The following is a 57,671-nucleotide window of genomic DNA, read 5'->3' as shown; positions in this document are numbered from 1 at the left end:
TTCGTTGTCTGTCATATCCACTACCGCATAGCCCTTGGCCTCGAGACCGGCCACCAGCTCGCGCCGGTCGCTGTGGTCCGGCGACACCTGTACCCCGACGAAAATGTGCGCATCCTTATCGTCGGCGTAGCGGTAATTGAATTCGGTGATACTGCGTTTGCCCATATCGCGCAGGAATTTCTTATAGGCGCCGGGCTTTTCCTCCAGGGTGACGGCCAGAATGGCCTCGCGCTTCTCGCCGATCTCGGTGCGCTCGGAGATATAGCGCAAGCGGTCAAAGTTGGTGTTGGCGCCGCTGTCGATGGCGATCAGCGTGGCGTCGCGACAGCCGCTGTCCTCGACATACTTCTTCAACCCCGCCAGCGCCAGGGCACCGGCCGGCTCGGCGATGGAGCGGGTGTCTTCGAAAATATCCTTGATCGCCGCGCACATCTCATCGGCATTGGCGGTAATCACACCGTCGACCGTATCGCGCAGCACCCGGAAGGTCTCTTTACCGATCTGCGCCACCGCCACACCATCGGCAAATATCCCCACCTCGGGCAGGATCGCGCGCCGCTGCTTCTGCAGCGCCAATTGCAGGCAGGCGGCATCCTCAGGTTCCACCGCGTAAACCTTGATGTCGGGTCTCACGTATTTGATATAGGCCGCAACACCGGCACAGAGCCCGCCACCGCCGACCGGTACAAAAACCGCGTGAATGGGCCCCGGGTGCTGCCGCAAAATTTCCATGCCCACAGTGCCCTGGCCGGCGATCACGTCCGGATCGTCGTAGGCGTGGATATAGGTATAACCTTTGGTTTGCACCAGCGCGTGGGCCTGGGCGAAGGCCTCATCGTAGGTATCGCCGTGCAGCACCACCTTGGCACCCCGGGCCCGCACCGCCTCCACCTTGATCGCCGGCGTGGTTTGCGGCATCACGATGATCGCCTTGACATTGAGCTTCTGTGCGGACAGCGCCAACCCCTGGGCATGGTTGCCGGCCGAGGCGGCGATCACACCGCGTTCGAGCTGCGCCGGCGATAACTGCAGCAGCTTGTTGTAAGCACCGCGAATCTTAAAAGAGAAAACCGGCTGTAAATCCTCACGCTTGAGCAGCACACGGTTGGCCGTGCGCTGCGACATCAGGTGCGCTTCATCGAGGGGGGTCTCCACCGCGAGATCATAGATGCGCGCATCCAGGATACGTTTGATATAAGAGTGGGGCATACCGTAAACTCTTCGCCGGTTCCAATTCCCGCCAGAGGCGGGCCGAGCGCGACATACTAGGCCAAGCAGGACACTAATGGAAGGCGCCCTAACGGCAGGCGCCGGGCAGCGCCGGCGGCTATTCGCGGGCGGTGATCTCCCCCGCCGCTACAGTTTGCCGCGCCCGGCACGTATAATGCGTGCGAACCGCCAGACCTCCCGGACCCGACCGAGGCAACACTATGCCCGCAGACGCGCTCAAGCAAGCCGTGGCCCGCGCCGCCGTTGATTATATTGCCCCCAAGCTCGACCGCCACGACATCGTCGGGGTGGGTACCGGCTCCACCGCCGGCTTCTTTATCGACTACCTGGCGCAGATCAAGGGCCACTTCGACGGCACCGTGGCCAGCTCAGAAGCCACCGCAACCCGACTGCAGTCCCACGGCATTCCCGTCTACGACCTCAACAGCGTCGACGATGTGGTCGTCTACGTCGACGGTGCCGACGAGACCAACCCCAGGCTGGAGTTAATCAAAGGCGGTGGCGCCGCGCTGACCCGGGAAAAGATTATCGCCGCGGTCGCCCGGGAATTTATCTGCATCGCCGACGCCGGCAAGTGGGTGGACTGCCTCGGCAGCTTTCCGCTGCCGGTGGAGGTGATCCCCATGGCCCGCTCCCACGTCGCCCGGGAACTGGTCAAACTGGGGGGCGACCCGGTCTATCGCCAGGGATGTGAGACAGATAACGGCAACGTCATCCTCGACGTACACAATATGCGCATTACAGACCCGCGCGCGCTGGAGACCGCGATCAACCAGATTACCGGTGTGGTCACCAACGGCCTGTTTGCCCACCGCCCGGCGGACCTGCTGCTGTTGGGCACCGAGGCGGGCGTGGAACAGATCGCCGCCGAATAGCGCCGCTGTCAGTCCGGCGCCCGGTCAGCGCCAGAGAAACCGGGTTGGCAACAGAGGAGAAAGCACCGGTCATTATATTGGCCCGGACGGCTTCTACAATGTCTGCTATATAGTACAATTGGCGCTGCGCCTTTTTGGGGTCCTGGTTTGAGAGACACAGGGGCGTAACGCGATTTGGGTTTGCAGGCCTGTGCTTGCACTCGCGCCAGTGCCGCAGTTTTCGCCGCTTGTTCCACTCAGCAGCGGCCATTCTGATGTAACCGATGCTATTCACCTAAAGGATTCGACTTTTAGCACAGCGGCCGCACGACCGTAGCGTCCCAGTAACCCAGGCCAACCAACGGTAGGAAGTATTGGCGGATATGCCTCACAAAGAAGAATCGGGAATCTTTAAAGACCCGCGACGCAATCGCAAAGAGCCGCCCGACTCGGAAGACTCTGATAAACACGAGCAGGAGCCCGTGCAATCCAGCGGGGAAAGGCGCAGCCGCTGCTTCTCCAGCGCACCCTGGTGGCTGCGACGCAACTATCTGGACCAGGAATAAAGCCCCACCCGCCGGCTCTGCTGCTCGCCGCGACAATCGCGATCTCCCGTCCCTCCCCGCATGACCCAAAAATAGCCTACAGTCAAGCCGCCGCCGTGCCGGCGCCGGCCACAGCCGGTACTTCCCAGATAACCGTCTGCTCGGCGTGCAGGTGCTGCTCGACCCAGGGCCGGTAGCGCTGCTCGATCTGCCGGCGTTTGAGTTTCAGAGTCGGGGTCAGCAGCAGATTCTCCACCGCCCACTCCTCGGCCACCACAAATATCTGCCGCACCGCTTCGTGGGTCTCAAGGCGGTCGTTGAGCGCCGCCAGCACCTGGCGCAACTGTGCCTCCAGTTCGGGGCGGGGCCGGGACCGGCCGGCCTCGGCGATACCGGCCAGCAGCACGGGTTGATCAAGACCATGACCGAAGACACAAACCTGCCCGAGCAACGCACACTCGCCGAGGAAGTTTTCCAGCCGGGTCGGTTTGACAAACTTCCCCTTGGTGGTCTTGAACACCTCGCTCAGGCGCCCGGTGACGTGCAACTGGCCGTCGGCATCGATATAACCGGTATCACCGGTGTGATAGACCCCGTCGCGCAGTACCCGCGCCGTTTCTTCCGGTTCGCGGTAATAACCCCGCATCATCACCGGGCTTTTAAACAGGATCTCGTCGTCCGCGCCGATAATGACCTGGGCATCGTCGAAGGGGACGCCGACGGCGCCGGGGACCTGCTTGTCCTCTTCGCACATACAGCCGTAGGCAAAGTTCTCCGTCATACCGTAGCCGTCACGCAGCGGCATGCCGAGCCGCGCATACCAGTGCATCACCTCCTCGGCGGTGGGCGCCGAGCCGGTGCCCAGAATGCGGGCCGCCTCCAACCCCAACTCCCGGCGCACGCGCCGTTTGATCCAGCCGGCACAGCCGGGCAGGCTCAGCAGCAGCGACAGCAGCCGCGGCGGCAGCTTGGTTTCAATAGCTTCCTTGAACTTCACCCACAGGCGCGGCACGGAAAAGAAAAAGGTCGGCCTGGCCCGCTTCAGATCGTCGATAAACGTGTCCATGCCTTCCGGGAAGGCAACGCTGGCGCCGCAGTAGAGGCTCTGCAATTCCACCACAATGCGTTCCGCCGCGTGGGACAGCGGCAGGTAGGAGACAAAACGATCCGCCGGCGTGTAGTTGAAACTCTCGACAATGTTGGGCACCGCGTGGGCTACCGTCTGATAATCGTGCATCACGCCTTTCGGATTGCCCGTCGTGCCGGAGGTATACATAATCGTGAAAATAGCATCGCCCGGCGGTTGCGGATTGTCGGCAATGGGCTGCCACTGGGCCAGGATGTCGGCGAGCTGAAAGTCGCAGTCGATAGCGGCCCCCTGAATCGCCAGGGTATGCACCCCGTCGGGCAGCGCCCGGCGCAGGTTTTCCGGACTGTCGGCGGCGCCGACAAACACCAGTTGGGTGTCGCTGTGCTCGAGCACGTAGCGCATCGAGTCCGCCGTTTGTGTGGCGTACAGCGGCACGCTGATATGCCCGCTCATCATGATGGAAAAATCGGCGATAAACCAGTCGGCGCAATTTTTGGCGTAAATGGCGACGCGACTGCCGGGCGCAAACGCCAGATGCCGCAAAAACGCTGTCACCCGGCGCACCTGATCGGCCACCTGCCCCCAGGTGTAGTCGCGCCAGTTACCCGCCGCCGCCTGGCGCAGATAAATCCGCTCGCCGGCGTGCTGCTCCCAGTGATACAACCGCTCCAGTGGCAGCTGTCGTAAACTTGTCATGGTGACACCCCCGCGTCATGGCACTCGTTTGGCTCGCCTCCCGCCCCCGCGAACACGCCGGTAAAGTGCCACACCGGCACCGCAAGCTTAGGAAAGGCGGCGAGCCATGCTCAATGACATTTCCTTTCATTCGGATTGACCAAATGGATTGGTGCGGCGGCTGTGTTATGGTTTCGCTATGAATCAACACCACTCCGTACCCGCCAGCCTGCTGCTGGATCACTTGCAGGGGGCCATTGCCCGGGGCACAGACCCGGCCGCTATCCTGGCGCTGGCCCAGGTGCCGGCAACCGTGTTGGAAAACCCGGACCGGCGCCTGCCGCTGGAGGACTTCGGCCGTATTATCAAGGCCAGCTTTCAACACCTCGACGACGAGGCGTCGGGCTTTTTGTCGCGGCCGCTGAAACCCGGCACCTTCGCCCTTATGTGCCACGCCACCATTACCTGTCCCAACCTGCGCCGCACGCTGTTGCGCAGCGGACGCTATTTCAATGTTGTCACCGATGAAATTATCTTCGACCTGCTCGAGCGCGGCGAGGAGGCGATACTGGCAGTGCGAACCGTCAACCGGCGGCAACTGGACGACCGCTTTTTCATCGTCTCACTGTTTGTCATCTGGATTCGCTGGGCCAGTTGGATGATCGACAAACCGCTGCTGCTGGAGCGGATCAATTTTGCTTTCGCCGCCCCCGCCTACGCCGCCGACTTCGACAGCATGTTCCCGTGCCGGCACTACTTCGAGCAGCGCGAAAACAGTGTGGTGTTCAGCCGGCGCTTTTTGGAAATGCCGGTGGCGCAGGACACCCAGACGCTCACCGACTTTCTGGCCCACGCCCCCGAGTGCCTGCTAACCCAGTACAAAACCGACAACAGCCTGACCGCCACCATCCGCCATATACTGCAGCGCGCCGACAGCAGTGAAAGCGTCTCCTTCGAAACCGTGGCCGCGCGCCTGCATATGACCACCCAGACCCTGCGCCGGCGTTTAAAAGAAGAAGGCAACGCCTACCAGGAAATCAAAGACAGTGTGCGCCGCGATATGGCCATCTACCACCTGTCCCGGCTCGACACGCCGATCAACGATATCGCCGAGCTGATGGGCTTCTCCGAACCCAGCGCATTTAACCGCGCTTTCAAGAAATGGACCGGCACCACCCCGGGCAGCTACCGCGAAAAACACTATCGGGGCTAGTGATAGTTTTTATCACCACCATTGGCATCTTTGGTCATTTTTCCCGCCCAGCCTTTCCCCTACCCTTTCGGATAAAGTATTTTTACTCACCGGGGCTCAGGCGCGCCCGCAGTCCCTCCTCCTCTACCCGTCGTAAGACAGTCTTAAGAGATAAAGACCCATGACCACCGACGCTTTGATATTCGATGCCATTCGCACCCCCCGCGGTCGCGGCAAAGCCAGCGGCGCCCTGCACGAGGTCAAACCGATAACCCTGCTGTCCGACCTTCTGAAGAGCCTGCAGCAGCGCAACAACCTGGCCACCGATAAAGTCGACGATATCGTTATGGGTTGTGTATCGGCGGTCGGCGACCAGGGCGCCGATATCGCCAAAACCGCCGCCATGGTGGCCGGCTGGGAGGACGATGTGGCGGGCGTCACCCTGAATCGCTTTTGCGCCTCCGGTCTCGAAGCGGTCAACCAGGCGGCGATGAAAGTGCGCTCCGGGTGGGAACAGTTGGTGGTGGCCGGCGGTGTGGAATCCATGTCCCGGGTGCCCATGGGCTCCGACGGCGGCCCCATGGCCATGGACCCGGAAACCAACCTCGACACCGGCTTTATGCCCCAGGGTATCGGCGCCGATTTGATCGCCACCCTGGACGGCTACTCGCGCGAGGATGTCGACCGCTTTGCCATGCAATCCCATCACAAGGCGGCCGCAGCCTGGGCGCGCGGCGCCTATGAAACCTCGGTGATACCAGTTTGCGACCGCAACGGTATCACCGTGCTGGAGCGCGACGAACTGGTGCGCCCCGACGCCTCCATGGAAACCCTGGGCGGCCTGAAACCCTCGTTTGCCGATATCGGCGCCATGGGCTTCGACGGCGTGGCGCGGGAAAAATACCATTGGGTCGAGCGCATCGACCACGTGCACTCCCCCGGCAACTCCTCGGGTATTGTCGATGGTGCCGCGGCGCTGCTGATCGGCAATGAGGCGGTCGCCAAAACCGAGAACCTGACACCACGGGCGCGCATTGTGGCAGCGGCAGTGGTGGGCACCGACCCTACCATCATGTTGACCGGGCCGGCCCCGGCGGCGCACAAAGCACTGGAAATCGCCGGCCTCAGCGCCGACGATATCGATCTCTACGAAGTGAACGAAGCCTTTGCCTCGGTGGTGATGCGCTTTCAGAAAGAACTGCGGGTGCCCGACGAAAAAGTCAATGTCAACGGCGGCGCCATCGCCATGGGCCATCCCCTCGGCGCCACCGGCGCGATGATTCTGGCCACGGCGCTGAACGAACTGGAGGCGCGCCGGCAACGCTACGCCATGGCCACGCTGTGCGTCGGCGGCGGCATGGGCATAGCCACTATCATCGAGCGGCTGTAATAGCTGTTAAGCAACCAAAGTTATCACGCCGCCAACTTTATCGAGCCGCTGCCTTTATCAGGCCCCCAGGAACGCCGATTTAACGTTTGCAATGATTACCGGACACCGCTATGAAATCCATTCGCTACGAAAAAGACCCAGATAATATCGTTCACCTGATTCTCGACCGCCCGCAGGGCTCCGCCAACCTGATGGACGAGCAGTTCAGCCTCGACCTGCAGCGGGCCGTGCAACAGCTTCAGGAAGACAAGCACAAGATCGGTGTGATCCTGCGCTCGGCCAAAAAGACATTCTTCGCCGGCGGCGACCTGGACACTCTGGTTGCGGTCACGCCGGAGACAGCCGGCCAGCTCTTCGCCGGCGCCCAGGCCACCAAGACCAGCATGCGACACCTCGAGACGCTGGGGGTGCCGGTGGTGGCCGCCATTGCCGGCGCCGCCCTCGGCGGCGGCTGGGAACTGGCCCTGAGCTGCCATCACCGCATCGCCGTAAACGACAACCGCATTGCGCTGGGCCTGCCCGAGGTGACCCTGGGTCTGCTGCCGGGCGGTGGCGGCGTGGTGCGCATGACCCGCCTGCTCGGCTTGCAGGCGGCCATGCCCTACCTGGCCGAGGGCCGGCAGTTCAAACCGCAACCGGGTCTGGACAGCGGCCTGCTGCACGAATTGGCCGAAGATGAAAAGGACCTGCTGGCCCGGGCCGCCGCCTGGATCAAGGCCAATCCCGAGGCCCGGCAACCCTGGGACCAACCGGGCTACAAAATCCCGGGCGGTGCGCCCAAGCAGGCGGCCTTTGCCCAAATGTTGCCGATTGTACCTGCCATTCTGAAGAGCAAGACCAAGGGTGTGATGCCGGCACCGGAAGCCATACTCAGTGCCGCGGTGGAAGGGTTGCAGGTGGATTTCGACACTGCCATCCGCATCGAATCGCGCTATTTCGCCGAACTCGCCGCCGGTCAGGTGGCAAAGAATATGATCGGCACTTTCTGGTACCAGCTCAATGAGATCAAGGCCGGCGCCAGTCGGCCAGTGGATTACGAGGCGCAAACGGTAAACAAGGTAGGCATTCTCGGCGCCGGCATGATGGGAGCCGGCATCGCCCACGCCTGCGCCACCCGCGGCATTGACGTGGTGCTCAAAGACGTCAGCGTCGAACAGGCCGAAACAGGTAAGGACTATACGGCAAAACTGCTGGACAAGCGGGTGGCCCGCGGCCGCATGACCGCAGCGCAACGGGACCAGGTGCTCGACCGCATCAAAGCCACCGGCAACGCAGCCGATCTGGCCGGCTGCGAACTGATTATCGAGGCCGTCTTCGAAGACCGGGCCCTGAAGGCAGAGGTCACCGCGCAGGCGGAAGCACACCTCGATGCCGGCGCCGTGTTTGCCTCCAATACCTCGACGCTGCCGATTACCGGGCTGGCCGAAGCCTCGGCGCGACCGGCGAATTTTATCGGCCTGCACTTTTTCTCACCGGTGGACAAAATGCCGCTGGTGGAGATTATCTGCGGCGCAAAAACCGACCCCGCCACCCTGGCCAAAGCCTATGACTTTGTGCAGCAGATCGCCAAAACCCCGATCGTAGTCAACGACAGTCGCGGCTTTTTTACCTCCCGCGTCTTCGGCACCTTCACCCAGGAGGGCATCGCCATGTTGAGCGAGGGGATCGCGGCGGCGTCCATCGAGAACGGCGCCTTCCTCGCCGGTTTTCCCGTCGGCCCCCTGGCCGTCACCGATGAAGTGACCCTGTCACTGGCCGCCAAGGTGCGCAACCAGACCATCAAAGACCTGGAAGCCGAGGGCAAGAGCTACCGCGCCCACCCCGCCGATGCGGTAATCGACCGCCTGTTGGAACAGGATCGCACAGGCAAGGCAGCCGGCAAGGGTTTCTACGAATATCCGCAGCAGGGTAAAAAATTCCTGTGGCCGGGTTTGCAGACACAATTTTACAATGCCGACGCCCAGATACCGCTGCAGGATATCAAAGACCGTCTGCTGTTTATCCAGGCCCTGGAAAGTGTGCGCTGTCTCGATGAGCAGGTACTCACCGCCGTGCGCGATGCCAATATCGGTTCCATCTTCGGCATCGGCTACCCGCCCTGGACCGGCGGCGTCATCCAGTTTATCAATCAGTACGGGCCGCGCGAGTTCGTCGCCCGCGCCCGCACCCTGGCGCAGCGCTACGGCGAGCGCTTTACACCGCCGGATTCGCTGATCGAAAAAGCCGAACAGGGCGCGACTTATCACGATCACGACCGCGATCACGACTGACCCGGCCGCCGCCGGACCGAGCGTGTCAACCACTGCCAGTAAGGACCAGTAAAGATGATTCCAAGAACTGTATTCGACACCGACCAGGAACTGTTTCGCGACACTGTGCGCAAGTTTCTGGAAACCGAGGCCGCGCCGTTCCACGCCCAGTGGGAAAAAGACGGCCAGGTCGACCGGGCGCTGTGGGAGAAAGCCGGCGCCCAGGGGTTTCTCTGCCCGACGGTACCGGAGACTTACGGCGGTGTCGGGGTGGACTTCCGCTACAACGCCATCATTGACGAGGAGGTGGCGCGGGCCGGACTCTCCGGCATCGGCTGGGGCCTGCACTCCGATATCGCCGTGCCCTATATCATGAATTACGGCACCGATCTGTTAAAAGAAAAGTATTTGCCCCGCTGTGTCAGCGGCGAGCTGATCACCGCCATCGCCATGACCGAACCGGGCACCGGCTCGGATTTGCAGAGCGTCAAAACCACCGCCGCGCTCGATGGCGACCACTATGTTATCAACGGCTCCAAAACTTTTATCACCAACGGTCAGCTGGCCGACCTGGTGATCGTGGTGGCGAAAACCGATCCCGAGGCCGGCGCCATGGGCACCAGCCTGATTTTGGTGGAGGCCGACAGCCCCGGGTTTACCAAGGGCAAGAATCTGGACAAGGTGGGGATGAAAGCACAGGACACCTCGGAACTGTTCTTCCAGGATGTGCGGGTGCCGAAAGAAAACCTGATCGGCGCCGAGGGCCAGGGCTTTATTTACCTGATGCAGGAGTTGCCCCAGGAGCGCCTGTCGGTCGCCCTCGCCGCCGTGGCCGCCGCCGAGGGCGCGCTGGCACAGACACTGGACTATGTGAAAGAGCGCAAGGCCTTCGGCAAACCCATAGCCGCGTTTCAGAATACGCAGTTCAAACTCGCGGAAATGGATACCGAGGTCACCGCCGCGCGGGTCTTCGTCGACCGTTGCCTGGAGCTTCACTGCGAGGGTAAACTCGATGTGCCCACCGCTGCGAAGGCCAAGCTGCTGACCACGGAACTGCAGTGCCGGGTGCTGGACGAATGCGTGCAGCTGCACGGCGGTTACGGCTATATGTGGGAGTATCCGATTGCCCGCGGCTGGGCCGACTCCCGGGTGCAGCGTATTTACGCCGGCACCAATGAGATTATGAAGCTGATTATCAGCCGCTCGCTAATGGAGTGATGCGGCGCCCTTACATTTGTATACTTGGGCCAGAGCAAAATGGTGCTCGCTTCAGGCGCCTACCTTTGGTGGCGATGCTCTAACAATTCAGCGCCACTCGATCGGTAACAACCGGTAATACTTATGTCTCAACCTCTGAACGGATTGAAAATACTCGACTTCACCACCCTGCTGCCGGGCCCCTATGCCACCCAGTTGCTGGCCGATATGGGAGCGGACGTGCTGCGCGTGGAAGCCCACACCCGGCCCGATATGGTGCGCTTTACGCCACCCTATATCGACGACGGCGCCGGCGGGCAGACCTCGGCCGCCCACGCCACGCTCAACCGCAATAAAAAATCTGTGGCACTGGATTTAAAACAGCCCGAGGCGATTGCCGTCGTCCACAAACTGCTGGCCAGCTACGATATCGTTATCGAGCAGTTTCGCCCCGGCGTTATGGCGCGTCTCGGCCTCGACTACGACAGCCTGGCCGCCGTCAATCCGCAGTTGATTTACTGTTCGGTGAGCGGCTACGGCCAGAGCGGCCCTTTGCGGGATCGGGCAGGACACGATATCAACTACCTGGCGCTGGCCGGCCTGGCCAGTTTCAGCGGCCGCGAGGAAACCGGGCCGGTACTGTCCGGCACGCAGATCGCCGATATCGCCGGCGGCACCCATCACGCCGTAATGGGCATACTGGCGGCGGTGATACAGCGCCAGACCAGCGGCGTGGGCCAGCATATCGATATCAGTATGAGCGACGCCGCCCTGGCGCTGACCACTCTGTTCGGCGCCGGTTACCTGGCCGACGGCCGCGTGCCCGGACTGTCGACCGAAGTGTTGAACGGCGGTATTTTTTACGGCTATCACCGGACCCGGGACGGTCGCTATTTCTCTGTCGGCAGTTTGGAACCACAGTTTACTCAACAGTTGTTCGCCGCCATCGGCAAACCCGAGTGGGCCGAGCGCAGCGCCGATCCCAGTCCCGAGGCGCAGCGACAATTGCGGGACGATGTCCGGGCCGTCTTCCTGACCCGGTCGTTCGCCGAGTGGAAAGACATATTCGCCCGTTGCGACGCCTGTATCGAACCGGTGTTGCGGCTCGATGAAGTCGAGCGGCACCCGCACTTTCAGGCCCGCGGGATGTTTGTGGACGTGCCGGGCAATGCGGGCGGCTGCAGGCAAATTGCCAGCCCGATCAAGTTTTCCGCATCTGCCCCCGATTACCGCAGTATCGGCCGGCCATTGGGGGCCGATACTGAAGCGGTGCTCAAGGACTGCGGTTATACCGATGATGAGATTGCCGCGTTGCGGGCAGCGGGGGTGGTCGGTTGATTTCAACCCCCAACCGGGTTATTTGCGCCACCGGGGTTGAACAACCCTCAGCCGGCGGCGACTGTGGGCAACACCCGAGGCACCAGTTGCAGGCGGGCCCTTCACGCCGGTAGAACCGGATTGACCGGCGCCGTTATTCCCTGCTTTTTTGCAAAGTCAGCATCTTGTCGTGGCACTCCTGAATATCGGCAAGGATATCGGATAGTGCGGCTCGACAGGCCACGGGTTGATCCTTCTCCAATGCGGTTTTTACTTCATTCAGTGTTTTGTCTTCTATTTCTTCAAGCTGACTAATATATGTTTGCTCCGTGTCGGACTTCACCGCGGCCATTATTTTGGTATACAGCTTACGGACCTCGACACTGAAAGAGCTGCCATCCTCAACCTCGCCCTCCTCGAGCACCGCATAGGGCTGCAGTCGCTGTACCGCGCGCCTGCGCGCATTGACCATAGACTCGAACACGGTTGCAAGAACCGGGTTATCGACAGCCTCCTGCGCTTCGTGATAAAAATCTATACCGCTATTCAGCACTTTCACTATCTCGGCGATGTGTTTCACTTCAGTGGTACTACCGTTAGTCATTGTTTTCCTCATTGACAAATTGATAATAAGCAGCCGGTAACCGGCCATCAGTTCTACCTCGTTTCCATGGGCAAAGGAGTGATTCCCCAAGCGGGGAATTGGCCGCGAACCGGCACTGCGTTTTCTCACCAGGGTTCGCCTTCACTGTTTTGCTGAAATTTCTTCTTCGCAGCATTCGTGCCAAAACCATTTATGATCCGGGTCAATACGGGCAGCCGCGCGATGAGACATACTGGCACCGGTACTGACGCCGACGACAGACCTTGTGCATTTGCGTTTCCCAGGGCAGGCCACCAAAACCACCTTAGGCGCCAACCGTTAATGCTGTCCGACCAATGGCACGGTAATTGCTGATCTACTGGTGCAGGTCGATAAAACTCACAGACGAGGAAAAAACCATGGCCAATTCCGGCTCTACCGTTAATTTTGAAACAGACGCAACTGATGACGCGGTCGATGCAGCGGCATCAGAATCTCCGGTAACTGAAAGGGCCCGCAAGGGCGCCCATGAAGCCGTCGATAAAGCGGCCGACCGCGCGGCGGCGGCCGAACGCAGTTTCCGCAGAACAGCGGACGTTTCAGCGGAAAAATTAGGGGAAAATCAAGAGCGTCTCAAAACCCAGTTCGACGAGTCCATATCCAAAGCCAGACAAATGGCGAGAGAGAATCCTCTGGCGACGGCGGGTCTCGCGTTTGCCGCCGGCGTCCTCTTCAGCGCCTGGCTGCGGCGCTAGCGTTCGCTGACTCATGAACGAAAATGAGCCGGCAAGAGACAATCCCGAGCATGCCCCCTCCTCAAAGACCGAGGAGGTGACGCTGATCGAGTGTTTGCAGGATATCTCCAGCCAGGCAAAAAACAGCTTGGCCAGCACCGCTCAACTGGCCCAGGCTGAGTGGCAGCTATCGATGCGGGCACTGTGGCTGGTGGCGGCATCCACGATGTTTCTAAGCGGGCTGATCCTGGTGGTTTGGGTCTCCCTCAACGCCGCGCTGGCCTACTGGGCCTACACCAGTGACGTGCCGGTTACTGCGATAGCTGCCGGGTTTGTGGTCGTTCAGCTGGCTTTAATTACCTGGCTGTGGACTCAGGTTCAGCGCCTCTTGGCCCTGATCGGCTTCCCGAGAACCTTGAATAGAGCCGGTGAAAACAACAACACATCCGTTTCTCAGCAGAGGCAGCCAACATGATAACTTTTTTCGTGCGCACTCAAGTAGAGACTGTCGAGGCCTGTGCGCAACGCTTGCAGCGAGATCGATGCAATCTGTCTTTAGCGACCTCCAGGTGTAAGGCGCATCTGATAAAAAAGATCGGCGAGGGCCCGACGATCGCCGGTTTCTTTATTGCCGGAGGGGTGTTGCAGTCACTGCAGTCTAAAAACTTACGCATGACGCCGTTGAGTTCCCTCGGTCTGGTCAAATATGTACTGGCGCTGGTGTACCCGGCAACCGGTGGTCAATAGCAGCCTATATCGTCTCTGCGGCTCTTTCACCACCCACATCTGCATCCAACCCGGAGCGACCTCATGTCCCGCCCTATTACGGAGAGCGCCGGTAGCCACATCGACAACCCGGCTCCCGCCGCCACTACACTGGCTGCCAAACCCGACGAGCTGGCCTATAACCGTCAGGCGCGCAGCAGGAAACTGGAGAAATCCAAAGTCATCTTGCTGGCCACACTGACAATACTGGCAGTGGGACTGTTTATCCACCAAGCCCAAGAAATTCTAATCCCGATCACACTGGCCTGCCTGCTCAGCTCGTTACTCTCGCCGATTGTGCGTTGGGCCAAGCGCTACCATGTTCCCCAGGCATTGACGTCGGCCATAGTAGTGATGATCCTGATGACGAGTTTCGTGCTCGCCATCAACCTCATCGCAGAACCTGCCGCGCGCTGGGTCAATCAATTACCGGATCAACTGCGACTCGTGCATAAAAAGCTCTACGCCGTGAAAGGCTCGCTCAGCGATTTGCAGGCGGTCGGCGATGAAGTCAGTCAACTGGCAGACGCACAGTTTCCGCTGCCGGAGGGCACTGCACCCATCGTCGTTGAAATCGAGGAGACATCGTGGATGGAGTCACTGATTACCGACGACCTGCCGGTGTTTTCGGGATCACTGGTGATCTGCGTGGTGCTGACATTTTTCCTGCTCGCTTCCGGCGATCACTTCCTCCGCCAGGTGACCAAACTGGGCACCAACTGGTCCAACAAACGAATGTTGGTCAGGCTTTCCAAAAGTATGCGCCAGGAACTGTCGGTCTATTTGGGCACTATCTCGATTATCAATGCCTGCCTCTCCATAGTGGTCGGGTTTGCGCTGTATCTTCTCGATATACCCAACCCTTTCTTTTGGGGGGTAATTGCAGGTTTACTGAACTTTGCACCCTATATCGGCCCGATGGTGGTCACGGTATTGCTCGCCCTGGTCGGGCTGATAACCTTCGACAACCTGGGCACCGCCATGCTGGCCCCGGCGGTGTTCGTCGTCATCACCTTGCTGGAAGGTCAGGTCATTACTCCTGCCGTCGTCGGCCATCGCCTGTCGTTGACACCCACGGCAGTCTTCATTGCGGTTGTATTCTGGACCTGGCTCTGGGGGATTGCCGGCACGCTGCTCGCCACACCGATACTGACCGTCGTCAAGATACTCTGCGAAAACGTGCCCGCCTTGCGCGGCTTTAACTATCTGATTGAGCGTTCATCGTAATGCAAGCGTTGCGCTGGACTCGTTTTGTCTGGCGTTGCGCTTGTAATCCGGTGCGCTATAGGTTGAAAAAATTTCAAATTTTGTACATATTATCCGCAATCGCCTGTCTGGAACGCGGCTCGGCGGCAACAACAGCGCTGTTTACAGATCAGATCAGGGGGTCAAATCTTGACTAATAGTATTTACAGAGCCCTAAGACGCCCTATTGTTTGCGATACCGTCGAGTAATGACCTACTCCAAAGGCCTTCCGATTTCACTAAGTGGTTGGCCACAGAAGTCCTGGCACAACTTCATGGCTATCCAGCGCGGTATATTCGCCCTAGGGCCGCGCCGGCTAACAGTAATCGATGTTTTTTCACATCCGTAGTAGGTCGAAACAGCACCTAACACCGTTGCAATCGGCACTGGCTCCACTAAACCCTTCCGCGATACTTCCCGGCCCCCATTTATCGCATTCGCACACGCTTCTTCCCTAAACACTTTCGACCCCAGTATTACAGAAAACCCGGGCTTGCCATAAAACTCGCGGATTTCTCCATCCACACCTTCTTCAACATACGCCCGATAGGCCTGCCTCGCTGATGTACCACCGATTTCCGCGTAGATTGGCTCGCGGCACAGCCACGCCGGGCAAGTTCGCTTCGTCACATAGGTGCTATAACTCGACCAGGGGTAGGACACTAGATGGTTAACCAAAGGTTTCCGGGCCTCCACCGGGTTGCGATGAATATAGCGACTTACCTGGAGCAGATATTCGCTGGCATCGACCAGTATGGATTTGTAACGGCCTCGAAATAATGGGCCATCTGTCTGTTTAAGGCGGTTGTAATGTAGTCCCCCCAAAAATCCGCAGAGGTTATAAGTAGAAAATTCCATTAAAATACCGGAGAGGAGTTTTCTATGAGAAAGTCACGTTACAGCGATAGCCAGATACTGGCCATTTTGAAGCAGAATGAGAACGGTGTATCCGTCCCCGATCTCTGCCGGGAGCACGGTATGAGCTCTGCTCAGTTCTATAAATGGCGCGCCAAGTTTGCGGGCTAGGTGCGGGCTAGGGGACACGGGCTAGGGGACACTGATAACTTAACAACTTAAACCAACTCGTCCTTTATCGACATCTTATTGGAAGGTGTGACGACGCTCTAAGCCGCGTCCGAATACATGATAATATCCACCTGCTATATGGAGCTTTCCTAACCTCGGCATATCCTTTACTTGCCGAGAGCTCCTTTATTCCTTGGTTAAGTTGTTAAGTTATCAGTGTCCCCTGTTCTCTACTTCCTCAGCTATCTCGGAAAACCATCTACCAAACTGCCCAGCATCATCCAATTTCTCCACAGATTTTTGAAAACGATGAGCCTCAAATAAATTTAGTTTGCAGGGTTTTTCCCTAAGTGTTCGAGCAAGTTCTTGAGGCCACAAATCTTCGACTGGAAAAGTTTTTACCTGAGCAACAAACATATCGAACTCATCAAGTGAGCTGGCTAAGTTTTCATTCCGGATAGAACAACACAACCTCATTTCTAACGCCTTCAAACGAAGGTAGTCTGGTAGATATTCCAGCTTTAAAGACCTAAACCACTTGGCAGCAGGCTTGTAGTCGCCTTTATCGTATGACTGATGCCCCAGATACAGTTTGGAACGTGCCTCTACCGAAGGATCTTTCGTCGCATTCAGGGCCAGCATAAGATTCTGACGAATCCCACTTTCTATCTCTGATGACACTTTTTTCTTGGGGTGCAAATAATAAATATAACCAATCAGAAAAGCAGCTTCCCCCCTCGTTCCACTCTCCTCCAAGCTACTCAGTCTCTCAACTAGCGCATCAAAAATTTTCTCTTTTTGTACGATATCGTCGATGGCCAGGGCACTATCAATGTCACGTAGAATAGATTCAGGTACTCGCTTAACCATTTGATTATCGCCAGTCATCGGCCCCCTCTATGTGCCGCACCTTCGCGCTTTTGATAGGTTTTGGAAATTTCACGGAGCCTCTGCCCATACTCAGGTAGATCTCCACGAGCATCAGCCTCATCAGCCATCCGTCTGAGTTCTTTTCGCATAGCTGCAGGATATTCGTTGTGACGGCCCGATTCAAAACCCTCATTCTCCTTACGCAGTCTATCGCGCACCTTCGCGTGATCATTGTTGGCCCAGTTTTCCGGAGTGTCCCACTTTCCTTTTTCTTTCTTTGCAGCATTACAATTATGCACCAACAAATTAAGCTGTGTAGCATAATACGTATGATAATCCGCAACCTCCAGATTGTAGGTTATGTCATGTCGACCCGAATCACCAACTGATTGAACAACAACCCAACCATGCCCCTCCGTTTCTATTTGATCACCGGGCTGCAGCTCAATTGTTTCAACCCAACTACGACCCATCACATAAAACGGGTGATCATCCGTGGTTTCTACTAATTGTACCTCTCCAAACCCATCAACAACTACTAAATCATAAACCTTGCGGTACTTCTTAAACAGTTGCGTAACGGGTTTCCAATCCTGTTCTCCCGTGTCCACATCCTTTGAATAAACCAGCTGATCTAATACAATATCCTCTATGGCCATATAGCCATCTTTAGTCAGCACTTCGGTTCCGGCAACAAAACAACATACGCCCTTTGCCGTCTTCTTCCCTTCCTTCTTCAAAAATCTCTTACTAAGATACTTCGCCGCCCCCTTCATCGAAAACACCGCCGGCAGCCCCGTCGCCCGCTCAAAACCCTCCGCCGCCACCTCCTTGGCCACGATCACCACAAACGGGACGAGAAACGGTAAGTTACCATCCGGGTCTACGTATTTATAGGGATTGTTATTCGCATAGGCATAACGATTGAAACTGATCGGATTATCATCTTGAAAACCCACAGCGTCAATCCCCATAAACCGACCCACCTCCGGATCGTAATACCGCGCCCCCATATACGTCAGCCCACTCGCTTCATCGTGGGGCTTACCCGTAAACGACAGCGATTGCAGGCTACCCTCCCCATCGGCCACCTTCTCACCGTAAGGGCGGTAACTTTTTCGCCACAGCAGGGCGCCCGTTTCATCCGAGGCCGCCACCACCGAACCCACCGCATCGGTATGGTAGTAGGTCGTGGTGCGCTCGGCGTGAGCGCTGCTTACCAACAAGCAACCGATCAACAGCGACAGCAAGAAGACGAACGGTCGAAGAATGCCCTTTTGCACTGTGATATTCGCCCGTGCATCAGCACAGGCTTCCAGTGACTTTATCGCTATAGCCATGATTAATCTCCCAGCAGAGCAGCGTGATCGTTAGCGGAAATAAGACGGTGAACGGCATCGGTTTCAGGGCGATGCGTGAATCCATCGGTATCGACATCAGCACCGGTGGCCTTGTCCGGATTAAACCCCAACGGTGGTGCGGTACAACCCGACCTGCTATCCGCCGCCGCACCCCGTGCAGGCGGGAGAGTCACAGCGTCCGACCGCGCCACCAGCAGGCTGCCTAAACGAATATAACTGGTGCGGGTACAGTCACTGACCGATTCCTCAAATAACAACTGGCCATCACGGGCATACACACTGTATCGCAGGTCCTGCCCCTCACCGGTCTGGCTGAAGGCGCGCAGATTGTGGCCATCATAGACGTAGCGTTTGCTGACACCGCCACTAGCGCTCTCGATCAGCCGAGCGGCATCGTCATACCGATAAATATCTTGACGCGTGGCAATCAACGACCCATCGGGTTGACGCAAATACCCGATTTTCTCCCTGACATTGCCATACACATCGTACCGGAACAGACTACCGGTGTTGCCGGCCTCCCGCTGGACAAGCTGTTCATTGTTATACCCATACTGAACGCTGTCACTGCCCCCGTCAGACTTGGCGACGATATTGCCACGCACATCATAGTTCACCGTGGTACGCCCCCAGGGGCCACGGGCTTCGCGCAGCCGATCTAAGGCGTCATAATCACCGAACTGATTCATAAAGACCGTTTGCGTGCTGTCGATACCATCGACCAGGGTCGTGACATTGCCACGCGGATCATAGGTATAGGTGAGATTCACATGGGGCCCCGCCACGATGGTCTGCGGAAACAACCGCCGGTCATAGGTCTGTGAGACCTGGACACCATTGCCGAGGGTATAGGCGCTCACCTGTCCGGCGGGGTGGAACACCACATTGGTCGCAAAGCCCCCGACCTGTGTCGCACGTCCCAGGGCATTGGGGGCATAGTCGACGGTTAAACCATCGGGATAGACCAGGCTCGCCAGCACATCCCGTCCGTCATAGCCATACTGCAGGGCGTACTGGCGAGGTGTCGGTGTGCCGACGATCAAGGTCTCTTGAGTGAGATTGTTGTTTGCATCGTAGACGTAGGCCCAGTCTGTGATACCGGAGACCAGTCTCGTCAGGTTATCGTTTTGATCGTAGGTGTAGTCCACCGCGTCCGTGCCGGGCGGGTAGTCGATCCGGGTGACCCGATTGAGGCCATCATAGTCGTAAGCGGTAATCCCCGAGCCGGCAACGCTTGACGATACTAAATTGCCCACCGCGTCTCGACCATAGGTCGTGGTCCCGATTTCCGGTTCCGTTTTCGCGACTAAAAACAGGCGTGTGTCATACGTGAAGTTTCGCGGAAAACCCAGTAGCCCGCCATTGGCTTGTTCCTGCCCCTGAAACACCTCCGTAATTTGATCAAAAATATTGCGCCGAATCACGGTCGTCACCGCCTCTGGCTGGCGAATCAGGTAGGGTGCCCGGCTTGAAATGCCCACCGTGCGATAAATCGTTTGCGTGCTATGGCCGCGCTCGTTGGTTTCAACCATCAGGAAGTCGTTATAGCCATAACTCACAAAACTCCCATCCGGATAGGTTTTCCGGAGGGGGCGGTCGAGCGCATCGTAGCGATACCCAATACCGTCGAGCGTATTGGGATAGGATTCAAACACCGTGCGCCCGGAGGCGTCGTAGGCCGTCGTCATACTGATGGTCTCGTTGGTGACGGTATCGACCCGCCGGGTCTCAATGCGGCGTCCCAGCCGGTCAAAAAAGTCCGTTTGCTGATAGGCGCCCCGCGTCAGACGCCGGGTATTGCCCGGATAGCTTATGGAGACCGGCAGGTGGATGGGGTAGGTAATGTCGGTTAATCGATTTAAACCATCATACGCGTAGCGTTTGGTATACCCGCGCCCATCGGTTTCCGAGGCCAGGGTGCCGGTGTCATTGACCACCCGTGTCAGGAGCACCGCTTCCGGTCGCTCCTCTCGGGCGGCAATCCCCCGTTTGTAGTCACCATAGCGCGTCACATTGCCGCGCGCGTCCGTGACGGATGCCAGGTCGCCGGCTGGCGTGTAGGTATATTGCGTGATCACACCGTAGCGATCCTCCTCTTTCAGTAAATCGGTGTTGGGAAAGTACGTGCGGTGCGTCGTGAACACTTGACTGCCGTGAGTGATCGTTTCGCTCACCGGCAAACCGAGCAGCCAGTTTTGCGTATCATTGACATAGGCGATCGTGGTGATTTTGTCCGCCACGCCCTGCAGATTGGTAAACTCCGTGATGGTTTGCACATTCCCATAAGCATCATAGTCGGTGTAATTGACCCCTTGTGAAGAGGTGGCGCCGCTCAGGTCCGCATTGCCGTCCAGGCTGATATATTCGCCCAATAACACCGGCGAATTCGTTTCCTCTTCAATCCACCAACTGCGATCACCGCCGTGAAAGAGATTTTCGTTCGAGATCTTGCGCTGCCCCCAGGCCTTGACCACGACCTCTTTTAAGACGTCGTTCAAGGTGTAAGTGGCCTTGCGGTACAACAACCCCACAAACGAGGGCAGGATAAACTGGTAGGACCCGGGCCCTGTCTGGATGAAGTCTTTGCCATAGTGGTGAAAGACATACTTCGCATGGGGCGTGGTGACCGTGGTCGCATCGACGCGTAACCCAGCGCCACCGGCATCGGTATAGGGCACACTGTGCGGCGCAAACGCGTAGGTGGTGGTCCCACCGGGTATATCATCGCCGGACACGGTTTTTGTCTCTATCGCCGTCGTTCTCAACGCCGATCCCTTGTCAAACTGCACATACTGGTAGGTGTAGTCAATGCGGGCACCGTTGGGGTACTTCACCTGTGTAAGCGAGTAGCTGCCCAGACCGTCTTCGACCACCCCATCGGTCGGGTCCGGATCATCGATTTTCCCGTTGTAACCGTATTCCCAGGTTTTACCGTCCGGTCGCCTCACCCTGACCAGTTGATGGCGGGGCCTGGTATACCCGGGAATATCCGCATACTCGTATTCCCAGCGCTGGCCATTGGCCTCGATACTGGCCAGCCGGGGCGTGGCATAGGCGCCCCCGCCATCGTCATAGCCATAACGCAACACCGGCTGGCTCTCGCCTTCCTCACTGCGATAGACGGCGACGATATAGGATTCGCCGGCGGCATTGTCCTCATAATCGATGCGAATCCAGTTACCGTGAATATCCTCGATGCGCGTGGTCAACCAACTGGGCTCTTCCTGGTAGTAGTCAAACCGATCCATGGTATAGGTCGTACCGTCGGGCGCGGTCACCACCATGCCGGGGTTAAGGCCGTCGCACTGCGCTTTCCAATTGCTGCGGGTGATCAAGGTGTTGTCGTTGTCGATCGCATTGAGCACGAGGATTTCCCGGCCACCATCGGGGTGTTCCAAAGACGGGTTATCCCGTGTACTGACCGACCAAAGGCTCTGGTTGCACAATTTGTCGGCATGGCGGTTGGTGGTGACAATACGGCCAAAATGCATCAACCAGCCCAACCCCGTCAGTGAGCGCACCGGATAGGCATTGGTTTGCAGGCTGGTGTAGACGCGATTCACACGAATATCCAGTCCGCCGTTGCCCGGCACCAGGATATCGGTGTACTGGAGTTGCAACGTGCCGGAGAAGGGATCAACGCTCTCGTTGAAGTGTTGATTGATCGTCTCCTTGAAGGGATTGAACCCCGGCTCGGCATAGTAATCGCGTATTTCCTCGGCGGCCGCACCGGCGGCCCACAGTAGCCAGGCACCGCAACAGACAGACTTCACTAAATACTTAACCATCGTCTTAAACTCCTTTCAATGATGACATCGGCAAGGGCGTTGCCGATCGACTCACGACTGAATGATTTACTCGTTGTCCACTTTCGCGGGCTCGCCGGCCTCAGCAGCACGCGCAGTGTAGGACCCGACAAACTGCGTCGGGGGTATCTTGTGCTCTTGACGCGTCACAGGAATGTCTCGCACGGCTTGTCTGGACGTGCGCGCTTGACTCTCGGACAAACGTGCCTGCGCTGTTGGGTCGAGCACAGGGTTTTCAACGGCGACTGTCGTTTGTCCGGCATGATCGGTCTCGCGGTGCACAAGCAGGTTGTCGTTTTCGATGGATGCTTTGCCGGAAGTGGCGGCGCTGTTATCGGAAGCGGCGGTGCCGTTCCGGGAAGCGGTGGCACTGTTGTGCCGGTGGACCTTCGGCGCGTGCAGTGGTTCCTCTGCACGCCCGGAGAGACTCGCAACCGCCTTCCCCTCGGCATAATACTTATCGGGGAGACCGTTCCGGCTTACAGCGCCATCGGGAGCACGTTGAGGGGTATAGAGCAAAAAAAACAGGAGAGATAAAAACAGAGCAACCACAAGACCAACTTTTACAGAAACAGACATGACGCTCACTCCTTGAAAATTTTCAGTGGGAAAATTGCGATTTCCTCAATCATTTTTCACTATTCAACATTCACTTTTGAGTTGCATTTATCAACGCCTTATTCACGTAAAATACAACAATCCAAAACACTTTTTTCGTCTGAAAACAGACTCAACTATAAAACCTCAATGGCGTTATTGTTACGCCTATTTTTACAATATAGGAGCCAATAAAATTGGACCTCAGAAGTGAGTAGCCTATAAAATCTACTGTAGTCCTCACTTTGTTGCAAAAGCCAACACTATCTCTCACCTTATACTGCTGCGTTTACCTGGCCTGTTCTTTAAGCATTCCTAAATCCCAGTGTCTTGAGAAACGCCTGCAACTTAGTCGTATGTCATCGAGCTTACATAACGCAGCAAATTTTATTCAGTTGCTAAGTTGCAGACATCCCCTTCTTTGTTAATTTCGCAAAGAAAGCTTCCGCATTTTGTTAAAAAAGTTGGGGTAATATGCAACGGCCATTGCTGTTTTTTTGGGTGACGCATTTACTGCAATGCTTTCAAGACAACCACGTGATATACATTTCGATAAAGTAGGCTAAATGTATTCGACACAACGGGGTGTGGAAAATCCCAGTTGATTGTTACCCGGCCTGTGACGGCCTACATCATAGAAGTCTTATGAAATTTTTTATCCAAAGACGCCTGAATATTGGTTGACAGAAACAACTATCAGCTTACGCCTTGAGGGACGCCTGCCACTGAGCAACTTAGGCCTATATCGCCAGACTTACACAACGCGGCAAATGTCCTTTAAGTTGCTCAGTGGCAGGCGTCCCTCTACTTAAGACTGTTGGATCGCCGGAGGCTATCCATCCCGCGCGGCCGCTGGTAATATCGCCATCCACAGTTGTCCGCGAGTGAGTTTTATATGCCAACGTATTTGCGAGCAACCGAGCGCTGCTAGACCATGAATCTGTGGGTGCTGTTCGGTCTCTTATCTCTGCTGCTGGGCGGTATCGGCGCCGTGCTGCCACTGTTACCCACCACGCCCTTTGTGTTGCTGGCCGCCTGGTGTTTCGCCAGGTCTTCACCGCGCCTGCACGCCTGGCTGCTCAACAGTCGCCTGTTTGGCCCGATGATCCGGCGCTGGGACGAAAACCACTGCATCAGCCGCAACGTTAGACGGCTGGCGCTGTTTATGGTGATCGGTGTCGGAGGCAGCTCGGTGCTCTTTTTCGTTCCCGCGGGGTGGCTGCAGTTCGCCGGCGGCGTGCTGGTCGCCATAGGCTTTATCTCCGTGTGGCGCTTGAAAGTATGTCCCGACTGCTAACCTGTACAAGCTTTAATCAGGTATCCATTATCAGGATCGCACACCGCCGTTCAGCCATCCTATATGATTGGCAACCCCCGACACCATCACTTACATTATTAAAACAGCCGGAAACTGAGCAGTCTGCGAGGCAAGCTATGACCACCACGGAAATCGATGAATCCCTCAATGTCTTTGGCGAGCCCTTGCAGTCCTGCAGCGAAGAACCTATGACCGGCTTCTTTCGCGACGGTTGCTGCAATACCAATAGTCAGGACATCGGCTCCCACACCGTGTGCGTGGAAGTGAGCCGGGAATTTCTGGAGTACTCACGCTTCCAGGGCAACGACCTCTCGACCCCGCGACCGGAGTTCGGCTTTCCGGGGCTCGAGGCCGGCGACCGCTGGTGCCTGTGCGCCGCCCGCTGGCTCGAGGCGCACCGGCGGGGAATGGCGCCAAAAGTATTTTTGAACCGAACCCATATCAAAGCGCTGGCGACAGTGCCCATGAAGCTGCTGCGCGAATACGCTTTGGATTTAAATTGAAAGGCCGCCAGCACTGTTCGAGCCGGCGGCGCTATTTGGGCAGGCGGAATTTGGCGGTCTGGCGACTGATGGCAACGAGCTGGCCATCACTGTCCCAGAGATAGCCGTCCTCCTCCAACACCCCGCGTGTCAGGTAATTGGTCTCGAAATGGCACTGAATCGGCCCCGGCTGCGCCAGGCCTCGCACCTGCACGGTCAGTTCCAGGGTCGGCACCCAGCCGGTAGGCCCGTAGAAGGTGAACACCGGTGGCGGAAAACCGTCGGCAAACAATAACAGCGCAAGCGGATCGGTGCTGGGTCCGTCGGCCAGTTCGAGCCAGCCGCTCAGTTGGCCGCGACCGTCGGGCTGACCGGTAAAGCTCTGCTCCTGGCCCGGGTTGACACGCTGTAAAACCTGGTGGCCAAAAGAAAAGTCGAACGGCATCCGCAGGCGTACACACTCGTCATAGGGGCGGATGGCCGGCCCGGCGGGGACACTGCGGCTCTCGCCCCGGGTCTGCGTCAAGTCGGCAAAAACACCGATCATCATCACTTTCAACACCCGGTTCTGAAGCAGGCGCACACAGCCGTGGGAGGAGGAGCCGCCGGTCCGCAATACCTCCACCTCACAGTCCACCGGCCCCGGCTCGGCCGGCGCCATATAATAAGCAGTGACGGTGAGCGGGTGTGGATGCGGCAGCGCCGCCTGCAATGCCCTGGCCCCGATGGCCATGATATAGCCGCCGTTAGGCACCCCGGCGATGCTCCAGTCGGCGCTGATGCGACCGCGCCAGTGGTGTTCGGAAATCTGTTCCAGGCGGGTATCTTCTGCGAACTTCAGCATAGTTGGGGGGTCTGCTGTTTAGGGGCTGCAATTGGCGTGGGATTCTAGCAGCTTTTCCCGGTATCATGGATCGCTGGCCATGACTGCCCGGACGCCCGCTGATCCTGTCCGGCAGGGCAGGCGTATAGTAATCGGGATGCCAGGGCGCTTCCCGCCCGGCCAAGACCGCCTGCGGCGGGGGCTACCCTGGACGACTTGCATAATTGCTGCACATTCAATCAATAGACTGCCTTCGTAGCCAGCTCAGCCGAATGCCCGAATGCCGTCAATGGCTGTCTTTAAAGATTGACGCCGGCGACCTTCGTGACGGCAGGGGACCGTTAACAGTCGGGCGCCATTGGCAGTATACGGCGGGCTACCGCGTATTGACCAAAAACGAGATTGACACAGCGAGCCGAGAAAACCCTACATCCTTACAGAGTTCCTACAATCACAGAAAGACCCTACAACCACAGAATGCATAGATGACGGCCTTACTGAACCGAAATACCGCAAAAAAACTCCTGCCACTGGCAGTGCTGCTCGCTTTTATCCTCGCCACCTGGGCCATTACCCGGACCGAGCCCTCCAGCCAGCGGCAGGCACAGCCGCCACAACCCGATATTGCCGTGGAAACCCTGGCGGTGACACCGCGGGCCTACCAAATCCAGATACAGTCGTTCGGCACCATCAGGCCCCGCACCCAAAGCCAACTGACCTCGCAGGTCGCCGGGCAGATTATCGACATCAGCCCCCACTTTCGCGCCGGCGGTTTTTTCGAAAAAGGGGACAACCTGGTCACCATCGACCCCCGCGACTACGATATTGCCATTGAAACCGCCGCGGCCGAGCTGGCCAGCGCCGAAGTGGCCCTGATCGAGGAGGAGGCCCGCGCCCAACAGGCGCGCACCGAGTGGGCCGACGCCCGCACCGGCAGCAACGCCACCGACTTTGCCCTGCGCAAGCCTCAGGTGGCCGCCGCCAAGGCCAACGTGGCCTCCGCCAGGGCACGGCTGCGCCAGGCCCGCCTCAACCGCGAGCGCACCCAGATCACCGCGCCCTTCTCCGGGCGGGTGCTGTCGCAGACCGTCGATGTGGGTCAGGTGGTCTCCCAAAACACCCAGTTGGCGGATATCTACGCTATCGACTTCGTCGAGGTACCGCTGCCGCTGAAGAACAGCGAATTGAGTTATATCAACCTGCCCGAGGCCGACCGCTTTCAAACACAGCCGCAGACGGCCCCCCGGGTCAGCATCCACAGTAACCTGGGCGACGGCAGCCGCTGGCAGGCGCGGCTGGTGCGCACCGCCGGGGCCATCGACGCCGACAGCAATCAGTTGCATGTGATCGCGCAGATCGATGATCCCTTCGGCACCGCGATGGCCGATCAAACGCCTTTGAAGATCGGCCAGTATGTGACCGCCACGATAGAGGGGCGGTTGCTGGACAACGCCATTGTCATTCCCAACACCGCCATCTACCAGGGCAGCTATGTCTACGTGGTGGAGCAGCGCAACGAGACGTCGATTCTGGAGCGACGCGATATCACCCTGGCCTGGCAAAACCGTGCCGAGGCCATTGTCGCCGCCGGCCTGCGGGCCGGGGAACAACTGGTGCTAACCCCCCTCGGCCAGGTCGCCAGCGGCACCCGGGTGCGGGCAACCCGGCGGCCGCCGGGCGCCGAACCGGTGCCACACACGGCCAATACCGCCGAAGCCGGGGAGGTCTCCCGGTGATCGCCTGGTTTGCCCGCAATCATGTAGCCGCGAATCTGCTGATGATTACGCTGCTGGCGCTGGGCATGTTGTCACTGACCCAGCGCATCCCGCTGGAGGTGTTTCCCACCCTCGATCCCCAGCGCATCAACGTGGCGGTTTCACTGCGCGGCGCCACGCCCCAGGAGACCGAAGAGGGGGTGGCCATCCGGGTCGAGGAAGCCATTCAGGACCTCGAGGGTATCGAACAGATTACCAGCCGCTCCTCCGAGGGCAGTGCCTCGATCAATATCGAGGTGGAGCCCGGCCACGATCCGCGCGAGCTGCTGGCCGATGTCAAAAGCCGGGTCGATGCCATCAACACCTTTCCGGTCAACGCCGAGAAACCGGTTATCAGTCTCGCCATACGTCGCGCAGAAGTTATCAGCATCGCCGTGGCGAGTATTTACGGCGAGCGGGAGGTCAAATACCAGGCCGAGCAGATTCGCGACGATCTGCTGCGCTTGCCGGGTGTCACCCAGGTGGAACTGGACTCGGTTCGCCCTTACGAAATAGCGATCGAGGTATCGGAGAGCACCCTGCGCAACTACGACCTGACGCTGGTCGATATCAGCCAGGCGGTGGCCAACAGCTCGCTGGACGTTTCAGCCGGCAATATTAAAACCGAGGGCGGCGATATCTTAATTCGCGCCAGCGGCCAGGCCTATCGCCGCGATGACTTCGACAATATTGTCGTGCTGACCCAGCCCGACGGCAGCCTGATCCGCCTTAAGGATATCGCCCAGGTCTACGACGGTTTCGAGGAGTCATCGTTTCGCAGTCGCTTTAACGGCAAGCTGGCGGCCTTTGTGGACGTCTATCGCGTCGGCGATCAGAGCGCCCTCGGGGTGGCGAAAAAGGTAAAGGACTATATCGCCGAGCGGCAGGCGACCATGCCCGAGGGATTTGAACTGTCACTGTGGCGGGATCGCTCGCTGATTGTGGAAAAGCGTTTGCAGACCCTGACCCAGAACGCGATCCAGGGCGGCATTCTGGTGCTGATATTACTGACGCTGTTCTTGCGTCCCACCATCGCCTTTTGGGTTTTTATCGGCATTCCGGTGAGTTTTATGGGGGCGTTTATCGCCATGCCGTTTTTCGGTGTGACGCTGAACATATTCAGCCTGTTTGCTTTTTTGCTGGTGCTCGGTATCGTCGTCGACGATGCCATTGTCACGGGGGAAAATATCTACACCCACCTGCGGCGCTCCGAATCCGGTCTCGAGGCCGCCATCCAGGGCACCCGGGAGGTGGCGGTGCCGGTGACTTTCGGTATCCTGACCACCATCGCGGCGTTTCTGCCGATCGCGTTCCTGGAGGGACGGCGCGGCCTGTTGTTTGCGCAGATTCCTGTCGTCGTGATTCCGATTTTTTTATTTTCACTGATTGAATCGAAACTGGTGTTGCCGGCTCATTTGAAATCCATCAAGCTGCGCCCCGATCGCCAACCCGGCAGACTGGAACGCTGGCAGCAGTCCTTTGCCGACGGCTTCGAAAAAATGATTCTGCGGTTTTACCAACCGGTGCTGCGCTGGTCGTTGCACAACCGCTACCTGACCCTGGTGATGTTTGTCGGCATACTGATGGTGATTATCGCCTTGATCAGTAACGGCTGGCTGCGGTTTACATTTTTCCCGCGGGTGCAGAGCGAAATCGCCACCGCCAGCCTGACCATGCCCACCGGTACCGCATTCAACATTACCGATGCGTATGTGCAGAGAATTACCGATGCCGCCTATCGGCTGAAAGCGCAACACCGCGATCCGGACACCGGCCTCGATATCATTCTCGATATCCAGTCCTCCACCGGCTCCAACAGCAGCGGCGGCGCCCATACCGGGCGGGTGCGGCTTGAAGTGGTGGCGCCGGAGGACCGCACCTCCACCATTACCAGCTCGCAGTTGACCCGCCAGTGGCGCGATCTTATCGGCGTCTTGCCCGGCGTGGAGACGCTGACGTTTCGCGCCGAAATCGGGCGCGTCTCCGACCCTATCGATATCCAGTTTTCCGGCAACGACCTCGACACCCTGTCCGCTATCGCCGATAAGGTCAAAGCGCGCTTGCAGCTCTATCCCTATGTCTTCGATATCGCCGACAGCCTCTCCGACGGTAAGGAGGAGTTGCAGCTCGAGTTGACGGACGAAGCCTATGCCCTCGGCCTCAGCCGCGCCGACATTATCAACCAGGTGCGACAGGCTTTTTTCGGTGCCGAGGTGCAGCGTATCCAGCGCGGCAGAGACGACATTCGGGTCATGGTGCGCTACCCGGAAGCGGAGCGCTCGGCGATAGCAAATCTGAAAGACCTGCGGATCAAAACCGCCGACGGCCGGCGTGTGCCGCTGGAGCAGGTGGCACTGCTCAAACCCGGCAAAAGCCCGGCTGCCATCTACCGTATCGACCGCTACCGCACCGTCAATGTGACCGCCGATGTCAACAAACAGCAGGCCAATATGGTGGTGCTGCAACGGGATTTGCAGACGTATATCGATCAACTGCTGGCGCAAAACCCGGATGTCAAATACAGTTTCGAGGGCGAGGCGAAAGAGCAGCGCGAGTCGTTCGGCTCGCTGGGGTTGGGTATTGTGTTTGTGCTGTTCATTATCTACTGTCTGCTGGCCATTCCATTTAAGTCCTATCTGCAACCGCTGATTGTGATGTCGGTGATCCCGTTCGGTATTATCGGTGCAGTGGCCGGTCACCTGATTATGGGCAAGGATCTGACCCTGTTGAGCCTGCTCGGTATGATGGCGCTGGTCGGCGTGGTGGTAAACGACAGCCTGGTATTGGTGGACTTCATCAATAAAAACAAACAGGGCCTGTCGCTGCAAAAAGCCATTCTCAATGCCGGTGCAGCCCGTTTCCGACCGGTTATGCTGACTTCGATTACCACGTTTATCGGGCTGATGCCGCTGTTGTTCGAAAAGTCGACTCAGGCCCAGTTCCTGATACCCATGGCGGTGTCACTGGGTTTTGGCATTCTGTTTGCGACTTTCATTACCCTGATTCTGGTGCCGGTCAATTACCTGGTGACGGCACAGTTGCAAAGCGCGGTCAGCGATTATCTGCGGCAACTGCGCAACCCCGAGCCGCTGGCGCGCTGACTGCGGGTTGTGCACAGCGCTGTTTAAGAACGAGGCGCTCGAGGTTGGATCAGGCTCGAGCTTCACATCTACCTACAGGCTTCTTTTCCGGTTTTTAAAGGCTTACAACTTCAGGGTTTATCGGTGATAGCTTCACTTTTGCATGACACACTGTTGTATGACTTTTTGCCAACCGGCAAACCCTTTAACTCCCGCGCAATCAACTATATATTAGTCCATCGCACCGGCCGATCAGCGTTTCATCCATGTGCAAATACACCTACAAACACCTAACCATTCTCTCCGCCTGTGTGCTCTTTGGCGCCTGTAGCGCCTGGGGGCCCGTCAAACCTATTCGCGAGGATCAGGCACAACAGTGTATCCAACAGTTCCGGCAGGCACCGGCCAGCTCCGACCACGGCCTGGCCAGCGGTATCAACCTGCTGAACTGGAATCTGCAAAAAGGTTCGCAACCCGGCTGGGAAACACAACTGCGGGCGCTGAGCCGGCACCGGGATCTGTTACTGATCCAGGAGGCGGTGAACGACAACGGTTTGACCGAACCCCTGGCATACCACCGGCACCGGCATTTTGCGCCCGGCTACCACACCGGTTCACAGCAAACCGGCGTGCTCACGGCGAGCCGGGTGGCGCCGCTCGACCGCTGCAACCTGGCGTCGCTCGAGCCCTGGCTCGGCACCCCCAAGGCCACCGCCATTACCCGCTTTGCCATCGAAAACAGCAACCAGCACCTGCTGGTTGCCAATATTCACGGCGTCAACTTCAGTCTCGGTGTCGCCCATTACCAGCGCCAGTTGCAGGATGTCGTCGCAGTACTGGCCGAGCACCGCGGGCCGATTATTTTTGCCGGCGACTTCAATACCTGGAACGGCCGCCGGCTGGCATTGTTGGAGGCTGCTGCGCAACGCCTGTCGCTTACCGCCGTCACCTTTACCGAAGACCGGCGCCGGCGCTTTCTCGGCAGGCCGCTCGGCCACATTCTGGTACGCGGCCTGACGGCGATTGACAGCGACGCGCCGGCAACAGAATTTTCCGACCACAATCCCATGCTGGTGTCGCTGACCTGGAAGCAGCCGCTCCACGACACAGAGGCGGCCACATTGCGACACGGCACCGCGGTGCAGCCGGTCGCCGCCGAATAAGAGACCGCATAGAATGACATTGCCCAACCAACTGAAAATTGCTTTTGCTCAAATTGCCCCGGTGTGGCTCAATCGCGAGGCCACCACCGAAAAAATCATCGCCGCCATCGAAGCGGCAGCACACATGGACGCTCAGCTTGTCGCTTTCGGCGAGGCGCTGTTACCGGGTTACCCGTTCTGGCTCTCGGTCACCAACGGTTCCGAGTTCAACGTCAAAGCACAAAAGCAAATTCACGCCCACTATCTGCGCAATGCGGTATCGATTGCCGACGGCCACCTCGACCCCCTTTGCCAAACCTGTCGCTCGCTGGGTATCGCCGCCTACGTCGGCTGCATCGAGAACGCCGCCGATCGCGGCGGTAAAAGCCTCTATTGCGCTATGGTTTATATCAGCGCGGATGGCGAGATAGGTTCGGTACACCGCAAATTGATGCCCACCTATGAAGAGCGGCTGACCTGGTCGCCCGGCGACGGCAACGGCCTGCGCGTACACCGCGTGGGTCCGTTTACCGTCGGCGGACTCAACTGTTGGGAGAACTGGATGCCCCTGCCGCGGGCCGCACTCTACGCCCAGGGCGAGGATTTACACGTGGCTATCTGGCCCGGTGGCGAGCACAATACCCACGATATTACCCGCTTTATCGCCAAGGAATCCCGCTCTTATGTGATGTCGGCCTGCGGACTGATGCGCAGGGAGGACTTTCCCGAGGACACCCCCAACCTGGACCTGATACTGGAAAACCCGCAGGCGTACTACGCCAATGGCGGCTCCTGCGTCGCCGCCCCGAACGGCGACTGGGTGATCGAGCCGGTAGTCGGTAGCGAAGCGATTCAGGTGGCGGATATCGACCACAACCTGGTGCTCGAGGAGCGCCACAACTTCGATCCTTCCGGTCACTACTCACGGCCCGATGTCACCCGCCTGACCGTCTCCCGGGAGCGGCAGGCGGTGGTAAAGTTTTTGGATTGAGTATGTCGTCTCAACTCGAATGGTGCTTGCTTAAGGCGCCTACTTTTGGTGGTGGTCATACTTAAGAGGTTTTGCGCCAATTTATTGATCTCTGCCCCAGTTCTATTGACCTCGATTAAGAATACTGTGGGTAGGCGCCTGGGGCGAGCACCATTCGCCTCAACCCGGGTTTCAAAACCGGCTCGACACAGGCGCAATCGCAACTGTCCTCGACGCCACGACAGCAACACACATCGCAGAGGCACTGATGTTTAAACCCGGTCAACAGGTAAAACACCTGAAAAGTGGCGGTATCTATGAAATAATTGCTCTGCCCACAGAAGAGCGACTGCTGGAGCACAATGCGCAACCTTTCTACGAATATAAAAGTATCGATACGGGTGTCCGCTGGTTGCGTACCCAAAAGGAGATGGAAGACGGTCGTTTCAGCCCGGTTTAGCCGGCACAACCATGGATAAAATACAGCATCACCTGCGGTGATCAACGATTCGGTGACAAAAAATGGATCTCGATAAAGTACTCGACCAATATAACAAACTCTGCGAAGACAACGACTGGCAGGTGTTCCGCACCCCCAAAAATTTATCGTCAGCCCTTTGCGTGGCGTCCGCCAACATCCTGTCTCACTACCAGTGGGTAACCGAGGAGGAGTCGTTGAGCCTGGGTCTGATTCCCGAACGCAAAGCGGAAATCGCCGACAAAATCAGTGACACCTTCTTTCTGTTACTGGCGCTGGCGAATAAAACCGGTATCGACCTGGAGCAGGCCGTTTTGCAAAAGGCGGAGAAAAACGAACAACTCCACACCGCCATGCCGGATAACCTGGAATAGCCGCCGCTAAAGATCGAATTTGCGTGTTACGGCGCGGCGGCCGGGCTTGGCAACGCCCATGTTAAGAACTCAAATAGCTCAAGGGCATGAATAAACGGCAAAACGCCGGGCCCCGTCCTCGATCGCCGATTGCGCCACCACCGCATTGCCCCCCATCTCGGCGGCGTCGTTGCGGGCCAGGGTGGCAAGCTCAACGGCCAGCTTTCTTTCACTGCGGGAAACAAACGCCACCTTGTCGAGCGAGCGGGCGGTGGTCCTGCCGACCAGCTTGCACCCCTCGGCCTCCTCGGCGCTGATCACAGCAACATCCCGCGCCCCCGGTGTCAGCTCAACCCAGGCACACCCGGCACTGGCCACCAATATGATCGACGCCACAATTCGCAACGAAAAACCTCGAAAAGCACGCAATATCAATCTCCTCGACATAACTTTAATATACCTGGTTAAAGACTCGTTATATGATACGGCAGTAGCTCGGCCAACCCCTATTTCTCTGGCACTTAAAAAGTCCATTGTAACAAGTATCCATGGCACCGACAGAGAACCAAAGCAAAAATCAAAAGCTAAGGTTGCAGCGGTTTATACTGGGATTCGTAACCTACGTCATGATCTGGTGTGTGCTCGGCATGGCCGTGGCACTGGATGTCATCACCACGCCCGTACACCGACTTGTCACTTATATTGCCCTGGCGCTGGCCATCCAGGGGCTTTTTCTGGCCGCCATTATCTACAACTTCAATCTGCGCCTGCGCGATCCCAGCATGTCCGCCGAGCAAATTCTGGTCGGCTTCTTCTGGGTGGTGATCGCTTTTACCGAAGCGCCGGAGTTGAAAGGCGTTATCGCCCTGGTCAGTATCATGGTGATGCTGTACAGCATTTTTGATTTTATCAGGCACAGTTTCTACCTGGTGCCCTGTATCGCCATCGCCGGCATGGTCATTGCCAATCTCTCCTACTTTCTGAAGTACCCCTATGACTATGACTGGCGTTACAACTTAATCGAATTTATCAGTTACAGCCTGATTGTCACCTGGGTTGCGATTATCGCCAACTACAGCCAGAAAATGCGCGACCGCCTGAAAGCCCAGCGCCAGGAAATAGCCAAGGCCAACAGGATGCTGGCATCGCTGAGTCTGGAGGACCCCCTGACCGGACTGAAAAACCGCCGCTACTTCGACACCCATTTCGATAACGAATGGAAGCGTGCCCAGCGGGAACACACACCACTGGCACTGATCATGGTGGACATCGATCACTTCAAACAGGTCAACGACACCTACGGCCACCAGGCCGGTGATCACACCCTGCAGCTTATTGGCAATATTTTTACCAAGGTCGTGCGGCGCCCGAGCGATATTATCTGCCGCTACGGCGGCGAAGAGTTCGCCCTGTTGCTGCCCAACACCGCCCTCGACAGCGCCGTGGACATGGCCGAGAGCATCCTCAAGCGCCTGCGCAGTGCCAATCTCCAATACCGCGACCAGTCGATTTCGGTGACCGCCAGCATGGGTGTGGCCGCCAGTCGGCCGAATCCCCACAATCAGTCGAGCGACCTGCTGCGGGCGGCGGATATGACCATGTATCGAGCCAAACAGGAGGGCCGGGATCGGGTGGCGATCGCCCAGGAACTGCACCTGGCAGCGCTGACCAAAAGCGCAACCTAGGGCCGCTGCGGACATGAACCCCACACTTACCGCCCGGCGGCGGCTTTTATCGCTACCGGACCACCCCCGCCAGGCATAAAAACCCTTCGGTGCAAGCTGCCGGCGACTCCCTCGGGCAGCTTGCGCCAAAAACAGTACCAGCAGCAGTGGCAGCAGGTGCCGGACCAGGGTTTAGATGCCGCCCGATCGGCCTTAACCAGTCAGCGACTGCCCGGGACTTAACTGGCTGGCGGACTATGCTATCATAGCGCCCCTTTTTTGGGGTCCCGCGGAGCAGTGCCGCCTACCCGCCGCCGGGAACCTCCGTCAGTCCCGGGGTAGGCCACAAAGGTATACAACGCTCCATGGCCAAGATTTCCCTCGACAAAGACAAGATTCGCTTTTTGCTGCTCGAAGGTGTGCACCAGTCCGCCGTCGACACCCTGAAAGCCGACGGTTACACCAATATCGACTACCTCAAGACCTCGCTGCCGGAAGCGGAGCTGATCGAGAGAATCAGCGATGCCCATTTTGTCGGCATTCGCTCGCGCACCCAGCTGACCCGCCGGGTATTCGAAAGCGCTCCGAAACTGATCGCCGCCGGCTGTTTCTGCATCGGAACCAACCAGGTGGACCTGGAAGCGGCCCAGGAACACGGGGTTGCCGTATTTAATGCGCCTTTCTCCAACACCCGCAGCGTAGCCGAGTTGGTTATTGCCGAGGCCATCCTGCTGCTGCGCGGAATCCCGGAGAAAAGCGCGGCCTGTCACCGCGGCGGCTGGCTCAAATCGGCGGCCGGCGCCTATGAGATTCGCGGCAAAACGCTGGGTATTATCGGCTACGGCAGTATCGGCAGCCAGGTCAGCGTGCTGGCCGAGTCCCTGGGTATGAAGGTCGCGTTCTACGATGTCATCACCAAACTGCCGCTTGGCAATGCCGTGCAGGCGCGCAATTTAAACGAATTGCTCAATCGCGCCGATATCGTCAGCCTGCACGTGCCTGAGACCGGCGCCACCAAAAATATGATCGGTGCCGCCGAGATCGCCCAGATGAAACCCGGCGCCATCCTGATCAACGCCTCCCGCGGCACTGTGGTGGATATCGACGCCCTCGCCCGGGCCCTGGGCGACGGTCACCTGGGCGGTACCGCCATCGATGTATTCCCGGTGGAGCCGCGCAGCAACACCGAGGAGTTCGTCAGCCCGCTGCGGGCCTTCGACAACGCCATACTGACGCCCCATATCGGCGGCTCGACCCAGGAGGCGCAGGAGAATATCGGGGTGGAAGTGGCGGAGAAGCTGGTGAAGTACTCCGACAACGGCACCACCACCAGTTCGGTGAACTTCCCCGAGGTGGCGCTGCCGACCCACGAAAATGTGCACCGGCTGTTACATGTACACAAAAACATACCCGGGGTGTTGACGGCGATCAACCAGGTGTTTTCCAGCCACGATATCAATATCGCCAGCCAGTACCTGCAAACCAACGATAAGGTCGGTTATGTGGTGGTGGATATCGAGAGGGATTACAGCGAGGTTGCGCTAAAGCAGTTGCGGGATATTGAGGGGACTATTCGCTGCCGGGTGTTGTTTTAACGACAGGCTTACAGCCGGCCCGGATAATGCCGACAGGATGGACAACCAGTACACGGCAAAGCGGACGCAATTTCGGGCTAAGTTGCAGTTTGCCGCAGTAACGTTTAATGCGCTCCACCAGCCGATCGGCATAAACGGCACGCCGGCCCTGCGAGCCAACATCCCTACCGCGATAAATACTGCAACAGTTTCTGAAATACCTTAATCCGATACTCCCCGGACTCGTTCACCAACTGGTGTCGGGCGCCGGGAATTATCTGCAGGCGGCTGTTGGGAAATTTTTTCTTGATCAGCCGGGTGTTATAGCGCCAGTCGACCGTGGTGTCGTCGTCGCCCTGAATGACCAGGAATGCGCAATCGCTGCGCTTGTACCGGCGCACGGTTCTGATCCAGCGCTTGTTCGCACCCACCCAGCGCAGCGGCAGGTGGCGCGCCTGCAGCGGATCATGGCGGCGCAGGAAATCGATAAACTCCGGGCTGTGGCTGTTGATGGCAAAGGTGCGGGGGATGCGCTTGCAAAAGTACTTCAACACTTCGTAGGCCCAGCGGGAATAAGCCCAGCCGTAGGAACGCACCAGCGGCGCCAATAACACGATATGCTTGAACGCCTCTGCGCCCCGGCTGTGCAGATAGTTGATCGCCACCGCTGCGCCGGTGCTTTGCGCCACGATATGATGCGGGCCGGGCACCTGCGGGCGACACAACTGCAGGCACTGGGCGAAAGCCTCGCGGTACTCGTCAAAGGAATCGATAGAGGCGAGCTGGCCGCTGCTGAGGCCGTGGCCCGGCAGGTCGCAGATCACAACCGCAAACTGGTTCTGCAGCAAAAAGCGGATGATATGGTGGTAGACGCCGGCATGGTCGAAGTAACCGTGGATCAGGAACACGGTGCCGCGAGCCAGTTCGGGAAGCCAGTAGTGCATGGCGACCTTATAACCGCCCACTTCGACCCGACCGAAGCGGTGTTCGATCCGGTCGAGCGACTTGGAGAAGTTGATCTGGTAGTGATTGAGATAGGCCTGCACGTTGCGCCCGGACAACCAATCGCCTTGATCCGCATCAAATGAAAAGGCCGGCATGGTTGCAGACACACGTTCCAAAACGGCCGCTTTCAACTCCATCGCTGCAGGCTACTCCGCTGTTATTTTCTCTGATCTCAATGGCGCTCACTTACACCGGCACGATGCGGGTTCAGACCAGAATTTTCTTTCGCTAAGGCCTCGATCTCGCGCTACAACCTCAACTATAGCCCCAATTACCGTTTAGGCTAAAGTCTCAAATACAGTTCCAACTATAATTTCAACTACAATCTCAACTATAATCTCAACTATAATTTCAACTACAGCATCACTTGACCTGCGGGTCCAGCTCCCCGCTGTCGTAGCGACTATACATGGCCTCCAGACTCAGCGGTGTGATCTTATCGGCATTACCCGCTGTGCCAAAGGCTTCATAGCGCGCCACGCAGATATCCTTCATCGCCGTGACCGTCTCTTTCAAATATTTGCGCGGATCGAATTCGCTGCGGTTGTGGGCCATAAAACGGCGGATGGCGCCGGTGGAGGCCAGGCGCAGGTCGGTGTCGATATTGACCTTGCGCACACCGTGTTTGATGCCCTCGCAAATCTGCTCTACCGGCACCCCGTAAGTTTCCGGCATCTCGCCGCCGTATTCGTTGATAATCGCCAGCCACTCTTGCGGTACCGAAGAGGAGCCGTGCATGACCAGATGGGTGTTGGGAATGCGCGCGTGAATTTCCTTGATGCGGTCGATCGCCAGGATATCGCCGGTGGGCGGGCGGGAAAATTTATAAGCGCCGTGGGAGGTGCCGCAGGCGATGGCCAGCGCGTCCACCTTGGTGGCGGCGACGAACTGTGCGGCCTCCTCCGGGTCGGTCAGCAGTTGATCGTGGCTGAGTTTGCCGGCGGCGCCGACACCGTCCTCCTCGCCCGCCTCGCCGGTTTCCAGCGAACCCAGGCAGCCGAGTTCACCTTCCACGGAGACGCCGCAGGCGTGCGCCATGGCAACGGCCAGTTGGCTTACCTCAACATTGTAATCGTAGGAGGCCGGCGTCTTGCCGTCCTCGCGCAGCGAGCCGTCCATCATCACCGAAGAAAAGCCCAACTGGATGGAGCGCTGGCACACCGCCGGCGAGGTGCCATGATCCTGGTGCATGACCACCGGAATATGGGGGAACTCCTCGATCGCCGCCAGAATCAGGTGGCGTAAAAACGGCGCGCCGGCATACTTGCGCGCACCGGCCGAGGCCTGCACGATGACCGGCGAGCGGGTCTGGTCGGCGGCCTCCATAATGGCGCGCATCTGTTCCAGGTTGTTGACGTTGAATGCCGGCACGCCGTAGCCGTGCTCGGCGGCGTGGTCCAGCAGTTGGCGTAAGCTGATCAGAGCCATAATTTTTCCCTTCGTGTCCTATGCGGTTATAAGTTGCTGTCGTTAATTGCTGTCGTGAATCAACATTGTCGGCAATATTGATAGCCAACGTTTTTGAAAAACGTTGTCGAAAAACGTTGTCGAAAAACACTGTCAAAAAACGCTGTCGAGCAATATTGCCGGGCGTCGATAGCGGCGCTCTTACCGGCGCCGTCTCGGTTCTGTTTACCCGCCCCTTTTCTTTATTCGGCCGCCCGCTGCTCCAGTATCGCAACGGCGGGCAGGGTTTTACCTTCGACATACTCCAAAAAGGCGCCACCGCCGGTGGAGATATAGGATACCTTATCGGCTATCCCATATTTGTCCACCGCCGCGAGCGTGTCGCCGCCCCCGGCAATGGAAAAGCCGTCGCTGGCGGCGATCGCCTCGGCCAGCACCCGGGTGCCCTCGCCAAACTGGTCGAATTCAAAGACGCCGACCGGGCCGTTCCAGATAATGGTTTTGGCCCGCGCCAGTATCGCGGTCAAACGCGCTGCCGACTGCGGGCCTATATCGAAGATCATATCGTCGTCCTGCACGGCGTCCGCCGGCTTCAGCACCGCCTCGGCGGCTGGGGAAAACTCGCGGCCTACCACCACGTCGGTGGGGAGGGGGATATCGGTTTTCGCCATCAGGGCGCGGGCATTGTCGACCAGATCGGCTTCATACAAGGATTTGCCGACCGGCCGGCCGCTGGCCGCCAAAAACGTATTGGCAATACCGCCGCCGACGATCAGTTGGTCCACCTGCTCCGACAAGGTCTCCAGCACCGTCAGCTTGGTGGAGACTTTCGAACCCCCGACGATAGCGACAAGAGGCCGGGCGGGACTGGCCAGGGCCTGCTGCAGCGCGTCGAGCTCGCCCGCCAGCAGCGGACCGGCACAGGCCAGCGGCGCAAACCTGGCGACGCCGTGGGTGGACGCCTGGGCCCGGTGCGCAGTACCGAAGGCGTCCATAACAAACACATCGCACAACCCGGCATAGGCCCGGGCCAGGTCCTCGGCGTCTTTTTTCTCGCCCGGGTTAAAGCGCACATTCTCCAGCAACACCAGTTCGCCGGCGCCCACCTCGACGCCGTCGCGCCAGTCTTTGATCACCCGCACGGTGCGTCCGAGCAGACCACCCAAATGCGCCGCCACCGGCTGCAGGGAGAAAGCCGCGTCGTACTCGCCTTCGGTGGGGCGCCCGAGGTGGGACATCACAATAACCCTGGCACCGGCCGCCAGGGCCTTCTCAAGTGTCGGCAGGGCCGCGCGGATGCGGGCATCGGAGCTGACGGCGCCGTCGGCGATCGGCACGTTGAGGTCTTCGCGAATCAAAACCCGCTTGCCCGCCAGATCGAGATCGGTCATCAGTTTTACAGCCATTCGGGGTCTCCTGATACAGAATTTAAAATAGGTTGTTCGGGGGCAGTGACTGGCAACCGGCGCGGTCCCGTCACGGCTTATTTGAGCAGACCACTCCAGTAAGACACCACGTCGAGCATGCGGTTGGCGTAGCCCCACTCGTTATCAAACCAGGTCAACACTTTCACCAGGCGCTTGCCCGCCACGCGGGTCTGCCCGGCGTCTACCACCCCGGAGCGCCGGTCGTGGTTAAAATCGCAGGAGGCCAGTAACTCCTCGGTGTACCCCAGCACCCCGTCGAAGTCGACGCCCGCTGCCGCGGCCAGGCAGGCATTGACCTGCGCCACAGTAACGTCTTCGCGCACGACGACCGACATGTCCATGGCAGAGACATTGACCGTGGGCACCCGCATCGCCTGAGCTTCGAAACGCCCGGTCAGCTCCGGCAGCAACCGCTCGATACCCCGCGCCAGACCGGTATCCACCGGGATAATGGACTGGAACACGGAGCGGGTCTTGCGCAGATCGGTATGGTGGTAGGCGTCGATCACCGGCTGGTCGTTCATGGCCGAGTGAATGGTGGTGATAACGCCGCTTTCGATACCGAAGGCCCGATGCAGGGTTTTCACAACCGGCACGATACAGTTGGTGGTACAGGAGGCATTGGAGACAATCCGGTGCCGGGGTTGCAGCTCCGCCTGGTTGACGCCGTAGACAATGGTGGCATCGACATCGGACTGCGACTGGGCCGGCTGCGAGAACAACACCCGCCCGGCCCCCTGTTCGATGTGTCGCTCGGCGCTGTGGCGGTCGGAAAAGGCCCCGGAGCACTCGAGCACCAGGTCCACCCCCAGGTCACCCCAGGGCAGGGAACCGACGTCCTCCCGGTGCATGACCCGAATCCTGTCGTCATTGATCCAGAGGGTATCGTTTTCGGCCCTGACGGCGCCGGGAAAGCGACCGTGGGTAGAATCGTATTTGGTCAGGTGGGCAATGGTTTTGCAATCGGCCAACTCATTGATGGCGACCACCTCCACGTCCGCGCCGGTCGCGGGCCCGGCAATACCCTGCTTGCGCTCGTAGAGCGCTCGCAGTACACAGCGTCCGATGCGGCCATAGCCGTTAATTGCTACTCGAATACCCATAAGTCTCGCGGTTGCCCGCCCCTGTTTTCCGGTTGGTTGCTCATAGTGAAGCAACCGGGCGCGTTCCGGCAGTCCGGCGCCTATCCCCCGCAGAGCCGATGCCTGTCCCTATATAGACCCAGTGTCCCGGCCATGCCCGGACTAGTCCAACAGCTCGGTCGCCGTGCTCACCACATTGTCCGGCGTGAAACCAAAGTGCTCCATAACCTTGGCACCGGGCGCGGATTCGCCGAAGGTGGTCATGCCCACCACCCGACCGTCGAGGCCGACATACTTGTACCAGAAGTCCTCATGGGCCGCCTCGACCGCCACCCGGGCGGTCACCGCCAGTGGCAGTACCGCCTCCTTATAAGCTGCATCCTGGGCGTCAAAGACCGAGGTGCAGGGCATGGAGATCACCCGCACCCGGCGACCCGCGGCCGTCAGTTGCCCGGCGGCGGCCACTGCCAGCTCCACCTCGGAGCCGGTGCCGAGCAGGATGATATCCGGCGTGCCGTCACAGTCCCGGAGTATATAACCGCCGCGGGCTATATCGCCCAACTGGGCTTCACTGCGCACCTGCGGCGCCAGCCCCTGGCGACTGAAAACCAGCGCCGACGGACCATCGCGGCGCTCAAGCGCCGCTTTCCAGGCCACCGCCGATTCCACCGCGTCGCAGGGGCGCCAGGTGTGCAGGCCCGGCGTCGCCCGCAGGGCCGTCAACTGCTCCACCGGTTGATGGGTCGGGCCATCCTCCCCGAGGCCGATGGAGTCGTGGGTGTAGACGAAAATACTCTGCTGCTTCATCAACGCCGCCATGCGCACCGCGTTGCGCGCGTATTCCATAAACATCAGGAAGGTGGCGCCGTAATTAATAAAGCCGCGGTGCAGCGCGATACCGTTCATAATGGCGCTCATGCCGAATTCCCGCACGCCGTAGTAGAGGTAATTGCCGGCACTGTCCTGCGCGTCGATCGCCTTGGCGCCAGACCAGAGCGTGAGGTTGGAGCCGGCCAGATCCGCTGAGCCCCCGAACAACTCCGGCAACAGCGGACCGAAGGCATTGAGGCAATTCTGCGACGCCTTGCGACTGGCGACCTTTTCCATCTTCTCCTGCTGCTCGCGAATATAGGCATCCGCCTTGGCGGCAAAGTCCGCCGGCAACTCATTGTTGATTACCCGTCGCTCATACTCGGCGGCCAGCGCCGGGTGTGCTTCGCGGTAGGCGGCGAGACGACCGTTCCACTCGGACTGGGCGGCCTCCCCTTTTTGCTCGGCATTCCATCCCGCGTAAATCGCCTCCGGAATTTCAAACGGACCCGGCTCCCAACCCAGTGCCTGTCGCGCCAGGGCAACCTCGTCCTCCCCCAGGGGCGAACCGTGACAGTCTTCCTTGCCCTGCTTATTGGGTGCGCCGAAACCGATCACAGTCTTGCAGCAAATCAGGGTCGGCCTGCCGGTCTCCTCCCTGGCCCGTTCTATGGCCTCGGCGATGGCGCCGCTGTCGTGACCGTCGACGCCCGGCACCACATGCCAGCCGTAGGCCAGAAAGCGCTGGGGGGTGTCGTCGGTAAACCAGCCCTCCACCTCACCGTCAATGGAAATGCCATTGTCATCGTAAAACGCAATCAGCTTGCCCAACCCCAGCGTGCCGGCCAGGGAGCAGGCTTCGTGGGAAATCCCTTCCATCAGACAACCATCGCCGAGAAAGGCATAGGTATAGTGATCGACAATTTTATGACCCGGACGGTTGAACTGGTCGGCCAATACTTTTTCCGCAATGGCCATACCCACGGCGTTGCTGATGCCCTGGCCCAGGGGCCCGGTGGTGGTTTCAACGCCGGGCGCGTAGCCGTATTCCGGGTGCCCCGGGGTTTTCGAGTGTAACTGGCGAAAGTTTTTTAACTCGCCCATGGGCAGGTCATAGCCGGTCAGGTGCAACAGTGAATAAATCAGCATGGAGCCGTGGCCGTTGGATAGCACGAAGCGATCGCGGTCGGGCCAGGCGGGGTCCTTGGGGTTGTGTTTGAGAAAATCGTTCCAGAGCACTTCGGCGATATCGGCCATCCCCATGGGAGCGCCGGGGTGACCACTTTTAGCTTTCTGAACCGCGTCCATACTGAGCGCGCGGATAGCATTAGCGAGTTGCGTACGGGATGGCATCTGCTCGGGGCTCCTGTCAAAGGGGGTAGCTTGAAGGGGCGCCATTTTCGCCTACCCGAGGGTCGGGGTAAAGGCGTAAACCGACTATTTTCGCCGGCAGCGGCGGGGAGAACAACGCCGCGTGGGGGACCGCCAACACCCGCACAGCGTTTACCGCTGCGGTGTCAAGCCGTATCCTCACGACCTTGGGCACTGTCATCCTCGGGGCCAATCCAAAAAAACGGGTTGTATGCCACTTCCCAAAGGTGGCCGTCCGGGTCTTGGAAGTAGCCGTGATAGCCGCCCCAGGCAGCTCTTTGCGCCGGCTTTACCAGCGTCGCTCCCGCCGCAATTGCCTGTTCAATGACTTGATCCACTTGGGTCTCTGACCCTACATTGTGGGCGAGATTAAAGCCGTTGTAACCGCTGCCCGCGGCAGAAACCGTGGCGTCAGCGGCAAGCGCGGCCCGTTCAGACAGCCCCAGCCAGGTACCATTCAGATTAAAAAAAGCGACACCCGGCGGAGCATCCATTTTCGGAAAGCCCAGGCCACCGGCATAAAAGGCGGTGGCGCGCTCCAGGTCACTGACTGCCAAGGCAATCATACTGATTCTCGGCTTCATAAGACCATCCTCCGTTGCAGAGTCTGTGCATGACACCCGGCCGCCCGAGTGCATCTGTTCTCAGGATCATTTTATACATCGTGTTCCAGGCGCTTACCCAAACCAATCACATGATCATCGCCATAGCCGATAGCGGTGTAAAAAGCGATAACCGCTTGATTGCCGGCGCGTACCTGCAGGTTAATTTTAGGGCAGCCCCTGTTCCTGATCAGCGTCTCAACGGCCTGCATAATCAACCGCCCATAGCCTTTGCGCTGCTGCGAGGGCTTAACGGCCAGATAATTTATCCAGCCCCGGTGGCCATCGTAGCCGCCCATCACCGTAGCGACAATTTCACTTTCCCCGTTGACCCCAACCAGGAACAAGTCGCTACCTACCTTAAGTTTTCTGTCTATATCTTTCGCCGGGTCGTTATGCGGTACAATGAGGCCGCACTGGGTCCAGAGCAAAATAACGTCATCTTTATCGTTTGCGTCGTACTGCCGTATCCTCATCTCGAGCTTTCACATATCTTCCTGCCGGGTGAACGCCATACCAACGGTCAGCTTCCCGTTCGATAGCGCATCGGCTCGCAGTCCGCCTTTGCCCACCAGGGCTTTTACTGCAGCTTTTTTAGAGAGGGTCTGAGTTTCGAGAAGCTCGCCAAGTTTTGCGCAAGGCTCACAGAGCTCTACACCGAAGAATTTGACATCGCCGATATAGAATATTTTACCGACAAGGGCATTTAGGGCGACACCTTTGGTAACAACGTTACGGCGGGTCGCATCCAGTGAAATATTCTGGCCGTGATCTCGGTTAAAATTATTAATTTCTTCCAGTTCGACAAATGTAATGTTTTGTCCCGGCCACTTTGTTTTACCGTAGTTCCTATCGCCGATGATGCCCTGGCCGGCAACTACTTCTATTGCCTGCACCGGTCGTTGTTCTTTACCGTGCTTATCGGAAATGAAAATTGACTCTATCATAGGATCCCTTCTGGAGGTCGCAGTGCTTGCTTTTTAGCCAGGGCGGCCTCGGCCGCCAAAAAACGCGGTTTGTACACTATAACACTGTCAGGCCGATATTGGTCTTTTCAACAGGCTAATTGCTTAAACTCTCGAGTACTTCAGCAGCCTTTGTGCGAAGATCTTCAACTTGACCGGCCCGGGTAAAACAAAACGGCATCTTTGCTTTTAAGTCGTTCACTTCCGGCATATGAAAGCACAATTGGTTACGGTCTATAGAACCGGAAACAACCTCCGGCGCAGCATACCCGCCGCCCTCTGCGACAGCAACCGAGAAGTTTGATTCGCACTTGCAGCGACCAAAGGGATGAATGACAACCCCAGTGCGGTTTACCTACCGCTTTCCAACTACCTTATCAAAGCGATTATCCATACAGGCACTAATATCCGTGGTAGCGAACTCCCCGTCAAGAAACAAACTGAAAATTGTCGCCGGCGTTGGCGCTGACTGGGCCTGTCTTATGGTTTTGATCTTGACGATTTGCAAGGGTAACTTGCGCCGCTTGCAGGACTCGGTCAAATGCTCGTCGACATAGTGCTCGGTGTAGGGGCAACGGTTCGAGAAATACACGACACAACCTTTAGTCAGAGGCAGTTTAGGTTTTTTGACACTGCGTTTAAACGCGGGCCGCACGGCGTCATCGTTAAAGTCCAATGACAGCAGACTAAAACCCGATGACAATTCCTCACAGACCTCAAAACCCTGCCTCAACAACCATTTGGTATCGCTCATAAAATGAAATTTCTTCGTCCCGACAACCGCGACCAGCCCGTCTTTGCCCTGCTTTTTTGCATCGTCAACGGCACTTTTCAACAGCGCTTTACCGTGACCTTTTTGCTTGTACTTGCCGGACACCCAAAAACAACCGAGCATCATATAGTTGGCCGCGGCAACCGGCGTCCAGGCTTTTTCGGCAGGCCCGTACTCTATAAATACTTTCGCGCGCTCATCGAGACGCCGAAACACATACTCATTGTTAAACTCCTTTGCCAACCACTGCTTTTTTGCCTCATAGCCCGCAGCGCATTTTTTATCCGAGAATGCGCAACAGATATGCTCGGCATCAATAGTGTCCGTCGTAAGATTGATATATTTCATCGCACCTCCCCGCGCCGCAGGACTGCTGCCCTGCAGAAACCATAAGTGAGTTGATACCAATTGCCGCAATACCTCGAGCCGTGATCTCGACCTCGAGCCCGGAATATTCAGCAGCATACAAATATCACTCCCCATGGGTGTTGATAACGATCAAACCGAAACCGCAAACCGGCATTGCAGATTTGTGCGCCGACGCGGCTACCACCCGGCCGGCAACACACCCTATCGGCCAGCACCAACGCGATTTATAGCAACCCCTTCTATATCAAAATTTTTTGATATACCCGAAAATCCCTGCTAGACTCCACGCCATATGGTCGAAAACAACAGCCCCGGGCAAAACTCCTACCCCCAACTGGCCAGGCACCTGAAGGCCGCCGGCGACCCTTTGCGGCTGGAGATACTGCGGGTGCTGGCGCGGGATTCCTACGGCGTGCTGGAACTCAGCCGGATTTTCGATATGAAGCAATCGGGTATGAGCCATCACCTGAAGGTGCTGTCCGGTGCCGGCCTGGTGGCCACCCGGCGGGAGGGCAACTCGATTTTTTATCGCCGCGCCGCGCCGGCCAGAGGCGCGGAGACCGAACGGCTGCAGACAGTTCTGTTCTCGACACTTGACCGGCAGCCGCTGCCGGCATCCATCAGCACCCGGCTGGCGGATATTCAATCCGAGCGGGCGACGGCCTCCAAACAGTTTTTTGCGGAAAACGCCGCCAAATTCCGGGAACAGCAGGATTTGATTGCCAGCTTTCCCGTCTACGCCGAACAGGTGCAGGAATTGCTGGCCCAAACACCACTGCCAGGCACCGCCTGCGCCCTGGAGGTCGGTCCGGGTGAAGGGGAGTTTTTAGCGGTACTGGCCCCACGCTTCGAGCAGGTGGTGGCACTGGATAACGCCGCCGCCATGCTCGAGCAGGCCCAGGCCCAGGCCGCCCGGGAGGGGTTGGACAATGTCACCTTTGTCTGCGGCGATACCGGCGAGGCGCGCCGTGACCAGTTGGTGACCGCAGATTGTGTAGTGGTCAATATGGTCCTGCACCACACCCCGTCGCCGGCGGCAATGTTTCAGGACATTAATGCGCTGTTGCGGCCCGGCGGTGCGGTACTGATAACAGACTTGTGTCGCCACGACCAGAACTGGGCCAGGACCGCCTGCGGCGACCTGTGGCTCGGTTTTGACCCGGAAGATTTTTCCAACTGGGCCGCCAGCGCCGGATTGGAAGAGGGCCAGAGTGTCTATTTCGCCCTGCGCAACGGTTTCCAGATTCAGTTGCGACAGTTTTTCAAACGCGCTGCCACCGGGTGAGCGAGACCGCTGCCGGTCCGCTACATGGGTAAAACACCTCAAAGCAGCTACAGTTATTAACTAGCACCAAGCGATATGCCCGGAGAATAGATAACATGTCAGAGTATTCCGTATTTACATCCGAGTCAGTCTCGGAAGGCCACCCCGACAAAATGGCGGACCAGATTTCCGATGCCATTCTCGATGCCATTCTCGCCGACGATCCCGATGCCCGGGTCGCTGTCGAAACCCTGGTAAAGACCGGCATGGCCATAGTGGCCGGTGAGGTGCGCACCTCTACTTATATCGATCTGGAAGACCTGATCCGCGATGTTATTCTCGATATCGGTTACAACTCCAGCGACGTGGGGTTCGACGGCGCCTCCTGTGCCGTGCTCAATGCCATCGGCAAGCAGTCCTCCGATATCGCCATGGGCGTCGACGAGGGTGAAAACAAAGACATGGGCGCCGGTGACCAGGGCCTGATGTTCGGTTACGCCACCAACGAAACCGATGTGCTGATGCCCGCGCCTATCTACTACGCCCACCGCCTGGTGGAACGCCAGGCCTACCTGCGCAAGAAAGGCGTCCTGCCCTGGCTGCGCCCCGATGCCAAAAGCCAGGTGACGCTGCGCTACCAAAACGGCAAGCCGGTGGCGGTCGACGCCGTGGTGCTGTCGACCCAGCACGACCCCGATGTCTCCCAGGCCGATATCCGCGAAGCGGTCATGGATGAAGTGATCAAGCACACCCTGCCGCAGGAATGGCTGCACGCCGATACCCGCTACCATATCAACCCCACCGGCCAGTTTATTATCGGCGGTCCGGTCGGCGACTGCGGCCTGACAGGTCGCAAGATTATCGTCGATACCTACGGCGGCATGGCCCGCCACGGCGGCGGCGCCTTTTCCGGCAAGGACCCCTCCAAGGTGGATCGCTCCGCCGCTTACGCCGGCCGTTATGTGGCGAAGAATATTGTCGCCGCCGGGCTGGCGGAGCGCTGCGAGATCCAGGTCTCCTACGCGATCGGCGTGGCGGAACCCACGTCCATCTCCGTCAACACTTTCGGCACCGGCAAGGTCAGTGACGACAGCATTGTCGAACTGGTGCGCGAACATTTCGACCTGCGCCCGCGCGGCCTGCTCGAGATGCTGGACCTCAAGCGCCCCATCTATCGCTCCACCGCCGCCTACGGCCACTTTGGCCGCGAGGGCGACGGGTTCACCTGGGAAAAAACCGATAAAGCCGAATTGTTGAAGTCCGCGCTCTGAGACCGCGCACTGCCGACACAAGCACTGTTAAACGGAGAAGTATCAATGACTGCTAACGTAAAAGTTGTGGAAAATTTCAGCGACTACAAAGTTGCCGATATCAGCCTCGCCGAGTGGGGCCGCAAGGAAATCGAAATTGCCGAGGGTGAGATGCCGGCACTGATGGCGCTGCGCCGCAAGTACAAGGCTGCCCAGCCGCTGGCGGGCGCCAAGATCATGGGTTGTATCCATATGACCATCCAGACCGCGGTGTTGATCGAAACGCTGGTGGAGCTGGGCGCCGAGGTGCGCTGGTCGTCGTGTAATATTTTTTCCACCCAGGACCACGCCGCGGCGGCCGTTGCCGCAGCCGGTGTCCCGGTATTTGCCTGGAAAGGTGAAACCGAGGAGGAATTCTGGTGGTGTATCGAACAGACCATTCTCAAAGACGGCAGCGTCTGGGACGCCAATATGATCCTCGACGACGGCGGCGATCTGACCCAGATCGCCCATGAAAAGTATCCGGACCTGCTCGATCGCATTCACGGCATCTCCGAGGAGACCACCACCGGTGTGCACCGCCTGGTGGAAATGATGGAAAAAGGCGAGTTGAAAGTGCCCGCCATCAACGTCAACGACGCGGTCACCAAGTCAAAGAACGACAATAAATACGGTTGCCGGCACAGCCTCAACGACGCCATCAAGCGCGGCACGGATCATCTGCTGTCGGGCAAAAAAGCGCTGGTTATCGGCTACGGCGATGTCGGCAAGGGCTCAGCCGCATCACTGCGGCAGGAAGGCATGATCGTCAAGGTGACGGAAATCGATCCGATCTGCGCCATGCAGGCCTGCATGGACGGTTTTGAAGTCGTCTCGCCCTACAACGGCGGCATTAATACCGGCAAGTCGGAGGATATCAATCAGGCACTGTTGCAGAACACCGACCTGATCGTGACCACGACCGGCAATATCAATGTGTGCGATGCGCCTATGCTGCAAGCCCTGAAAAACGGCGCCGTTGTGTGCAATATCGGTCACTTCGACAATGAAATCGACACCGCCTATATGCGCGAAAACTGGACCTGGGAGGAAGTCAAACCCCAGGTGCATAAAATTTATCGTGCCGCCGCCAAAGAACAGGCCGACGGCGATCACCTGATCCTGTTGTCCGAAGGTCGCCTGGTCAATCTGGGTAACGCCACCGGCCATCCGTCGCGCATTATGGACGGCTCTTTTGCCAACCAGGTGCTGGCACAGATGTACCTCTACGAGCGCAAGTTTGCCGATCTGCCCGCTTCAGAGAAAGCCGCCAACCTCTATGTGGAAGTGTTGCCGAAAAAGCTGGACGAGGAAGTGGCTCGGGATATGGTGGAAGGTTTCGGCGGCGTAGTCACGCAGTTGACCGAGGACCAGGCCAGCTATATCAACGTCAATGCAGAAGGGCCTTTTAAACCGGACACCTACAAGTACTGAGTTTAGAGGCTCCGGAGTCCGACCGGGTCACCCCCGGCGGATGGGTTTTCAGCCGGTCGCCTGCGGCCGGCTTCTTCAATAAACGGAACGGTGATGAGTAACGAACAAGACCTGCGCCTGAGTTTCGAATTTTTCCCGCCAAAAACCGCAGCCGGTCATGAAAAACTGTCCCATGTCTGCGATCGTCTCGCCGAGTTCGCGCCGGCGTTTTTCTCGGTCACCTACGGCGCCGGCGGTTCCACCCGGGATAACACCAAAGGCACCGTCTTCAGTATCAAAGAGAAGGGATTGCAGGCAGCACCGCACCTGTCTTTCGGCGGCGACAGCGAAGCGGATATCAAAGCGTTGCTGAGCGAGTATCGGGCGGCGGGAATCGACCGTATCGTGGCCCTGCGCGGCGATATGCCCTCCGGCATGGGCGGCGCATCGCATTTGGTTTACGCCAATCAACTGGTGGAGTTTATTCGCCGGCACTTTAATGATCAGTTTCACCTGGAGGTGGCTGCCTACCCGGAAATCCATCCGGAGGCAAAGAGTTACGACGCCGACATAGAATTTCTGCAAGGTAAGTTCGACGCCGGCGCCAACAGCGCAATCACTCAGTATTTCTACAACCCCGACGCCTACTTTTATTTTCTCGAACAGTGCCGACAACGGGGTATCACCCAACCTATCTACCCGGGCATTATGCCGATCACCAACTTTAAAAACCTGGCCCGCTTCAGCGACAACTGCGGTGCCGAGATTCCGCGCTGGCTGCGCAAGCGGATGGAGTCCTTCGGCGACGATAAGGACGCTGTAAAGGCCCTGGGCGTGGAGCTGGTGACAGAGTTGTGCGAAACACTGCTGGACAACGGCGCCCCGGGACTGCATTTCTATACCATGAATCAGGCGGAGCCTACCGCCACCATCGTTCGTAACCTGGGACTGGCCGGCGACGATTGATGCGTGTCCCCCGCATCTACACACCGCAAAACCTGAACGACGCCCGGGAACTCCGCTTGGCGGAGGGCCCGTCACGCCATCTTGTAAAAGTACTGCGAATGCAGGTCGGACGGGATTTAGTTGTTTTCAACGGCCGCGGCGGCGAGTACCGCGCGCGTATCACTGCCATCGACAAGCGCAATGTCGATATAGAGCTGCTGGCTTTCAACGAGATCGAGCGGGAATCACCTTTGCATATAACACTCGGTATCGGCATTTCGAAAGGCGAGCGTATGGACTGGGTGATGCAGAAAGCCACCGAACTGGGCGTGGCTTCTATTTCACCGCTGTTCACCGGGCGCACCGAGGTTAAGCTGAGCGGGGAGCGGCTGGAAAAAAAGCACCACCACTGGCAACAGATTGTCGCCAGCACCTGTGAACAGTGCCAGCGCAATCGATTGCCGGAACTCGACCCACTGCAAAGCCTGCACGACTGGTTGCCGCAGGTCACAGCAACGCGTAAATTCGTTCTTCACCATCGGGCCGGCGGTGAAAGACTCAGTGCCGCCACCCGACCTGAATCAGTGGCTCTGTTAATCGGCCCGGAAGGTGGATTGGACGCCGGTGAAATCAGCGCTTCCCAAGCACAGGGTTTTGAAGCGCTGGCACTAGGCCCGAGAGTACTGCGCACAGAAACGGCACCACTGGTGGCGATTAGTCTATTGCAGCACCTGTGGGGGGACTTGTAGGCTCCCCTCACTTCACTGACTGCAAAGCAGATCAAGACTTATGATTTAGTCTTTTACTAACGTTATCGTTGGGCCTTTGTTTTCCCATTCATCAATAAGACGATCTGTCAAGGCTCTTAATCGTCCCATGTAGAGAATGTCGTCTTGAAGTTCTTCGGCTTCGTCGTCATCACACTCGTTTATGTCAACGTCACACAAGTGCTTTTCGTAAAGCGCAAGTGCTTCACGTATATAATTTAGGTCTTTGTAGTTATACGACATTACTTCAGCCTCATATATTTTTTCAACGCAGCGAGTTTTTCTAAATATTCAGACATTAGCATATCGACTTCGGTCTCAATAGAGTAATGAGTTGCACTGCGCCACCGACACAACCACAACAGATGACTACCACTTACACCGCAGCTTTGCTGTTTCGATACCAGGTATTTTCAGACTATAAAAAACGCTATGATTTATTCTATCTACGCCGCTGGAAGCCGAGCACACATCAAATGAAGTCTGTCATCCTTCGCTACAGCCTCCTCTTGTTTATGCTCTTGGCTCTGTTTAAGGGCTTCGAATACGCGTTTTTCAGCCATCGGATCGCCTTGGACGTGTATCTCGGTATCACCGCACTGAGTTTTTTGATTATTGGCGCACTGGCGGTCCGCTATCTCTGGCCGAGGCCCGGCGGCAAGCCTCACACGGAAACACCCGAACCCGATCCGGCCCTGCTGCAACAATTCTCGCAGCGGGAACAGGAGATTTTACGGCTGTTGGCGCACGGGTATACCAATAAAGAAATGGCGGCGGCTTTGAAGCTGTCCCCCAATACGATCAAAACGCACCTTAAAAATCTCTATACCAAATTGCAGGTCACTAACCGAACCCAGGCAGCGGCAGAGGCCAAGCTATTGAATTTATTATAAATAGTTCAAATCACCCATTTGGGTGATGACATCCCTGGTGGCTTTTCATAACCTTGCGGTGACCTATCACCTGCGAGATTACTACAATGACAAAATCAACCGAATCAACCTGGAGGCCGGTATGTCCCAAATAGCGATTAAGTGGGGGCTGATCGCCGGTCTGGTCATGGTCGGCGTGCCTTTGATCACCTATCTGCTGATAGGCGGTGGCCCGGAGACATTTGCCATCGGCGAGATTATCGGCTACGCCACCATTATCCTCTCCCTGTTGCTTATCTTTATCGCCATCAACGAATTCCGCCGCCTGCAGCCAGACCAAAAAGTCGGCTTCGGTCGAGGCCTGGCGATCGGGCTGCTGATCAGCGCTATCGCCGGCTCGCTGTTCGGTATCTACAACTGGGTCTATGTTGAATTCCTGCACCCGGAATTTATGGATCAGTACTACGATTACTACATAGAACAGGTGCAGCAAAGCGGTAAGCCGGCGGCCGAGATCGAGCAGCAAATCGCCTCCTTCGAACAGCAAAAAGCCCTGTTTATGAATCCCGTCACCCAGTTTCTGCTGATGTTTCTCACGGTATTTGTCATAGGGGCTGTGGTCAGTTTGTTTTGCGCCGCCGTGCAAAGCCGGATGTCGGCAAAAGACGTATGAATCTAGTGATAAAACCTGCTCTCTATCCACAGAGGGTAGGTGGTTAAGCGTAAGACAGTGATATACTGTGGCGACACGACACCCGTACCAGGTAGCCCACCCTGTGAACCTGAATCGGTGGAATATGATGAGGCAGAAGGCGGTTCCCAGGGCAAAAAATGGATGGAAGAAACATCTACTGGAATTTCAGCCATGAGAAAAAGTGAATTAAACAAGATAGTTTTAAAAGCAGAAGAGATGTGTTCCCATTCGGGCGGTCGATTGACCGAAAAACGCAAGCGCATCTTGGAGTTGCTTATTCTCTCTGAAGTACCGCTTTCCGCCTATGAGGTCGCCGACGCGTACAATAAACAGGCGGAAAAATCAATGCCGGCCATGTCTGTTTATCGAATGCTCGATTTTCTCGTGGCGGAGCAATTGGCGCATAAGCTGGCGTCGGAAAACAAATATGTCGCCTGTTCGCATATTGTCTGCAGTCACGAGCATCAGGTGGCGCAGTTCCTGATTTGTCGCGCCTGCCACCGCGTTAAAGAGATCGCCATTCAACGCAATATCGTCGAAGCGCTGAAAAGTCATGTAGTGGCGGCGGGTTACCAGTTAATGACCTCACAGCTCGAACTCGACTGTGTGTGTGAGAATTGCCTCACTACTGCGGCCTAGCCTCACTAAACTACCTTCCTTCGCGTATAGCCTTACCGGGGCAGAGCCTAGAAGCACTCGCGGTTATACTGAGCTGGCCGTATGGATATATCTGAGGAAAAAGCTATATGTCGATAAAGTTCTGGGGCCTGTCTGCCATTGTTATTGTGATAGTGCTTTTTTTTGCCTTGGCACCCTCATGGTTGGAAGAATCCACCAACAGGGTGGAAGGCCGGTCCGACTGGCCGGTGTCGGCGGCGGCAAAGCAATTGCACGAGACCCTGGTGATCGGCGATATGCACGCCGACTCCCTGCTCTGGAACCGCGACCTGCTCGACGAAGCCGACTACGGTCATGTCGATATCCCGCGCCTGCGGCAGGGCAATGTGGCGATCCAGTTCTTTACCACGGTGACCAAGTCACCGCGGGGCCTCAACTACGAAGAAAACGCAGCCCAGGCTCTCGACAATATTACCCTGCTGGCCATCGCCCAACTATGGCCGCCCTCGACCTGGAACAGTCTCACCGCCAGGGCACTTTACCAGGCGGAAAAACTTGAGCGGCTGGCGACAAGGGCACCGGAACAGTTACTGATCCTGCGCACCCGCGCCGATCTGGAGCGACTGCTGGCTGAGCGGGCACAGGGGAAAGAACTGATCGGCGGGGTGCTCGGCACCGAGGGCTCCCACGCGCTGGACGGTGATATCGACAATGTCGATGTATTGTTCGAAAACGGTTTTCGGATGATGAGCTTGCAGCACTTCTTCGACAACAAGCTGGGTGGCTCACTGCACGGTATCGACAAGGCCGGACTGACACCGTTCGGCCGTCAGGTGGTCGAGCGCATTGTGGAAAAGCGAATTATTCTGGATGTGTCCCACTCTTCCGAAGCGGTGGTCCGCGATGTTATGGCGCTCACGGATCAAGCGCTGGTGGTCAGCCACACCGGCTTTGCGGGCCTGTGTAACACACCTCGCAATATCAGCGACGCCCTGATGCAGCGCATAACCGAAGGCGGCGGCCTTATCGGCGTCGGTTACTGGGACGAGGCAATCTGTGACAGCAGCCCGGCCGGTATTGTCAAAGCGATACGCTACGGCATAGATACATTTGGTGAAGACCATATCGCTTTGGGTTCAGATTTCGACGGCGCCGTCACCACCAGGATCGATACGTCGCAACTGAGTGCGATAACAGAGGAAATGCTAAAGGCGGGGTTCAGTGAACCAGAAATCCGCAAAGTAATGGGAGAAAATCTTGTGCGCTTTTTGCGCGACAGCCTGCCGCAATCCTAGGGACTATTCACACTGGCCAAATGGCCCTCTTTCTGTGGGATGTTGTGATTGCAACGGCGACCGCTCTTCCGGCAAGGCATCCGGTTGAGCGCCGGCTGTCAGTCAAGATTGCTCATAGCTTCCCCGAGGGAGTAGTTTCAGCTCACAACAGTATATTCTTTATTAAGGGCCTATCACCGTTACTGGTGCAGGACAGTGCCAGCCTAACAGGCTTCTCGGCCAATCTCGCCGCTAATGCCATTGAAAAAACACTCTTACCATGCTCTGTAGTCAAATCAACCGTATTGTGGGGCGCGTTGCATTCGCTGGGAATATGGGTCACAGGAACACCGCCTTCTATTACAATTAGGGCCTCCGGGTTCACAGCACCCGCTTGAATCATTATGCTATCTATTTTTTTTGCTACAGGCATAAGCTCTCCGGGAGCAGCGGAAATATAGCCTGAAAAAAATAACAGGCTGACTATCAAGAGGGGGCTTTTTAACATTTTCGATTCTCCATAAGGCAGATAGGGTTTCATACTTTTGTAGTGCCGGTGCAATAGGACGGACAATTGATGTAAATTAGGCTAAAAGTACACGACGCTGAGAGTGCACTTTGGCAATCTTGCTAAGCTATGGATATTCATACACAGTTGTGACGACCACTTTATTTTTGCCGTCTTCCTCAAACTCTATTTCTACCGCTCCTTTTTTGAATTGACTCCGCGATATTTGCCTAAATCCATTTTGAGTCAGATATTTATCAACCTCGTTACGCTCAAAAGAGCAGTGTAAGTGTATAATGGCCGGCTTTGGCCCATCTGCCGAACTGTAGATAAATCGAGAATCATCTACACAGTGGTTGGAGATCTTAGACAATTCTTTGGGAGTCAATAGATAGTATTCTAAACTAAGCTTGCCGTATTCACGTCTCTCGGAAAAGACGGATAATGCACTATACGCGACGACTGACAGCAAAGCGATAAATATAAAAATGAGTAGAATAACTTTTTTCACTAATTTACTTCCTTAAATAAAGCACCCTGTTTAGCTGGTTTAATTGTGTTCAATTCGCTGGGTAGTTGAACGCTTACAGGGCCGCTTTTTGACGGTGGGATCGGGTATATGTAAGGAACAGTTGAATAATTTTTATTAGATCCAACTTCACCATATCTATCCCAGATATCAAGCGCAACGGATTTACTAACCGGCTCACATAGAGAGATAAATTGTTTGCCAGGGTAAACCGCTTGATAAAAGCCTATTAGATTCGATACGAGATCTTCTGCGCTGTACCCACTGTCAGTTATTTTTCGAAACAGCCAGTTTGATTGCATCCCCTCAAAAGCATGCGAGACGTCTAAGAATATTGACAATGCGACGGACTTTTTTTGATCCTCATTTAGGCCTTTTCTGATATCATATTTTTTTAATACTCCAACTTTGAGTAAGTTTTTCCGTCCCATCATTTGTTTATAAACGATACGAAAGTAACCGGACTTAGTTCCCCCTTTATCCTTTTCTTTCAAAACCTGCTGCCAGAGTAGATTGGCTCCTTCAGGATTGGCGTGGCCGAGATCAACCCATCCACACCTTTTTGTGTATATAAGTCCGTACTTTCTTCCGATAGCACTATTACCATCGATAATATCTGATCTTTTTGTCATTGTGCCTCCCTGACTTCTCAGAGCTTAACGTTGTGAACAATGACCTGACCTGTTACCCTTTTTCAATCCGCAAAATTCTACCGTCAGATTCATCCGTAAGCATATACAACTTTCCATCCAAACCTTGTTTTACCTGCCGCAACCTGACCGGGTCCTCTGTAAACAATTTCTCTGCGGCGACTATCCGGCTGTCGTTAACCTGCAACCGCCACAAGCTCCCCCGCGACAACCCGGCCACAAACAGATCACCGCGCCAGGCCGGAAACTCCGAGCCGGTATAAAACGTCAAGCCAGTGGGCGCTACGGTCTCTTCCCAGGACCACCGCGGCGGCGTAAAAGTAATACCTTCGGGTTGCGGCGGGCGATAACTCTCATCGCGATAAGCGCCATCGGTAACAACCGGCCAACCGTAGTTGGCGGCGGGAGCCAGTACGTTTATTTCGTCGCCGCGACGGGCACCGTGCTCACTGAACCAGATATCACCGGTGTCAGGGTGAACGGTTAAACCCTGGGCAGCGCGAATACCCGTGGCGTAGGTGCCCGGCGCCGCGCCCCAATCGGGATTATCTACGGGCAGGGAACCGTCTGGATTGATGCGATGAATAGCGCCACGCAAATCCGCCTTGTTCTGGGCGACCGGCAGCGGCGGTTGATCCACCTCATTTAAAAAGCGCTCGCCGAAGGTAATATA

General features: G+C 57.4%; 53 protein-coding genes and 1 pseudogene (2 of these 54 cut by a window edge). 31 read left to right on the top strand and 23 right to left on the bottom strand.

All coding sequences use genetic code 11. The annotated features are described in order from the left end of the window. A protein-coding gene (gene ilvA / locus FKG94_RS23165; protein WP_142929333.1) for a threonine ammonia-lyase, biosynthetic crosses the window boundary here: on the bottom strand, nt 1–1,209 show its 5' portion. 306 nt of this gene lie to the left of the window's left edge; 1,209 of the gene's 1,515 nt are visible here — the first part of the coding sequence; its start codon is at nt 1,207–1,209; its stop codon lies beyond the left edge, outside the window. Between the two features lie 221 nt (nt 1,210–1,430). On the opposite strand from ilvA, the gene rpiA reads away from it, so the two are divergent. Next, nucleotides 1,431–2,105, top strand: coding sequence for a ribose-5-phosphate isomerase RpiA (gene rpiA, locus FKG94_RS23160; RefSeq protein WP_142929332.1), 675 nt, complete (start codon nt 1,431–1,433; stop codon nt 2,103–2,105). A gap of 362 nt (nt 2,106–2,467) precedes the next feature. Continuing rightward, nucleotides 2,468–2,650 carry a hypothetical protein gene (locus tag FKG94_RS23155; protein ID WP_142929331.1) on the top strand — a complete coding sequence of 61 codons (183 nt, stop codon included), beginning with the start codon at nt 2,468–2,470 and terminating at the stop codon, nt 2,648–2,650. 82 nt (nt 2,651–2,732) lie between these two features. Here FKG94_RS23155 and FKG94_RS23150 read toward each other — a convergent pair whose 3' ends face one another. Beyond that, entirely contained in the window at nt 2,733–4,415 is a 1,683-nt protein-coding gene (locus tag FKG94_RS23150) for an AMP-binding protein (protein WP_142929330.1), read from the bottom strand. A gap of 178 nt (nt 4,416–4,593) precedes the next feature. Here FKG94_RS23150 and FKG94_RS23145 point away from each other — a divergent pair, with 178 nt between their 5' ends. The 5 genes from FKG94_RS23145 to FKG94_RS23125 all read left to right on the top strand — a co-directional run bounded on the left by FKG94_RS23145 (nt 4,594) and on the right by FKG94_RS23125 (nt 11,760). Then, nucleotides 4,594–5,607 (top strand): AraC family transcriptional regulator, encoded by a 1,014-nt coding sequence (locus FKG94_RS23145; protein ID WP_142929329.1) that lies wholly within the window; start codon nt 4,594–4,596, stop codon nt 5,605–5,607. A 160-nt stretch (nt 5,608–5,767) separates the two neighbouring features. Then, nucleotides 5,768–6,976: an acetyl-CoA C-acetyltransferase gene (locus FKG94_RS23140; RefSeq protein WP_142929328.1), complete on the top strand. Its 1,209-nt coding sequence runs from the start codon at nt 5,768–5,770 to the stop codon at nt 6,974–6,976. 110 nt (nt 6,977–7,086) lie between these two features. After that, entirely contained in the window at nt 7,087–9,246 is a 2,160-nt protein-coding gene (locus FKG94_RS23135) for a 3-hydroxyacyl-CoA dehydrogenase NAD-binding domain-containing protein (RefSeq protein ID WP_142929327.1), read from the top strand. A 54-nt stretch (nt 9,247–9,300) separates the two neighbouring features. Continuing rightward, nucleotides 9,301–10,443 carry an acyl-CoA dehydrogenase family protein gene (locus FKG94_RS23130; RefSeq protein ID WP_142929326.1) on the top strand — a complete coding sequence of 381 codons (1,143 nt, stop codon included), beginning with the start codon at nt 9,301–9,303 and terminating at the stop codon, nt 10,441–10,443. A 123-nt stretch (nt 10,444–10,566) separates the two neighbouring features. Then, the gene (locus FKG94_RS23125; protein ID WP_142929325.1) at nt 10,567–11,760 is read left to right on the top strand and encodes a CaiB/BaiF CoA transferase family protein; all 1,194 of its coding nucleotides are present in this window, start codon (nt 10,567–10,569) and stop codon (nt 11,758–11,760) included. 133 nt (nt 11,761–11,893) lie between these two features. On the opposite strand, the gene FKG94_RS23120 is transcribed toward FKG94_RS23125, so the two are convergent. Then, the gene (locus FKG94_RS23120; RefSeq protein ID WP_246125341.1) at nt 11,894–12,472 is read right to left on the bottom strand and encodes a ferritin-like domain-containing protein; all 579 of its coding nucleotides are present in this window, start codon (nt 12,470–12,472) and stop codon (nt 11,894–11,896) included. 269 nt (nt 12,473–12,741) lie between these two features. Between FKG94_RS23120 and FKG94_RS23115 the strand changes: the two genes are divergently transcribed. The 4 genes from FKG94_RS23115 (at nt 12,742) to FKG94_RS23100 (ending at nt 15,048) form a co-directional block, all read left to right on the top strand. Further along, nucleotides 12,742–13,077 (top strand): DUF883 domain-containing protein, encoded by a 336-nt coding sequence (locus tag FKG94_RS23115; RefSeq protein WP_142929324.1) that lies wholly within the window; start codon nt 12,742–12,744, stop codon nt 13,075–13,077. A gap of 13 nt (nt 13,078–13,090) precedes the next feature. Then, entirely contained in the window at nt 13,091–13,531 is a 441-nt protein-coding gene (locus FKG94_RS23110; RefSeq protein WP_142929323.1) for a hypothetical protein, read from the top strand. After that, nucleotides 13,528–13,803 (top strand): hypothetical protein, encoded by a 276-nt coding sequence (locus tag FKG94_RS23105; protein ID WP_142929322.1) that lies wholly within the window; start codon nt 13,528–13,530, stop codon nt 13,801–13,803. Before FKG94_RS23110 ends, FKG94_RS23105 begins: the two co-directional genes overlap by 4 nt. 63 nt (nt 13,804–13,866) lie before the next feature. Continuing rightward, nucleotides 13,867–15,048: an AI-2E family transporter gene (locus FKG94_RS23100; protein WP_142929321.1), complete on the top strand. Its 1,182-nt coding sequence runs from the start codon at nt 13,867–13,869 to the stop codon at nt 15,046–15,048. Nucleotides 15,049–15,280: 232 nt separating this feature from the next. On the opposite strand, the gene FKG94_RS23095 is transcribed toward FKG94_RS23100, so the two are convergent. Continuing rightward, nucleotides 15,281–15,925 (bottom strand): hypothetical protein, encoded by a 645-nt coding sequence (locus tag FKG94_RS23095; protein ID WP_142929320.1) that lies wholly within the window; start codon nt 15,923–15,925, stop codon nt 15,281–15,283. 24 nt (nt 15,926–15,949) lie between these two features. Between FKG94_RS23095 and FKG94_RS23090 the strand changes: the two are divergent. After that, nucleotides 15,950–16,090: pseudogene (locus FKG94_RS23090) on the top strand (transposase); the annotation flags it as partial. Nucleotides 16,091–16,306: 216 nt separating this feature from the next. On the opposite strand, the gene FKG94_RS23085 reads toward FKG94_RS23090, so the two are convergent. The 4 genes from FKG94_RS23085 to FKG94_RS23070 form a co-directional block, all read right to left on the bottom strand. Further along, nucleotides 16,307–16,981 carry a hypothetical protein gene (locus FKG94_RS23085; protein WP_142929319.1) on the bottom strand — a complete coding sequence of 225 codons (675 nt, stop codon included), beginning with the start codon at nt 16,979–16,981 and terminating at the stop codon, nt 16,307–16,309. Then, nucleotides 16,978–18,303, bottom strand: a complete 1,326-nt coding sequence (locus FKG94_RS23080) for an RHS repeat-associated core domain-containing protein (RefSeq protein ID WP_142929318.1) — start codon at nt 18,301–18,303, stop codon at nt 16,978–16,980. Before FKG94_RS23080 ends, FKG94_RS23085 begins: the two co-directional genes overlap by 4 nt. A 2-nt stretch (nt 18,304–18,305) precedes the next feature. After that, a complete protein-coding gene (locus FKG94_RS23075; RefSeq protein ID WP_142929317.1) occupies nt 18,306–22,112 on the bottom strand; it encodes an RHS repeat domain-containing protein in 3,807 nt (1,268 codons plus the stop codon). Between the two features lie 66 nt (nt 22,113–22,178). After that, nucleotides 22,179–22,709 (bottom strand): hypothetical protein, encoded by a 531-nt coding sequence (locus tag FKG94_RS23070; protein WP_142929316.1) that lies wholly within the window; start codon nt 22,707–22,709, stop codon nt 22,179–22,181. Between the two features lie 952 nt (nt 22,710–23,661). Here FKG94_RS23070 and FKG94_RS23065 point away from each other — a divergent pair. Further along, nucleotides 23,662–24,024 carry a YbaN family protein gene (locus FKG94_RS23065; protein WP_142929315.1) on the top strand — a complete coding sequence of 121 codons (363 nt, stop codon included), beginning with the start codon at nt 23,662–23,664 and terminating at the stop codon, nt 24,022–24,024. A gap of 137 nt (nt 24,025–24,161) precedes the next feature. After that, on the top strand, nt 24,162–24,548 hold the full coding sequence (locus FKG94_RS23060) for a DUF2237 family protein (RefSeq protein ID WP_142929314.1): 387 nt from the start codon (nt 24,162–24,164) through the stop codon (nt 24,546–24,548). A gap of 31 nt (nt 24,549–24,579) precedes the next feature. On the opposite strand, the gene FKG94_RS23055 is transcribed toward FKG94_RS23060, so the two are convergent. Beyond that, complete coding sequence (locus FKG94_RS23055) at nt 24,580–25,371, bottom strand: thioesterase family protein (RefSeq protein ID WP_142929313.1); 792 nt, start codon at nt 25,369–25,371, stop codon at nt 24,580–24,582. Between the two features lie 464 nt (nt 25,372–25,835). On the opposite strand from FKG94_RS23055, the gene FKG94_RS23050 reads away from it, so the two are divergent. The 6 genes from FKG94_RS23050 (at nt 25,836) to FKG94_RS23025 (ending at nt 33,148) form a co-directional block, all read left to right on the top strand. Then, complete coding sequence (locus FKG94_RS23050) at nt 25,836–27,086, top strand: efflux RND transporter periplasmic adaptor subunit (RefSeq protein ID WP_142929312.1); 1,251 nt, start codon at nt 25,836–25,838, stop codon at nt 27,084–27,086. After that, nucleotides 27,083–30,205, top strand: a complete 3,123-nt coding sequence (locus FKG94_RS23045) for an efflux RND transporter permease subunit (protein ID WP_142929311.1) — start codon at nt 27,083–27,085, stop codon at nt 30,203–30,205. The genes FKG94_RS23050 and FKG94_RS23045 overlap by 4 nt, the downstream gene beginning before the upstream one ends. Nucleotides 30,206–30,450: 245 nt before the next feature. After that, entirely contained in the window at nt 30,451–31,347 is an 897-nt protein-coding gene (locus FKG94_RS23040) for an endonuclease/exonuclease/phosphatase family protein (protein ID WP_142929310.1), read from the top strand. A 13-nt stretch (nt 31,348–31,360) separates the two neighbouring features. Next, nucleotides 31,361–32,317 (top strand): carbon-nitrogen hydrolase family protein, encoded by a 957-nt coding sequence (locus FKG94_RS23035; RefSeq protein WP_142929309.1) that lies wholly within the window; start codon nt 31,361–31,363, stop codon nt 32,315–32,317. A 247-nt stretch (nt 32,318–32,564) separates the two neighbouring features. Continuing rightward, nucleotides 32,565–32,756, top strand: coding sequence for a hypothetical protein (locus tag FKG94_RS23030; RefSeq protein WP_142929308.1), 192 nt, complete (start codon nt 32,565–32,567; stop codon nt 32,754–32,756). Between the two features lie 62 nt (nt 32,757–32,818). Beyond that, a complete protein-coding gene (locus FKG94_RS23025; RefSeq protein WP_142929307.1) occupies nt 32,819–33,148 on the top strand; it encodes a MazG-like family protein in 330 nt (109 codons plus the stop codon). Nucleotides 33,149–33,226: 78 nt separating this feature from the next. Here the strand turns inward: FKG94_RS23025 and FKG94_RS23020 are convergent, their stop codons facing one another. Then, a complete protein-coding gene (locus FKG94_RS23020; protein WP_218943617.1) occupies nt 33,227–33,556 on the bottom strand; it encodes a DUF4156 domain-containing protein in 330 nt (109 codons plus the stop codon). Between the two features lie 197 nt (nt 33,557–33,753). Between FKG94_RS23020 and FKG94_RS23015 the strand changes: the two genes are divergently transcribed. Continuing rightward, on the top strand, nt 33,754–34,812 hold the full coding sequence (locus tag FKG94_RS23015; RefSeq protein WP_179957772.1) for a GGDEF domain-containing protein: 1,059 nt from the start codon (nt 33,754–33,756) through the stop codon (nt 34,810–34,812). Between the two features lie 344 nt (nt 34,813–35,156). Then, a complete protein-coding gene (gene serA, locus FKG94_RS23010) occupies nt 35,157–36,386 on the top strand; it encodes a phosphoglycerate dehydrogenase (protein WP_142929304.1) in 1,230 nt (409 codons plus the stop codon). 164 nt (nt 36,387–36,550) lie between these two features. Here serA and FKG94_RS23005 read toward each other — a convergent pair whose 3' ends face one another. The 9 genes from FKG94_RS23005 to FKG94_RS22965 form a co-directional block, all read right to left on the bottom strand. Beyond that, on the bottom strand, nt 36,551–37,507 hold the full coding sequence (locus tag FKG94_RS23005) for an alpha/beta hydrolase (RefSeq protein ID WP_142929303.1): 957 nt from the start codon (nt 37,505–37,507) through the stop codon (nt 36,551–36,553). 226 nt (nt 37,508–37,733) lie between these two features. Next, complete coding sequence (gene fba, locus FKG94_RS23000; RefSeq protein WP_142929302.1) at nt 37,734–38,798, bottom strand: class II fructose-bisphosphate aldolase; 1,065 nt, start codon at nt 38,796–38,798, stop codon at nt 37,734–37,736. 221 nt (nt 38,799–39,019) lie between these two features. Further along, nucleotides 39,020–40,183: a phosphoglycerate kinase gene (locus FKG94_RS22995; RefSeq protein ID WP_142929301.1), complete on the bottom strand. Its 1,164-nt coding sequence runs from the start codon at nt 40,181–40,183 to the stop codon at nt 39,020–39,022. A gap of 77 nt (nt 40,184–40,260) precedes the next feature. Further along, nucleotides 40,261–41,307 (bottom strand): type I glyceraldehyde-3-phosphate dehydrogenase, encoded by a 1,047-nt coding sequence (gene gap, locus FKG94_RS22990; protein WP_142929300.1) that lies wholly within the window; start codon nt 41,305–41,307, stop codon nt 40,261–40,263. Between the two features lie 141 nt (nt 41,308–41,448). Beyond that, nucleotides 41,449–43,449, bottom strand: a complete 2,001-nt coding sequence (gene tkt / locus FKG94_RS22985; protein WP_142929299.1) for a transketolase — start codon at nt 43,447–43,449, stop codon at nt 41,449–41,451. A gap of 164 nt (nt 43,450–43,613) precedes the next feature. Beyond that, nucleotides 43,614–44,051 (bottom strand): VOC family protein, encoded by a 438-nt coding sequence (locus FKG94_RS22980; RefSeq protein ID WP_142929298.1) that lies wholly within the window; start codon nt 44,049–44,051, stop codon nt 43,614–43,616. A gap of 71 nt (nt 44,052–44,122) precedes the next feature. After that, nucleotides 44,123–44,545, bottom strand: coding sequence for a GNAT family acetyltransferase (locus tag FKG94_RS22975; RefSeq protein ID WP_142929297.1), 423 nt, complete (start codon nt 44,543–44,545; stop codon nt 44,123–44,125). A 9-nt stretch (nt 44,546–44,554) separates the two neighbouring features. Further along, on the bottom strand, nt 44,555–45,016 hold the full coding sequence (locus FKG94_RS22970) for an MOSC domain-containing protein (RefSeq protein WP_142929296.1): 462 nt from the start codon (nt 45,014–45,016) through the stop codon (nt 44,555–44,557). A gap of 373 nt (nt 45,017–45,389) precedes the next feature. Then, nucleotides 45,390–46,154, bottom strand: a complete 765-nt coding sequence (locus FKG94_RS22965; RefSeq protein WP_142929295.1) for an N-acetyltransferase — start codon at nt 46,152–46,154, stop codon at nt 45,390–45,392. 313 nt (nt 46,155–46,467) lie between these two features. On the opposite strand from FKG94_RS22965, the gene FKG94_RS22960 reads away from it, so the two are divergent. The 9 genes from FKG94_RS22960 to FKG94_RS22920 all read left to right on the top strand — a co-directional run bounded on the left by FKG94_RS22960 (nt 46,468) and on the right by FKG94_RS22920 (nt 55,332). Then, nucleotides 46,468–47,460 (top strand): ArsR/SmtB family transcription factor, encoded by a 993-nt coding sequence (locus FKG94_RS22960; protein WP_142929294.1) that lies wholly within the window; start codon nt 46,468–46,470, stop codon nt 47,458–47,460. 95 nt (nt 47,461–47,555) lie between these two features. Continuing rightward, nucleotides 47,556–48,710 carry a methionine adenosyltransferase gene (gene metK, locus FKG94_RS22955; RefSeq protein ID WP_142929293.1) on the top strand — a complete coding sequence of 385 codons (1,155 nt, stop codon included), beginning with the start codon at nt 47,556–47,558 and terminating at the stop codon, nt 48,708–48,710. A 45-nt stretch (nt 48,711–48,755) separates the two neighbouring features. Next, nucleotides 48,756–50,162: an adenosylhomocysteinase gene (gene ahcY, locus FKG94_RS22950; RefSeq protein WP_142929292.1), complete on the top strand. Its 1,407-nt coding sequence runs from the start codon at nt 48,756–48,758 to the stop codon at nt 50,160–50,162. Between the two features lie 93 nt (nt 50,163–50,255). Beyond that, complete coding sequence (metF, locus tag FKG94_RS22945; RefSeq protein ID WP_142929291.1) at nt 50,256–51,107, top strand: methylenetetrahydrofolate reductase [NAD(P)H]; 852 nt, start codon at nt 50,256–50,258, stop codon at nt 51,105–51,107. Further along, a complete protein-coding gene (locus FKG94_RS22940; protein WP_142929290.1) occupies nt 51,107–51,835 on the top strand; it encodes a 16S rRNA (uracil(1498)-N(3))-methyltransferase in 729 nt (242 codons plus the stop codon). Before metF ends, FKG94_RS22940 begins: the two co-directional genes overlap by 1 nt. 494 nt (nt 51,836–52,329) lie before the next feature. Beyond that, complete coding sequence (locus tag FKG94_RS22935; RefSeq protein WP_179957771.1) at nt 52,330–52,746, top strand: response regulator transcription factor; 417 nt, start codon at nt 52,330–52,332, stop codon at nt 52,744–52,746. Nucleotides 52,747–52,783: 37 nt separating this feature from the next. Then, a complete protein-coding gene (locus FKG94_RS22930) occupies nt 52,784–53,398 on the top strand; it encodes a DUF4199 domain-containing protein (RefSeq protein WP_179957770.1) in 615 nt (204 codons plus the stop codon). A gap of 192 nt (nt 53,399–53,590) precedes the next feature. After that, complete coding sequence (locus FKG94_RS22925; protein ID WP_142929355.1) at nt 53,591–54,058, top strand: Fur family transcriptional regulator; 468 nt, start codon at nt 53,591–53,593, stop codon at nt 54,056–54,058. 107 nt (nt 54,059–54,165) lie between these two features. Then, complete coding sequence (locus tag FKG94_RS22920; protein ID WP_142929287.1) at nt 54,166–55,332, top strand: dipeptidase; 1,167 nt, start codon at nt 54,166–54,168, stop codon at nt 55,330–55,332. A 142-nt stretch (nt 55,333–55,474) separates the two neighbouring features. On the opposite strand, the gene FKG94_RS22915 is transcribed toward FKG94_RS22920, so the two are convergent. The 4 genes from FKG94_RS22915 to FKG94_RS22900 form a co-directional block, all read right to left on the bottom strand. Continuing rightward, the gene (locus FKG94_RS22915; protein WP_142929286.1) at nt 55,475–55,852 is read right to left on the bottom strand and encodes a hypothetical protein; all 378 of its coding nucleotides are present in this window, start codon (nt 55,850–55,852) and stop codon (nt 55,475–55,477) included. Between the two features lie 94 nt (nt 55,853–55,946). Further along, nucleotides 55,947–56,330: a hypothetical protein gene (locus FKG94_RS22910; RefSeq protein ID WP_142929285.1), complete on the bottom strand. Its 384-nt coding sequence runs from the start codon at nt 56,328–56,330 to the stop codon at nt 55,947–55,949. Continuing rightward, complete coding sequence (locus FKG94_RS22905; RefSeq protein ID WP_142929284.1) at nt 56,330–56,980, bottom strand: hypothetical protein; 651 nt, start codon at nt 56,978–56,980, stop codon at nt 56,330–56,332. Before FKG94_RS22905 ends, FKG94_RS22910 begins: the two co-directional genes overlap by 1 nt. Before the next feature lie 52 nt (nt 56,981–57,032). Further along, nucleotides 57,033–57,671, bottom strand: the 3' portion of a protein-coding gene (locus FKG94_RS22900; RefSeq protein WP_142929283.1) for a PQQ-dependent sugar dehydrogenase. It continues 549 nt past the right edge of the window; 639 of the gene's 1,188 nt are visible here — the last part of the coding sequence; its start codon lies off the right edge, out of view — the gene reads right to left on this strand; its stop codon occupies nt 57,033–57,035.

The sequence above is a fragment of the Exilibacterium tricleocarpae genome, assembly GCF_007004655.1.
Taxonomy (GTDB): domain Bacteria; phylum Pseudomonadota; class Gammaproteobacteria; order Pseudomonadales; family Cellvibrionaceae; genus Exilibacterium; species Exilibacterium tricleocarpae.
This window is presented reverse-complemented; position numbering and strand designations above follow the sequence as displayed.

Bases quoted from the DNA above. Each gene is read 5' to 3' on its own strand.
- rpiA (WP_142929332.1), top strand. From the start codon at position 1,431: ATGCCCGCAGACGCGCTCAAGCAAGCCGTGGCCCGCGCCGCCGTTGAT.
- FKG94_RS23155 (WP_142929331.1), top strand. From the start codon at position 2,468: ATGCCTCACAAAGAAGAATCGGGAATCTTTAAAGACCCGCGACGCAAT.
- FKG94_RS23150 (WP_142929330.1), bottom strand. From the start codon at position 4,415: ATGACAAGTTTACGACAGCTGCCACTGGAGCGGTTGTATCACTGGGAG.
- FKG94_RS23145 (WP_142929329.1), top strand. From the start codon at position 4,594: ATGAATCAACACCACTCCGTACCCGCCAGCCTGCTGCTGGATCACTTG.
- FKG94_RS23140 (WP_142929328.1), top strand. From the start codon at position 5,768: ATGACCACCGACGCTTTGATATTCGATGCCATTCGCACCCCCCGCGGT.
- FKG94_RS23135 (WP_142929327.1), top strand. From the start codon at position 7,087: ATGAAATCCATTCGCTACGAAAAAGACCCAGATAATATCGTTCACCTG.
- FKG94_RS23130 (WP_142929326.1), top strand. From the start codon at position 9,301: ATGATTCCAAGAACTGTATTCGACACCGACCAGGAACTGTTTCGCGAC.
- FKG94_RS23125 (WP_142929325.1), top strand. From the start codon at position 10,567: ATGTCTCAACCTCTGAACGGATTGAAAATACTCGACTTCACCACCCTG.
- FKG94_RS23115 (WP_142929324.1), top strand. From the start codon at position 12,742: ATGGCCAATTCCGGCTCTACCGTTAATTTTGAAACAGACGCAACTGAT.
- FKG94_RS23110 (WP_142929323.1), top strand. From the start codon at position 13,091: ATGAACGAAAATGAGCCGGCAAGAGACAATCCCGAGCATGCCCCCTCC.
- FKG94_RS23105 (WP_142929322.1), top strand. From the start codon at position 13,528: ATGATAACTTTTTTCGTGCGCACTCAAGTAGAGACTGTCGAGGCCTGT.
- FKG94_RS23100 (WP_142929321.1), top strand. From the start codon at position 13,867: ATGTCCCGCCCTATTACGGAGAGCGCCGGTAGCCACATCGACAACCCG.
- FKG94_RS23095 (WP_142929320.1), bottom strand. From the start codon at position 15,925: ATGGAATTTTCTACTTATAACCTCTGCGGATTTTTGGGGGGACTACAT.
- FKG94_RS23085 (WP_142929319.1), bottom strand. From the start codon at position 16,981: ATGACTGGCGATAATCAAATGGTTAAGCGAGTACCTGAATCTATTCTA.
- FKG94_RS23080 (WP_142929318.1), bottom strand. From the start codon at position 18,303: ATGGCTATAGCGATAAAGTCACTGGAAGCCTGTGCTGATGCACGGGCG.
- FKG94_RS23075 (WP_142929317.1), bottom strand. From the start codon at position 22,112: ATGGTTAAGTATTTAGTGAAGTCTGTCTGTTGCGGTGCCTGGCTACTG.
- FKG94_RS23070 (WP_142929316.1), bottom strand. From the start codon at position 22,709: ATGTCTGTTTCTGTAAAAGTTGGTCTTGTGGTTGCTCTGTTTTTATCT.
- FKG94_RS23065 (WP_142929315.1), top strand. From the start codon at position 23,662: ATGAATCTGTGGGTGCTGTTCGGTCTCTTATCTCTGCTGCTGGGCGGT.
- FKG94_RS23060 (WP_142929314.1), top strand. From the start codon at position 24,162: ATGACCACCACGGAAATCGATGAATCCCTCAATGTCTTTGGCGAGCCC.
- FKG94_RS23055 (WP_142929313.1), bottom strand. From the start codon at position 25,371: ATGCTGAAGTTCGCAGAAGATACCCGCCTGGAACAGATTTCCGAACAC.
- FKG94_RS23050 (WP_142929312.1), top strand. From the start codon at position 25,836: ATGACGGCCTTACTGAACCGAAATACCGCAAAAAAACTCCTGCCACTG.
- FKG94_RS23040 (WP_142929310.1), top strand. From the start codon at position 30,451: ATGTGCAAATACACCTACAAACACCTAACCATTCTCTCCGCCTGTGTG.
- FKG94_RS23035 (WP_142929309.1), top strand. From the start codon at position 31,361: ATGACATTGCCCAACCAACTGAAAATTGCTTTTGCTCAAATTGCCCCG.
- FKG94_RS23030 (WP_142929308.1), top strand. From the start codon at position 32,565: ATGTTTAAACCCGGTCAACAGGTAAAACACCTGAAAAGTGGCGGTATC.
- FKG94_RS23025 (WP_142929307.1), top strand. From the start codon at position 32,819: ATGGATCTCGATAAAGTACTCGACCAATATAACAAACTCTGCGAAGAC.
- FKG94_RS23015 (WP_179957772.1), top strand. From the start codon at position 33,754: ATGATCTGGTGTGTGCTCGGCATGGCCGTGGCACTGGATGTCATCACC.
- serA (WP_142929304.1), top strand. From the start codon at position 35,157: ATGGCCAAGATTTCCCTCGACAAAGACAAGATTCGCTTTTTGCTGCTC.
- FKG94_RS23005 (WP_142929303.1), bottom strand. From the start codon at position 37,507: ATGGAGTTGAAAGCGGCCGTTTTGGAACGTGTGTCTGCAACCATGCCG.
- fba (WP_142929302.1), bottom strand. From the start codon at position 38,798: ATGGCTCTGATCAGCTTACGCCAACTGCTGGACCACGCCGCCGAGCAC.
- FKG94_RS22995 (WP_142929301.1), bottom strand. From the start codon at position 40,183: ATGGCTGTAAAACTGATGACCGATCTCGATCTGGCGGGCAAGCGGGTT.
- gap (WP_142929300.1), bottom strand. From the start codon at position 41,307: ATGGGTATTCGAGTAGCAATTAACGGCTATGGCCGCATCGGACGCTGT.
- tkt (WP_142929299.1), bottom strand. From the start codon at position 43,449: ATGCCATCCCGTACGCAACTCGCTAATGCTATCCGCGCGCTCAGTATG.
- FKG94_RS22980 (WP_142929298.1), bottom strand. From the start codon at position 44,051: ATGAAGCCGAGAATCAGTATGATTGCCTTGGCAGTCAGTGACCTGGAG.
- FKG94_RS22975 (WP_142929297.1), bottom strand. From the start codon at position 44,545: ATGAGGATACGGCAGTACGACGCAAACGATAAAGATGACGTTATTTTG.
- FKG94_RS22970 (WP_142929296.1), bottom strand. From the start codon at position 45,016: ATGATAGAGTCAATTTTCATTTCCGATAAGCACGGTAAAGAACAACGA.
- FKG94_RS22965 (WP_142929295.1), bottom strand. From the start codon at position 46,154: ATGAAATATATCAATCTTACGACGGACACTATTGATGCCGAGCATATC.
- FKG94_RS22960 (WP_142929294.1), top strand. From the start codon at position 46,468: ATGGTCGAAAACAACAGCCCCGGGCAAAACTCCTACCCCCAACTGGCC.
- metK (WP_142929293.1), top strand. From the start codon at position 47,556: ATGTCAGAGTATTCCGTATTTACATCCGAGTCAGTCTCGGAAGGCCAC.
- ahcY (WP_142929292.1), top strand. From the start codon at position 48,756: ATGACTGCTAACGTAAAAGTTGTGGAAAATTTCAGCGACTACAAAGTT.
- metF (WP_142929291.1), top strand. From the start codon at position 50,256: ATGAGTAACGAACAAGACCTGCGCCTGAGTTTCGAATTTTTCCCGCCA.
- FKG94_RS22940 (WP_142929290.1), top strand. From the start codon at position 51,107: ATGCGTGTCCCCCGCATCTACACACCGCAAAACCTGAACGACGCCCGG.
- FKG94_RS22935 (WP_179957771.1), top strand. From the start codon at position 52,330: ATGAAGTCTGTCATCCTTCGCTACAGCCTCCTCTTGTTTATGCTCTTG.
- FKG94_RS22925 (WP_142929355.1), top strand. From the start codon at position 53,591: ATGAGAAAAAGTGAATTAAACAAGATAGTTTTAAAAGCAGAAGAGATG.
- FKG94_RS22920 (WP_142929287.1), top strand. From the start codon at position 54,166: ATGTCGATAAAGTTCTGGGGCCTGTCTGCCATTGTTATTGTGATAGTG.
- FKG94_RS22915 (WP_142929286.1), bottom strand. From the start codon at position 55,852: ATGAAACCCTATCTGCCTTATGGAGAATCGAAAATGTTAAAAAGCCCC.
- FKG94_RS22905 (WP_142929284.1), bottom strand. From the start codon at position 56,980: ATGACAAAAAGATCAGATATTATCGATGGTAATAGTGCTATCGGAAGA.